The following is a 57,671-nucleotide window of genomic DNA, read 5'->3' as shown; positions in this document are numbered from 1 at the left end:
CAAGGAATCAATGGAGATGTCAAAGTACCTGCATCCTCTAAGCAACGGGATAAGTTCTTTGGATGATAGCCTCTTTGATCCCACATTGGCTTATACATTCTACCCGGCAACACGATAGATAGATACTGATCTCCAGCCACTAGATTGGTGAAGATAGAAGTCGCGATTGTACAAACAACTAAGGAACCTGTATTGGTTGCAAGTACCATAATCTTTTCAGCAATTACTTGCAGCATTCCTGTCTTTTCCATTGTTCCACCAAAAGCCATGGCGATTAAAATTAAAGATACAGTCCACATCATGCTATCAAGACCGCCTCGAGTTAATAATTCATCAACAGCTGCAACGCCAGTTGCTGATTCATAACCGTAATGGGCCGCGTTGATAACATCTCCAAGGCTCGCACCTTGGAAAATTGCAGCAAAGATACCGCCAAGGATCGTACCACCAATCAACCCAGGAATCGCAGGTACTTTAAAGATAACCATGGCAATAACCAAGATAGGAGGAAGTAATAACAATGGAGTAATTGTAAATTGTGAACTAAGCGCATCCAATAAAGTATTAATTTCGGCTACATTCAATTCTTGACCAGCATACTTCATACCTAGGAACCCATAAAGAACCAAGGCGATCAATAAACTAGGTCCAGTTGTGAATGCCATGTGTTTGATGTGATCAAACAAATTGGCGCCAGCCATTGCTGGAGCAAGGTTTGTTGTATCTGATAATGGAGACATCTTGTCACCAAAGTATGCACCAGAGATGATTGCACCTGCTACGATTGGAAGTGGAATATTTAGACCGCCGCCAACGCCAAGTAATGCAATACCTACTGTGCCTGCCGTTGTCCAGGAACTTCCTGTGGCAAGGGATACAATGGCACAAATCAAACATGTAGCTACCAGGAATATCCCTGGAGATAAGATCTGTAATCCGTAGTAAATCATCGTAGGTACAGCACCCGATTGAATCCATGTACCGATGATTGCACCGATAACCATAAGAATTAAAATTGCTTGCATTGACATTTTAATGGTTTCAACAATACCATCCTCAATATCTGACCACTTGTAGCCAGCTCTTATGGCAATGAAAGCGGCGAAAACAGTAGTAGCAAGAATTGGAATGTGCGGTGAACCCTCGACACCGAATCGTGGCAAGATTGTATACATCAATGCCCCAATTAGGAATGCAATAACCAATAGTGCTTCCCAAATTGATATTTTTCTAGGTGTTTTTTCCATAAATGAATCCTCCCCCTTAAAATGAGTTTATAAAATTTAGAAAAATGAAATAGTACTTTAAATAGTATAGCATGAAAACGATACCAGTTGCAACTCCGAAAGAAATCTCAAAGATAGAAATGGCGAAAAATGGCGAAAAATAGCGAGAACAGAGCTGTAGAGGGCTGGAAAAGGCAATAATAGCATGATAACATGTATAAATATGTACGCCTATTAATAAATATTGATATTTTCATAACAATCTGTCATACGTCTGCTAACAGATGTTTCGGAAAAGACTGTTGACACAATTCATGGTCTATGTTAAGATACATAAAAATAAATAAATATACCTAAGAATTGTGTCTTAGAGGTCGCGATGAATAAAGAGTATTGTGGGGGAGACGAAGGAAGTCCTAGATCCCATGGGAAAGGTATTGGGGCTATATTGAATAAATATAGCACTGTCGCTGATAGATAACCCAGTTTATCAGTGATGCGCTACTTCACAAGGGGTGAAAGTGTTATATTCTGCTGGAATCAAGACAGTCAGGAGTATCTCTTTTACTCTTTGACTGTCTTTTTATTGTCTAAAATGTATAAAAATACTCTTGGAAAGATATAAGGATACTAGGGCATATTATGATAGATTGGGCAAAAGAGGAGGCAATAATATGAAACTGTTTGGAACGATGAGGATAAATGAGGCGAATACACTAGAGATAGGCGGCTGCAGTACAACGTTATTGGCAGAAGATTTCGGTACACCGTTATATGTGATGGATGAAGCTTTGATCAGAGAAAATTGCAGAAAATATAGAAATGCATTTGTAAAGGAAGGCATGGATACCCAGGTAATCTATGCATCGAAAGCATTTTTAAATATAGCCATGTGTACTTTAATCCATGAAGAGGGCCTGGGTTTAGATGTGGTTTCGGGAGGAGAACTATATACTGCTATGAAGGCAGGCTTCCCTATGAACAATATATTTTTTCATGGGAATAATAAAACAGAAGATGAGCTGGGGATGGCCTTAGCATATGGCGTAGGTACAGTGATCGTGGATAATTTCCATGAGCTTCGATTACTTGATAGGCTGACAACAGAAAAAAAACAGAAAATCAGCGTTTTATTTCGTGTAAATCCTGGTATAGAGGCCCATACCCATGCGTTTATTCAAACGGCTCATCACGATTCAAAGTTTGGGGAATCCATATACGATCATAAAATCTATGATATGCTGACATTTGCCTTGGCATCGGAACATTTGCAGGTTCAGGGATTCCATTGTCACATCGGATCTCAGATATTTGACGAGAAGTCCTTTTATGGAGCAGCCAAGGTGATGATTGCATTTTTACAGCAAATAAAAGAGAAGACAGGATATGAAACAGCCGCCCTCAATATTGGAGGAGGCTTTGGAATCTATTATGCCAATGATGATGAACCAGTAAAAGTGGAGAGTTGCTTGCCAAAGATGCTGGAAATGATTCAGTTAGACTGTGAAGAGGTGGGAATTAAAGTACCTAAGGTGATGATTGAGCCTGGAAGAGCCATTGTAGGCAATGCAGGCTGTACCCTTTATAACATTGGGGCTGTTAAAGAAACCTACGGGGGTAAAAAATATATTTTCGTCAACGGGGGAATGACAGATAATCCAAGAACTGCCCTATATGATGCAGTATATGAAGCCGCTATTGCCAACAAAATGAAAAATACGGAGAAAGAAAAGGTGACTGTTGCAGGCAAATGCTGTGAGTCTGGAGATATTTTGATCCATGACATTGAGTTAGCCAAGGCCCAGGGAGGAGACCTGCTATGCGTAGCAAGTACAGGGGCGTATAACTATACTATGGCTAGTAACTATAACAGAATTCCAAAACCAGCTGTTGTAATGGTGATGGATGGAAGGGCAAGATTAATCGTTAAGAGGGAAACCTATGACGATATCATAAGAAATGATTTAACGTATTAGGAGGATGAGGAAATGGCGATCGTTGTACAAAAATATGGAGGAACATCTGTAGGCACCATTGATAAGATTAGAAATGTGGCAAAACGTTTGGCTGCAAGGAAGGATAAAGGAGATGGCGTGGTGGTGGTAGTCTCAGCCATGGGAAAAACCACTGATATGTTGATTGATATGGCGAAGGAACTGTCTGATGCACCTAGCAGAAGAGAGTTAGACATGCTCATGTCAACAGGCGAGCAGGTATCTATTTCCTTGTTGTCCATTGCATTAAATGAAATGGGTTATGAATCCATCTCCCTTACAGGGTTTCAGGCTGGTATTATGACAGAAGGATTTCACACAAAAGCCAGGATACAAGATATCGAAATAGATAGGGTAAAACAATATGTATCAGAAGGTAAAATTGTGGTAGTGGCAGGATTTCAGGGAATTAACGAGAATGGTGATATTACCACATTGGGCAGGGGTGGATCTGATACTACAGCGGTAGCTCTGGCTGCAAAACTAGAATGTACCTGTGAAATATATACGGATGTGGATGGCATTTATACCGTAGACCCAAGATTGTTTCCAACGGCAAGAAAGCTGGATGTCATCAGCTATGAGGAAATGTTGGAAATGGCAAGCCTTGGCGCTGGGGTTATGGAAACCAGGTCTGTGGAAATCGGACAAAAATATAATGTACCCATATATGTGGCCTTAAGCAGTGAGGATTGGCCAGGAACTTATATAAAGGAGTATGATGTGACAATGGAAAGCAAAGCGATTACAGGTTTATCTGTGAGTGATAAGGATTTAATGGTAACCATCAACCATGTTCCCTATGAAGTAAAAAATATATCTAATATTTTCCAAGAATTAGCGAAAATGGACGTAAATATTGATATGATCAGCCAGACAGCACCATCCCATGGATTGGTGAATGTATCCTTTACAGCCCCGAAAAATGACGAAGATATTATCCAAGGTATTATGGACCGAATCATACAGGAGTTTCATGGCGTCGAAGTAGAGATCGAAAAGGATATCACAAAGCTTTCAGTGGTTGGAATCGGGATGAGAAGTCAGTCTGGCGTGGCTGCAAAAATGTTCAAAATTTTTGCTGACAATGATATTGCTTTTAAGCAAGTTACTACATCGGAAATCAGAATCTCCTATGTTATTGATACCAAGGACAAGCAAAAAGCCATCGAGATCGTAGCGAGAGAATTTAATCTCTAAATAGTATAAAATCCAATATTGCTATTCTATGTACAAAGGAAAAATCCCAGTTACACACGCTGGGGTTTTTCTTTATACATAGAAAAGATTTCTACCACCACTTTTGACGATTATTAGAATAGACACAACCGAGACATAGGGCTAGAATAAATAGGAAGGGCTCTCTTCGGAAATGAATTTGATGGATCAAAATAAACACCTCCGCCAGATTATTATTCCAAGAATGGACAAATATGATAAATTATATACAGAGGACATGAAGTTAAATATAAATAGGGTATAGAAGTTCAGGTTTTGATGGATGATGGAATATATAGAAAGGTGGATAAAATATGAAGGAAAGCGACAAGGATATGGAAGCCCTTGAAGTGAACAGGGTCTATAGACATTGGAAGGGGAAATTCTATTATGTCCATGGGTTAGCAGTACATACAGAAACAGGGGAAATGATGGTCTATTACCAGACTCTATATGGGGATCGGAGCTTTTATGTAAGACCTGTATCTCAATTTACTGAAAAGGTACCGCCAGATCGGGTGACAGAGAATATGACTGGGCAGTTGTATCGCTTTGAGCCCTATGATTTTGAATAGTAAAGATTTTAAGGAGGATGGAGGAAAATGAAATTTCTAAAAGACATAGGCATTTCTCTATTGAAAGGTATTGTATTTGCTATCTTATTTGCAGTTATAGGAGGCCTTTTTTCTTTGATGAAGGCTTGGCCTATGCTGAAAGGCGCTTACATTTTTGTTCTTATAGGTGGAAGTATTACCATGGTTATATCTATAGCCCTGCTTATCGGTACGCCAAAGATGCGAATGGATATGGTTCGTGAAGGTGATCAACGTAAGAATCCACAGCGAGGTGCTGAGGGAATTGGGCCTGCTCTTATGGGAATTATGATGATGATTATTGGATTTTGGCTCGAAGCCATGATGCACTAGAAGTATATAAAAAAGCAGCAAAGCTGCTTCGCTAGGGGAACCTAGTTCCCCTTCGACGGCTGCAAGGCAGCCTGAGCACCCCTCTGAATACGGCGGGGAATACTTCCCCTGCACCCCTGATTTTTTATTCAATAGGAAAGTAAAACTTTCCTGTTGAATAAAAAACATAGCAGAGAGCTTCTCTGCTATGTCAATGTAGACATGCCTTCTTCCCAGTTGGCTGGGCAGGCTTTTCCTGTTTGAAGGGCTTTTAATACACGAACAAATTCTTTTACATTTCTGCCTACAGAAAGATTTTGTATAAGCTGGTATTGGAGATTGCCTTCAGGGTCAATGATGAATACACCTCTCAAAGCAATTCCCCCTGCTTCATCAGCGAGTACGCCATAGGTTTTAGACAGGGCTTTGTCATAATCTGCAAGCAGTGGGAAATTTACACCGCCAAGATGCTGCGCCCATGCATGATGGGTGGGTACACTATCGGTATTGGCCCCCAATACCACCGTGTTTAACTGCTCAAAATATTTGAGCGTCTTGTTAAACTCCGGTACTTCGGTGCCTCACACTGGTGTGAAATCTAGGGGGTAAAAGAATAAGAGAACCCATTTCCCCTTATAATCAGATAATGTGATTTCTCCTGCTGTACTAGGTACAGTAAACGTCGGTGCTGGATGTCCGATTTTTATCATATAAACACCTCCTGTATTCAATTCATTTAGAGTGTTACCGATAGATAAAAAATATATGCAGATGGATACAATATAAAATGGTTGTAAACACCTTATTTTATTTTTTTATATCCAGAGAGAAGGAATTTCGGTTCAAAGGTTGAAAGGTAAAAGGGGTGTATTATTGATTTATTAAACTGAGGTGAGATATGAATGGAAAGAAAAACGATTAGATTGTCAAAGGAAGAAAGAATTGCGATCGTTCACTTCAATCGGCCAGAGGCTTTGAATGCTTTGAACACAGAAATGCTTGTGGAGCTGGACGGAGTGATCGAGGAATTGGCCAATGATAATCAGGTAGATGTGATTATTTTTACAGGTGAAGGAAAAGCCTTTGTGGCTGGGGCTGATATTGGTGAAATGAGCAGTCTTACAGCGGAGGAAGGGAGAAAATTTGGCGTTTTGGGCCAACGGGTCTTTCGGAAACTTGAACTGCTGGAAAAACCTACGATTGCAGCAGTTAATGGTTTTGCCCTAGGCGGAGGGTGCGAGCTAGCCATGAGCTGTGACATTCGGATTGCCAGTGAAAAGGCAAAATTTGGACAACCAGAAGTAGGACTGGGGATTACACCGGGCTTTTCTGGAACCCAGAGGCTTACGCGGCTTATTGGGTTAAGTAAGGCGAAAGAGTGGATATTTACAGGGGATGTTTACGCTGCAAGTGAAGCTGAAAAGGCAGGACTTGTTAATAAGGTAGTATCCCATGAAATGTTAATGAAAGAAGCATTGGAGATTTCCCACAAGATTGCATCTAAAGCACAATTGGCTGTGATATATGCAAAAATTGCCATGAATAGAGGTAAGGAAGTTGACATGGATACCGGGGTGCAAATTGAGGCGGATTTATTCGGTCTATGCTTTGCAACCGAGGATCAAAAAGAAGGAATGGCAGCATTCCTACAAAAAAGAAAACCAAACTTCCAAGGAAAGTAAAGCTGATATAAATGAGGAGGTCATAAGATATGAAAAAAATTGGTGTTATTGGTGCAGGAACCATGGGGGCAGGAATTGCCCAAGTCTTGGCTCAAAGTGGATACGAAGTGGTTCTAAGAGATATAAAAGAGGAATTTGTGGATCGAGGACTAGGCGGTATTGCAAAGAACTTTGATCGCAGTATTCAAAAGGGTAAAATGACCGAAGAAGAGAAAAATACAATCTTAAAACGAATTGAAGGAACGGCAGACGTACAGGGGCTGGCAATTTGTGACATTGTGATCGAGGCAGCCACAGAGAATATGGAACTGAAAAAGAAAATCTTTGCAGAGATTGATCAGGTATGTAAGCCTGAGGCAATTTTGGCAACCAATACATCTTCTTTGTCTATTACAGAAATTGCATCAGCAACAAATAGACCAGATCGCGTGATCGGTATGCACTTTTTTAACCCTGTACCTGTCATGAAGCTCATCGAAGTAATCAAAGGTTTAACGACCTCAGAGAATACAAAAAATGAAATTCTTGAATTGTGCCAAAATGTAGGAAAAACCCCTGTAGAGGTAGAAGAAGCGCCAGGATTTGTTGTAAATAGAATTCTTGTGCCTATGATCAATGAGGCCGTAGGAATTTTAGCAGATGGTGTTGCAAAGGCAGAAGATATTGACGAAGCGATGAAGCTGGGTGCCAATCACCCGATTGGACCTTTGGCCCTGGCAGATTTGATTGGTAATGATGTGTGCTTGGCCATCATGGAGGTCTTGTACCACGAGTTCAGTGATAGTAAATATAGACCCCATCCACTGCTTAGAAAAATGGTAAGAGGAAATCTATTGGGCAGAAAGACTGGCAGAGGGTTCTTCACATACGCATAGATCGAGATCATGATTAAAAACAAGGCTAAGGTTGAGGTTAAGGTTGTAAGAACTATGAGTGCTCTTACGATTTTCCTTAACCTTAGCCTTAACCTTAATCTGCCCTTATAAAAATCTTGTTAGATAATTCTGGATTTAATGTAACATAAACTTAAAATGGATCATAGAATGAATATGATAGAATAAAAGGGTAGAAATTTTTATGGGCGTTTATTGAAGTGCATAATGAAAAAATATCATGAAATTGTCTTGAAAGGAGTCAACTATGAAAGCTTTTCTAAAAATCTTTGCCATTGCTTTTGTAAGTTTTGCTTTAGCTATGGGAGCAGGACTATGGAGCTATTCAAAATTCTATGCACCATCTTCTGAGCAAAGTGAGCTGACAGAGGCAAACAGTTCCAATCTGGAAATCATAGATACTGTAGAGGCCGAAGAGCCAGAAGTCGAGAAAAGTGAGTTGGAAAAGCTGATCGAGGAAAGCAAACGTGTGAATGTACTTCTGTTAGGGATGGAAGGCCCAAGGTCTGATACCATCGTTTTGGCAAGCTTTGATCCTAAAGCGAAGAAGGTGGATTTGATATCGATACCGAGAGATACATATTACCCTCGCAAAGGGTATAATACAGCGGATAAGAAAAAGTTAAATGCTGTTTATGGTGATTCAGGGGCAGAAGGAACCATGGAAGCAGTCAGTGAACTGTTGGGAGGGATCCCAGTACATCATTATGTGAAAGTAACCTATTCTGGAGTGGAACGAATCATAGACTCCTTAGGGGGGGTAAAAGTCAATGTGCCTTTTGATATGGTGTACGATGACCCCTATGATAACCCACCGCTCCATATCAACATTCCTAAAGGAACCCAGGTGTTGAAAGGAAAAAATGCGGTGCATTTTTTGAGATTTAGGAGTGGCTATCCAGATGGAGATCTCGGAAGAATACGGGCTCAACAGCAGTTTATGAAAGCATCCATGGGAAAAGTGCTTAGTTTTCGTCTGCCTGTGGTAGCAAATACGGTATTTAAATATGTAAAGACAGATATGTCATTGTCTGAGATATTAGTATTGGCAGGAGATGCAGTAGGGATGTCATTGCAGAATGTTGAAACCCATGGACTTCCAGGGAAGGCAACAGAAAAAGGTGTCTCATATTTTCTTCATGATTTGGATGCAGCCAAAGCGCTGGTAACGGAAATGTATAAAACTGAGGTGACTGAATAGAAGCGATGGGCCTCCGTCGCTTCTTTCGATGAAAAACATGCAAAATATTACCATGATATTATTTTAAATGAAGGAAAAAGGGAAAATAAAAATAGTGTTGAATATATAGAAGTAAACAGAAATACCATTAGAATAGCAAATATTCTTTACAACTTGTCTATATTTATGCTAAAAAACGCACATAAATAATAGAAAGTGGGCTTAACATAAGGATATTTGAACAACTGAGGTGAGTATGGATGCGCAGCAATATGAAAAAGGTTTCGACCATATGGCTTTTTATTGTTTTTTTAATGATAGTAAGTGGCGGTATTACATATAGGTTGATTCTGAATAAACAGATCCTAAATAAGAACATAACCAATCTGCCTTTGGAAACAAGCATTGCCGGGAAACCTGTATCTAAGGGTTCCAAGGAAATTGAATTAAAAGAGATGCTTGATGGTGCGAAGGATATTTTTGTAGAAAGCTACAATGGGTCTGATGACATGATTGAATTAAATGAGGAAGATGGAGAAGAAATCATTGACATTTTAAGGGATTTGGAATTAGAGAAGATTAGAGATTACCGTGATGATGAACAGTATGATTATATTTTGCACGTAAAAAACAATAATATGAAAATAAAAATAGGAAGTCCCTATATTTTTATAGAAGATATGAGCGGAAACAGGCTTGCCTTCCAAGGGGAAGCCCAGTATATAGAAGAACTGGAAACGTGGATTGAAGCCATATATATGGGCAAGTATCAAGAAAGTGATCTTTTTGCAAATCCAGAAAGCATCACAGTGATTGCAGACGACGAGGGATATCGTTGGGATGTGGACCAGGAGGATGTTGAGCCCTTTATGAATCAGATTTTCCTAACAACGCCCATCAATGAAGGGGAAGCAGCATTTGCACTGGCAGAATATCCTGACTATAGGATACAAATAAAAACAAGTCAACAGACATATAATATCCATTTAATGAATAAGGAAATATTAACTGTGGATTCGCAAAACCAATTTGCATATTATCAGTATGATAGAAAACTATGGGATTTTATCCTGAAGAAATATCCAGTACAATTGAAAGCGGCGTCGACAGATTTGAAAAGCCTTCTGGGAGCAAAGCGTATTACCATAGATGATCACAAGGATATGTACGACCTTGAGGACGATCAATATTATCATAGAGCCGTAGCGCGTACAATTTTACGTGGGAAGCCTAAAGAAATTGTGGATATGGAACAGCAATTACCTCTGGTTTTTATGCTCACCTTTGAGATTGGTGGTAAAAATAAGGTAGTATATATATACAATGATTATATCGCCTTCGAAGGAAGATACTATTATGCGCAGCGAATTGATGAAGCCATCAGAAGTACCATAGGTGTCTATTAGAATTCTATATATGAAATAAAGAAACAGGTTAGAATATTCTAACCTGTTTTTAATGTCATTTCTTTTAGGAGCATTTCACCTACTCGGTATATGTCTCCTGCGCCCATGGTTAATATCAAATCACCCGGCTGGGTATGGTTGGAAAGATAATCTACAATGTCTGAAAATCCGCCGATATAAGAGACATCGTGATGGTGTTCACCGATGGCTTGAACCAGATCTCTGGCATGGATCTCACCAGTATCTTTTTCTCGTGCTGCATAGATATCAGCCACAATCACTTTATCTGCACCGGAGAAAGAAATGGCAAAATCATTTAATAGGGATTTTGTTCTTGTATAGGTGTGAGACTGAAAAACACACCAAATCTTATTGTGGGGATAATTTGCAGCGGCCTGAAGGGTCGCCTGTATTTCTGTAGGGTGATGGGCATAATCGTCCACAATCGTTCTTTCGTTCACAACACCCAGAACATCAAATCTTCTATGGGTACCTTTAAAAATACCCAGCCTTTCGTGGATTTTTTCAACAGGTGCGCCTAAGGTATGGGTAGCAGCAATGGAAGCTAAAGCATTACAAATGTTATGATATCCAGGTACATTTAACTGAAAATGGCCTAGAAGCTTGTTGTGAAGATACACATCGAAATAAGGAAAACCTAGATGGTTATATCCAATATCGCGAACCATATAATCACTTTCTTCTTTTATCCCGCAGGTAACAATGTTACAAGTCACATGGGGCAGCAGGGCACGAATATTCGCGTCATCTTTAAAGGCAACTAGGTGACCTTCCCTGGGAATTAAACGGGCGAATTTTGTAAAAGCTTCTATAATATGATCTAAATTTCTAAAATAATCTAAGTGGTCTGCTTCTATGTTTAAAATAATACCTAGGGTAGGGAAAAATTTAAGAAAGCTCTCTACATATTCACAGGCTTCAGTAACGAGATAATCACTCTCACCTATTTTAATATTGCCACCGATTTCATCCAACTCTCCCCCAACCAGAATTGTGGGATGAAAACCACTGTGCTCCAATATAAGAGAGACCATGGAAGTGGTGGTCGTTTTTCCGTGAGTACCTGAAATTGCAATGCTGTTAGAGAACTTTTTCATCAGTAAACCTAGCATTTCTGCTCGATCAATCACAGGAATACCCAGTTCTCCAGCCCTCTTTAATTCAGGATTATCACTTTTTACTGCCGCAGTATAAACCACGAGATCACAAACGGGAACATTATCACTGCTATGTCCAATATGTATGTCGGCACCTTTATCACGAAGCTTATCTGTAATTTTGGAAGCATGCATATCTGAACCAGAAATCCTGTAGTTAAAGCTTAGTAGGAGCTCTGCAATGGCACTCATGCTGATTCCGCCAATGCCGATAAAGTGAACATGCTTTATTCCTTGGTCCGTTAAATCTATTTGCATCATCGTCTCTCCTCCATTATGAAGATGAATAAAATATGATAAACAAAAGCAATTTTATACAATCTAAAGCATGAATGCCTTTGTTTTTGTATTATTGACAAAGTTTTAGGGAATGTATAGGCAAAAAATGAAAAACTTTGAAAAGAACGTTAGGGAAATTATATCACACTATTATATTTTCATGCTAAGAAAAATATGCTTCTAGTGTTTCCATAACATGGAATAAAGATTTTGGAACAATAGAAAAAAATATTGAATAATTTGGCAAAAGCGAATAAAATTATATACAATAACTTTAATATTCGGAATGGAGCGGAACATAGATGAAATTAAAAAGAAATGAAAGAATCGGTGCGTTGATTAAAATCTTATCGGACTATCCCAACGAAATTTTCACCCTTAGTTTTTTTACCAACCAATTTCATGCAGCAAAGTCAACAATCAGCGAGGATATTGTTGTAGCCAAAAAACTTATGGAAGACCTGCAGCTTGGAAAAATTGAAACCATAGCCGGTGCAGCTGGCGGTGTAAAGTATGTACCGATGGTTAGCAGAGACCGCGGAAAAGATTTTTTAGAGGAATTAAGCAGTAAACTTGCTGACCCCAGCAGAATCATTCCAGGTGCTTTTCTATACATGGCAGATATTATCTATAACCCTTCTCTTGTAAAAAAAATGGGGGAAATATTTGCAACCCAGTTTGTGGGAGAAGGCATTGACTATGTTGTAACGGTAGAGACCAAAGGAATTCCCATTGCTATGATGACGGCCCATGCATTAAATGTACCACTGATTATTTTGAGAAGAGACAGCAAGGTAACGGAAGGATCCACTGTAAGTATCAATTATGTATCAGGTTCAACCGGTAAGATTCAAACCATGTCTGTCTCCAAAAGAGCCATAAAACACGGGGCCAATGTAATTATTATTGATGATTTTATGAAAGCAGGGGGAACTGCTAAAGGGATGGTAGATATCATCAAAGAATTTGAAGGTAATGTGAAGGGAATCGGCGTGATGATTGCCACCAAGGAACCAAAAGAAAAGCTTGTGGAAGACTATATTCCTTTGCTGATATTGGATAGAGTAGATCCGATTCAACAAGAGATATGTATCTTCCCAAATGAAAGGTTAATCTAGAATGAATCTAAAGACTGATTATTAAACGAAAACAAATATTATGAAAAATTGTAAATTTTCACATGATTCGAAAGATAAATGATGAAGGCAAGATGAAGGCAATAGTATCAGTAACTTTTGACAACGAATTTGTAGTACATGACATAAAAATCATCGAAGGACAAAACGGACTATTTATTGCCATGCCAAGTCGAAAGATGGGAGAAGGAGATTTTAGAGACATCGCCCATCCAATTAATTCTGAAATGAGAACGAGGTTACAAGATGCTATCCTCTCTCAGTATGAACAGGTCAAAGATGTACAGGATGAAGAATAAGTATTTTTGCTTCTGTATGGATATGCCCCTGTTATCAATTTCGGTATTCAAGACCTCCTTAGAGAAATTGCTTAAACTTTTAGGCAATCTCCCTAAGGAGGTTTTGCTTTTTAGAAAAATATTCAATTCCCTTTTTGTTTTTTAAAAAAAATGGTATACTAAAAAACGGGAAAAAGTTTACCAAAATATCTGTATGGATTGGTGTAATACTATAAATGAAATAAAATCATGATAATAAGGAGTGGCGCAGATGGGTAAAATGACTGCTGTGATATTAGCAGCAGGTACAGGAACCAGGATGAAATCAAAGCTTCCCAAGGTAATTCACGAGGTATCTAGCAAACCTATGGTGGAGCATGTCATTGATGTTGCAGAGGAAAATGGTGTGGATCGTACCATCGTGGTTATCGGCCATGGAGGAGAATTGGTGGAAAAAGCCATTGACCATAGAAATGTGCAGTTTGTTTGGCAGAGAGAACAGCTAGGTACGGGACATGCCGTAATGCAGGCGGCTGATCATATAGAGGATGAAGGCGATGTACTTCTGCTATATGGGGACACTCCGTTAATACGAACAGAAACGATTGAGGAATTAATCCAATATCATAAACAAGGTAATTATGCAGCGACAGTTTTAACTGCACAATTTGAAGATCCTACTGGATATGGAAGGATTGTAAGGGGCCAGAATGGTTCTGTGGAGAGGATTGTGGAGCAGAAAGATGCCACTGAGGATGAAAAGAAAATTAAAGAGATCAATTCAGGGATGTATTGTTACAATGGGAGGCTGTTAAAGGAAGCATTGAAGAAGCTTACCAATGACAATGTGCAGAAAGAGTACTATATAACTGATGTGGTGGAAATATTGAATCAGGCAGGTCATAAGGTAGGAGCCTATGGGGTATCGGATAAGACCGAAATTGCTGGGGTTAACTCCAGAGTACAGCTGGCAGAAGCTGAAGCCGTCATGAGAAATCGAGTACTTAGAGAATTAATGGAGAATGGCGTAACGATGATAGACCCTCAGCAGGTCTATGTGGATAAAGGGATAAAGGTTGGCAGAGATACGATCCTGTACCCAGGTGTAATTTTAAAAGGAAAGACAGAGATCGGAGAAGGCTGTATCATTGGACATAACACCCGCATTGTAGACTCAGTAATCAACAATGAAGTGGAGATTCAGAGTTCTACCATTGTGGAGAGCTTTGTGGATGATGCATGTCAAATAGGCCCTTACGCTTATCTGAGACCCAACAGCAGACTTGGGAAACATGTGAAAATTGGGGATTTCGTGGAAGTAAAGAATTCTACCATAGGAGATTACTCAAAGGCTTCTCATTTAGCATATGTAGGCGATGGGGAAGTGGGTAAGCATGTGAATATTGGATGCGGCGTTGTTTTCGTAAATTATGATGGAAAGCATAAGCATAAGTCTATTGTAGAGGATCATGCATTTGTGGGAAGTAATGTTAATTTAGTCGGGCCTGTAACCGTAAGAAAATATGGATATATTGCCACAGGATCTACCATTACCAAAGAGGTTCCGGAAGGTGCTCTCTCGGTGGCAAGGGCAAAGCAAGAGAATAAACTTGGCTGGGTAGCGCGAAAAGGACTTATGAAATAAAGGAAACCTAAGGAGGATACACATGAACATTAATGGACAAACGATAAAGGTGTTTGCTGGAAATGCCAGTCAGGATTTGGCGTTGAGGATATGCCAGGAGATGGACGTAAAGCTAGGGGAAGCAGAAGTAGGATCCTTTAGTGATGGTGAGATCGCTGTAAATATCAAGGAAACCGTTAGAGGTGCTGATGTGTTTGTGGTACAGTCAACCTATGTGCCAGTAAATAGACATCTAATGGAACTATTGATTATGATTGATGCCCTAAAGAGAGCGTCAGCAGGAAGAATTACAGCGGTGGTGCCATATTACGGATATGCTAGACAGGATAGAAAGGCAAAAGCCAGAGATCCGATCACTGCAAAGCTAGTGGCAGATATTATTACTGCGGCAGGGGCAGACAGAGTATTAACCATGGACTTACATGCGGCGCAAATTCAAGGATATTTTAACATCCCTGTAGATCATTTGCTTGGAGTACCGATTTTAGCGGAATATTTTAAGAAAATGGGATTAGAAGATCTTGTTGTAGTATCGCCAGACCTTGGAAGTGTAACCAGAGCTAGGAATTTTGCTAACTTGCTAGATGCGCCTCTTGCCATCATCGATAAAAGAAGACCTCAAGCCAATGTATCTGAGGTTATGAATATCATTGGAGAAATCGAAGGAAAAAATGTAATCCTTGTTGATGATATGGTAGATACAGCAGGAACGCTTACACAAGGTGCAAAAGCATTGAAGGATTTTGGCGCGAACGAAGTTTATGCTTGTTGTACCCATCCTGTACTCTCAGGGCCAGCCCTGGAGAGGATTGAAGGATCCGTTATCAAAGAGTTGGTTGTATTAGATACCATTCCTCTGCCGGAGGAGAAAAAATTGAAAAACATCACAAGCTTATCAGTTGCCCCTGTTTTCGCAGAGGCCATTCGTAGAATTTACGAAAACTTATCTGTAAGCAAGCTGTTTGACTAAAAAAGATGGGGAAACCCATCTTTTTTTACGCTATTTTGTTGTGAAATTTATAACTTATTGCATTATTTACAAAATTTACATATAATTTAAATAACAAAATATGTCGAAATATGTTACAGGCATTATATTTTTATCATATCAAAGGAGGCTTGCTATGAAAAGAGGAATTCGATTTAAACTAATGGTCAGTTTTATATTGCTGATCACACTACCCATGGCTGCATTAGGGATTGCGACATTCTTAGAGTCTGTGGATTTAATGAAAGACAATCTAAAGGGCAGTACCCAATCCCTCGTTAATGAAGTGAACCATTCTACGGACTTATATCTTGAGGGATTAGAAGAAAACCTAGATTTATTATCAAAAGATGCCAATGTGGAGCAGGTATTGTCCTATCCAGATTCTGCTCAATGGATGATGGCTGGATTTGAGAATTTTGCCAAGACCCATCCTGATGTATTAAATGTATATATTGGTACCCATGACAAGCAGATGTTTTTATATCCAGAGACAGACTTGCCTGCGGACTATGATCCTACATCCAGACCTTGGTATCAGGATGCAATGAAAAAGAATGGCATCGCATGGACAGATCCCTATGTAGATGTAGGTACAGGAAAAGTAATTATTTCCGTTGCACAACCCGTATATGACAGCAGACATAACAATGCATTTGTAGGCGTTATGGCTTTGGATATCTCTTTGGAACAATTGTCCAATCTAATCAATAGTATAAAAATTGGTCAGGCAGGATATGTCGTGCTTATTGACAAAACAGGAAATCTAATGACCCATCCTAACCCTGAATTGATTGGAAAGCCGATTCCCGTACCAGAAATTGCGGAAGCGATTAGCAAAGAAAAAGCGGGTACAATGGATTATGTTTTTGAAGAAAAAGGCGTAAACGAAGAAAAGTTTGGCGTGTTTACAAGCATGGAGAGGGTTGGCTGGCGAATTTTAGCCAATATGTACATAAAAGAAATTTCTACCCAATATAGTTCACTGTTAAATACAAGTTTAATGATGGGTCTTTTGGCCTTAGTGGTAGCTGTAGTCATATCGTTGTTGATCGCCAATAGTATTTCTAAGCCATTAGGGGCATTGGCAAAGGATATGGAGAAAATGAAGGACGGAGATTTCACCGTTCGTTGTCATGTGAAATCAAAGGACGAAGTAGGCATGCTGGCCAATAGCTTTAACGTCATGGCAGAAGGCCTAAAAGGCCTTGTGTCCCAAGTAAGACAGGTATCCCTTGAAGTAACAGAGGCGGCGGAGACCTTAGCAGCAACTTCTGAAGAAACCAGCGCTTCTGCAGAGGAAGTATCAAGAACGGTAGAAGAAATTGCAAAGGGTGCTACAGAGCAAGCTTCTGAGGCAGAAAAAGGATCTATCCTCGTGTCTAACCTGGCAGATAAGTTTGGGAAGCTGGCAGCTGGCACCGATGAGATGATGAAAGTATCTACTGAAGTGATGGATGCCAACGTAAACGGTGTACAGGCTGTAGATGTATTAAAAGATAAAACGCGATTGAACAATCAAGCGACGCAGCGTATTGTGGAAGCTGTTGCTGAACTGGATAACGAGTCTCAACATATCGGAAGTATCTTGGATACCATCAGCAGTATTGCTGAGCAGACAAATCTATTGGCATTAAATGCGGCCATTGAGGCAGCACGGGCAGGGGATGCGGGTAGAGGCTTTGCCGTAGTTGCCGATGAAATCCGTAAGCTGGCGGAGCAATCCGGCAAGTCTGCCGATGAGATTAAGGGAATTGTATTAAGCATACAGAATCATACCAAATCTACTGTAGGCATTATGGAAGAAGTAAAGGAAAGAAACAAAGAGCAAGGACAGGCTGTAGGCAATGTAAATAAGTCCTTTGAAGAAATATCTAAGTCCATTGATGTTATTGGAAATAAGATCGAAGTGATCAATCAGTATGCAGCTGACATGAACAAAGATGGACAAAATATCGTAGCTGCCATCGAAAATATTTCAGCGGTATCAGAAGAAACTGCAGCTTCATCGGAAGAAGTAAGTGCTTCTATGCAGCAGCAGACTTCTGCAGTGGAAGAAGTAGCAAGGGCTGCCGATAAGCTCAATGAGCTGGCAAGCCAATTGAGTAATGAATTAAATAAGTTTAAGATCTAATAAAAATAGCCGAGAATCTCGGCTATTTTTTAGGTTGAGGTTAAGGCTGAGGTTGGTAAGGGCGATCACTGATCGCTCCTATGGGTTTTAACCTTAACCTCAGCCTTAACCTATGCACACTTTGGTGTGCATCTTTGTTATTATGAAGTTGCTATAATTGTGGTATAATAGTGGATGATTGCATATACAGAAAGGGTGTAATAGATGTTTGTCATCGTTGGACTAGGAAATCCGGGGAAGCAATATGCTGGAACGAGGCATAACGTAGGCTTTGATGTCATAGATTATCTATCAGAAAAGCATAATATTCCTGTGAATAAAGTAAAATTTAAGGGCTTGATTGGAGAAGGATTTATTGGCAACAAGAAGGTGCTTCTTGTTAAACCACAAACCTATATGAATCTCAGCGGGCACAGCGTGTTAGAAATACAAAATTTTTATAAGCTAAATCCTGAACAAATCATCGTGGTCTATGATGATATCGATGTAGATCCGGGCAAGCTGAGGATCCGAAGTAAAGGAAGTGCAGGTACCCATAATGGCATGAGGTCCATTATCTATGAAATTCAGAGTGATCAGTTTCCCAGAGTACGAATTGGTGTTGGGAAGCCCCAAAAAGGTGATTTATCAAGCCACGTGCTAGGCAGATTTGGAAAGGAAGATCAAGAGGAAATGGCGATTACCATTGGAAATGCAGCAGCGGCTGTGGAAGTGATGATTACAGAAGGTGTCAACGCAGCCATGAATAAGTATAATGGTTAAACCAGTAAAAGGAATTAGACTATGCCCAGGTTTGGAAAACCTGGGCTAGCGGTGTTGCAGCAGATAGAGGGGTGAAGATAGATTGACCGCACATATTTTCATAGAATCATTAAAAAGCTTAAAGGAATTTGGCGCATTGAGACACAGTGTAGAGAAAGGTCTAAATCCATCAGCTATTCATGGTTTGGTAGATGCCCAAATTCCTCATATCATTTCTGCTTTGAATCAAATTGAAAATCGACAAAGTCTTATTTTAACCTATAATGAACTACAGGCAAGAAAGATTTACGATGATTTAAAATGCTTTTTAGAAACAGGGAATTATCTGTATCCTTCCAGTGAGGTAATACTCTACCATGTGGATGCTGCCAGTCATCAAACAACAGAAGAACGTATCCGAGTAATGATGGGGGTAAGCGAACATAAAAACGCTGTGGTAGTTGCTTCGGTGGAGAGTTTATTAACAAGATTGGTACCTAAGGGTATATTTGAAGTATATTCTTTTTCCATCAATTATGGAGAGACCATCGTCGTAGACGAAGTGATTGAGAAATTTATCACTTTAGGTTATGAGCGTATGGACCTTGTAGAGGCCAAAGGACAATTTGCCCTACGAGGGGGAATTCTGGATTTCTTTCCTATAGCCTCTGATGTGCCCTATCGCATTGAGCTTTTTGATGATGAAGTGGATTCAATACGCAGCTTTGATCTAGAAAGTCAATTGTCCATTGAAAAAGTGAAAACCGTATTTGTTGGGCCTGCCCAGGAGATGATCGTTGATCAAGAAAGAAAGAAGGCAGCGATCATTCGGTTACAAGAAGAAAGAAAACATCTGCCTAAAAAGATTAAGGGTAAAATAAGAGAGCATTTAGAAGAAAATATATGTAAGGTGATTGAAGAAATTGAGAATAGCTATGTAGGTAAAGGATGGGAGAACTATATTGGCTATTTCTATGAAAAAACCTTTTCCTTTGTAGATTATTTGGCAGAGGATGCATTGATTTTTGTAGATGAGCCATCAAGGGTCAGAGAAAAGGCTGATCTCGTATACAAAGAGTTCGAAGAGACCTATAAGGACAAATTAGAAAAAGGTGAAGTTTTACCTAGCCAAGGGAATCTTTTATTCCGTTATGATGAAATTCTTGGCATACTCCAAGGAAGACAAGTATTTACCATGACAAGTCTTCCAAAAAATAATTCCGATTTTCCGCCGAAAAGTATCATTAACTTTTCCTCAAGGATGGCACAATCATTCCATGGAAAGATGGATATCTTTGTTGAAGAGGTAAAACGGTGGAAATATAAGGGGTATAAAACAATTCTCTTATGTGGCACCATGGAGCGGGCAAAATATTTAGAGGGTGTTTTACGAAATCATCAGGTAGAAGTAAGTATTATACAGGACGAGAATCAAGAAATCCTTTCGGGGCAGACTTTTATCCTTCAGAGAAGCCTTGCAAAAGGCTTTGAATATCACAGCAATCGATTGTTGGTAGTAACGGAACAAGAGATTTTTGGTACGGTAAAAAAGAAAAAAGCTCCTTCTAAAAAGAAAGATGCACGGCCTATTAAATCTTTTATGGATTTAAATCTTGGAGACTATGTGGTTCATGAGAATCACGGAATCGGACAATATGTAGGAATTGAACAGTTAAAAGTCCAGGGGGCAAAGAAAGATTATCTCCATATAAAATACTCCGATGGGGGGTCTTTGTATGTACCGATTGAGCAAATGGACTTGGTACAAAAGTATATTGGATCTGATGGGGCATCTCCCAAGCTCAACAAGCTCGGGGGCGTAGAATGGAAAAAAGCAAAGGCAAAGGTAAAAGGAGCCATTGAAGATATGGCAAAGGACCTATTGGCCCTCTATGCCGAGCGGCAGATGACCAGAGGTCATGCATTTTCCCATGATACCCAATGGCAAAGTCAGTTTGAGGACGCATTTCCCTATGAGGAAACCCCTGACCAGTTAAAATGTATCAGTGAGATCAAAAAAGATATGGAACATCATATACCTATGGATCGGCTCCTTTGTGGAGATGTGGGGTATGGTAAGACAGAAGTGGCCATTCGCGCTGCATTTAAGTGTGTGATGGAAGGGAAGCAGGCCGCCATCTTGGTGCCCACCACCATATTGGCACAGCAGCACTATAATACTTTGATACAGCGATTCTCAGACTTTCCAATTTCCATTGACATGCTGAGTAGATTTCGTACCGATGGACAGCAGGATGAGATCATTGAAAAATTGAGACAAGGAAATTTAGATATCGTTGTAGGAACCCATCGACTCATATCAAAGGATGTACAATTTAAGGATCTAGGGTTGTTGATCATCGATGAGGAGCAGAGATTTGGTGTCAAGCATAAGGAGGCGCTGAAACAGTTGAAAAAGCATGTGGATGTCCTCACGTTAACGGCTACCCCTATTCCAAGAACCCTTCATATGTCATTGATTGGTCTGCGGGATATGAGTATCATTGAAGACCCGCCGGAGGAGAGGTATCCGATACAGACATATGTGATGGAACACAATGATGAAATGATTCGAGAGGCAATCATCCGAGAGTTACATCGGGGTGGACAAGTGTATTTTGTATTTAATCGGGTAAAGGGAATACAGCAAATGGCAAATAGGCTTCGCAAGCTCCTGCCTGAGGCAAGAATTTCCGTAGGCCACGGACAAATGGGTGAACGGGAATTAGAAAATGTTATGATTGATTTCATGAATGGAGATTTTGATGTACTGGTGTGCACAACAATCATTGAAACAGGTCTGGATATCTCCAATGTAAATACCATCGTAATCCATGATGCCGATAAGATGGGGCTGTCTCAGTTATATCAGCTGCGTGGACGGGTAGGGAGAACCAATCGCCTGGCCTATGCCTATCTTACCTATCAAAAAGATAAGGTGCTTACAGAAGTGGCAGAGAAGCGTCTAAAGGCGATCAAAGAGTTTACGGAATTCGGATCTGGGTTCAAGATCGCCATGCGGGATTTAGAAATTCGAGGTGCTGGAAACCTGATTGGGGGAGAACAGCATGGACATATGGCTACCATTGGTTATGACCTGTACTGTAAACTCTTGGAGGATACCATCCGGGAGATGAAGGGTGAAGAGGTCACAAGAGCAGTGGAAACAACCATAGAAATCAGTGTCAATGCCTTTATACCTGAAGCGTATATCCCCAATGAAAACCACAAGCTGGAGGTCTATAAGAAGATTGCTTCCTTGAGAGGAAAGCAAGATGCCTTAGATATAGAAGAAGAAATTGAGGATCGATTTGGAGAAATTCCAGGATCGGTACAAAATCTTATATCGATATCTTATATAAAATCCATGGCCCAGCAGCTAGGTATGATATCTATTATCGAAGGAGATACCTTTGTCAAATTCCAATTTGATGATGGCGGAAGAATCCGACCGGAGATGATCGCAGGAATGATTGATGCCTATGGGGAGAGGGTACAAATTCATGGAAGCGTGACCCCTTATATTCGTTTGAAGTGCAAGTCTCAAGAAGGTAAACTAAAGGAAATAAGGGAGTTTCTAGAAAAAATTAGTGGTTTTCATAGGAATTGATTTCATATATAATTAAAATTAGGAAATAACCAAGGAAGTAATGGGAGAGGATGTGTAAAGTAAATGAGAAATAGAGCAAGAATTGTAACACTTGTTTTACTAATGGTTGTAGCATTGATTGTATCAGGCTGCCAAAGTGGTAATGTAGGTGGAGGCACTGGGAAAGCAGTGGCAAAGGTAGATAGTGAAATAATTAGTCAGGAGCAATATAATAAAAACCTTATTATTTTCAAGAAGAATTATGAGGGTGTTTATGGTACGGAAATTTGGAGCATAGATGTGGGCGGCAAAACATTCCTTCAGGCAGTACAGGAAAATGTATTAGACAAAATGATTAGTGATGAAGTAATCATTCAGTATATGGAAGAAAACAAAATCGCTATTGATGAAGCTGAAATTGAAAAACAATATGCGGATTATCAGCAGAAAACTGAGCAACAGGCGGAAATTAAGAAGTTTTTCGAAGAAAATAAGATTGACGAAAGCTTTATTAAGGATCAAATCAGAACAGAACTATATGTAAAGACGTTTAGAGAAGAAGCAGAAAAGGAACTAGGGTTAGACGATAAAAAGCTAGAGGATTACTATAATAAAAATATTGATGCTTATAAGGATGTTCAAGTGAAGGCATCCCATATCTTGTTTAAAACTGTAGATGATCAAAGAAAACCATTGCCAGCGGATCAAGTGAAAAAGGCAGAAGAGACAGCGAATGAAGTACTGAAACGGGTAAAGAATGGAGAAGATTTTGCAAAGCTTGCTACTGAGTTTTCAGAGGATCCCGGTTCTGCACAGCAGGGAGGAGACTTGGGATACTTTGGAAGAGGAATGATGGTTCCTGAGTTCGAAGAAACGTCCTTTAGTTTACAACCAGGAGAAATTAGTGAACTGGTGAAGACGGAGTTTGGCTATCATATTATTAAGGTAGTAGACAAGAAGAGTGAGCAAAAGTCTTTTGAAGACGTAAAGGAAGAAATCAGAGGAAAGCTTATAGAAGACGGAATCAATGAAAAAATTGAGTCCATTAAAAAAGAAAAGAAAATTGAAAAAAACATGGAGAATATCCAATAGTAAGATGGAGGCATTGATCATGCCTCTATTTTATTGTTAAGAAAAATTGTAGAAAAAACAGATGGTGTTGTTATAATTATTTAAAGGAACAAAATTTAAAAAAATTTAAACTGTTTATGATTAAAGATTATATAAACGAGGAAATTACTGTAAACTCAACATTTCTAAGTATTGCTATAGGTTTAGAAAAATTTCCATTCATGTATAAAAAACACACATGAGTAAAATAATAAGTGTACAATGACCAGTTCACAATAAGTATAGTAGGAGGGAACGCAATTGAAAGCAACAGGCATAGTTAGACGAATTGACGATTTAGGTAGAGTTGTGATTCCGAAGGAAATAAGGCGAACGCTTCGTATAAGAGAAGGAGACCCACTAGAAATCTTTACTGATAGAGAAGGCGAAGTTATTCTGAAAAAATACTCACCAATAGGAGAGTTAACTGAGTTCGCAAGTGAGTATTCTGAGTCCCTCTATGATGCGTTGGGTCACACAGCTGTTATTACTGATCGAGATACCATCATCGCTGTGGCAGGCGGATCTAAAAAAGAATATTTAGAAAAAAGAGTAAGTAAAAGTTTAGAGAAGGTCATGGAAGACAAGAAAAACTTAGTCATTAATGAAAAGGAAAAAACCTGTGCTTTAGCAGCAGATGAAGGAGAAGAGAAACGGTATACATCTCAAGTAATTGTTCCAATCATCACACAAGGAGATCCAATTGGCTCCGTAATATTGTTATCAAAGGATGCCAATAGAGCAATGGGAGATTTGGAAGCTAAAGTAGCAGAAACGGCAGCTAATTTCCTAGGTAAACAAATGGAGCAATAAAGCCAATGGTATCATACTACATAATCGTAGTAAAAGTAGCAGAAATCCACTGCTACTTTTTTGTATTTAGCAAAAGTTCACTGTGAATGGATAGCTATAAAGGAGAATAAACTATAACAAATCATCGGCAATTTTGGTATAATAGATTTGTTCTAGCAAGAAGCTTTTGTAGTCTATAAGTAAGAAGAATTTAAACATTCTCAGCAGAGGGAGAGAAGAATTGGAGGAGAATCAATGAGCAATAAATCATTCTTAAAAGGGGCTGCTATCCTAGGGGTAGCAGGGATTATCGTAAAGATACTAGGCGCATTCTTCAGGATTCCCTTGGGAAATATTATTGGAGACACAGGATTAGGGTATTATCAAGCTTCCTATCCAATCTATGTATTGTTATTGACCATATCCACGGCAGGGATTCCCACAGCTATTTCAAAGCTTGTGGCAGAGAGAAGAGCTATAGGTGATCGCTATGGTGCCCATCGTGTCTTCAAAGTGTCATTTGTACTGCTTTTCGTCACAGGGATTATCACATCGAGCATTATATTCTTCGGTGCCAGAACCATTGTAGAGTTAATTAAAAATCCAAATGCATATTATTCGATGTTGGCTGTAGTACCCGCACTACTTTTTGTACCGGTTATGGCTGCCTATCGTGGATATTTTCAAGGTATGCAGGATATGACGCCCACCGCTATCTCCCAGGTGATAGAACAATTTGGAAGGGTAATCGTGGGTTTAGGATTAGCAGTGTTTTTATTAGACAGAGGCCCTGAAATTGCATCAGCTGGCGCTGTTTTTGGAGCAGCGGCCGGTGCGATTACAGGAACGCTGATCATTGTATATATTTATTATCGTAGAAGAAATCAAATTATGCTGGAGATTCAAAGCAATGCCCACATCCAGCAGGAATCATCTGGTGCAATCATTTCGAAGCTGCTTCGTATAGCGATTCCTATCACCATTGGTGCTGCCATCATGCCTGTCATGAATATGATTGACGTGGCAATCGTTATGAGAAGACTACAAGATGTAGGATTTACTTACGAAGAGGCAAACAGTCTATATGGACAGTTGACGGGGATGGCATTGACTTTGATTAACTTACCCCAGGTTCTTACTGTTGCCCTTGCCATGAGTTTGGTACCAGCAATCTCTGATGCCAGTCAGAGAAGAGATCATAAGGGAATACAGAACGTCATTCAGACAGGTACACGGGCGACACTGCTCATTGGACTCCCGGCAGCCGTAGGACTGGTAACTTTGTCTAAACCAATTATGATGCTTCTTTATCCTATGCAGGTAGAGAGTGCTTTAAATGCTGCAGGACCTTTAGCCATCCTATCGATTGGATTGGTATTTCTTACCTTAGTGCAGACGTTTACTGGAATCCTCCAGGGATTGGGGAAACCCAGCATCCCTGTAATGAACTTAGCAATTGGATCTATATTCAAAATAATTTTGACTTATACCCTCACAGGTATTTATGCCATTAATGTAAAGGGTGCTGCCATAGGAACTGTTGTAACCTATGGGGTGACAGCTTTGCTGAACTTCTTAGCCGTAAGGCGGATTACCCATACGTCCTTTAACGTGGTGCAGTTTATTGTAAAGCCTTTGATTGCCGTAGCGGCCATGAGTGTCTCTGTATTAGTGGTTTATAATCAATTGGTTCCTATCTTAGGGAATCGACTGACTACGGTGTTAGCCATCTCCATCGGTGCGCTGATTTATGGACTAATGCTATTAACCACTGGAGGTATTACGGAAGAGGATTTCCAAGTGATGCCAGGCGGCAAGAAAATAGTAAAAGTGCTGCGTATTTTAGGCTTGATAAGGAAATAATATGGCGTAAAGCCAAACCTATGTTGAAAGCAGGTGGATAGCAATGGGTCATAAGCTTACCATTGTCGGTCTCGGGCCAGGGAGTAAGAATTCTTTAACCCTTGGTGTCATGGAAAAAATAAAAGAAAGTAGAAAAATCCTACTTAGGACCCAAAAACATCCAGTGGTAGATTACTTAGCATCCTTGGGATTTTCCATGGAAAGCATGGATCATTATTATGATGAAAAGGATAGCTTTGATGAGGTGTATGATGCCATTGCCGATGATATCATAGAACGATTAAGAGATGAAGATATCGTTTATGGAGTACCGGGCAGTCCCTTGGTGGCAGAGTATACAGTCCAAAAACTATTGGAAAGAGCTGAAAGTCATGGCTATGAGATAGAAATTTTACCGAGCATGAGTTTTATCGAAGGGATTTTTCAAGTATTGAAAAAGGATCCCATTGGCGGCCTTCAGATTATAGATGGTCTTCAGTTATCCCATCAAAAACCTGATACGGATATGGATATAATCGTCACGCAAGTCTATAATCAAGCAGTGGCTGCTGATATAAAATTAAGACTAATGTCCTATTATCCAGATCAATATCCAATTTGCGTCATTAAGGGGGCTGGAGTCCCTGAAATTCAAAGGGTTGAATGGGTTTCACTCCATGAGTTGGATCATTTGGAATGGGTGGATTATTTAACTAGTGTTTATGTGCCCAAAGTTGACGACAAATGGGAAAAATACTATAATATGAATAATCTTGTAGAAATAATGGCAACATTAAGGAGTAAGGAAGGGTGTCCTTGGGACTTGAAGCAAACCCATGAAAGCCTAAGGCCTTATCTTCTTGAGGAAACCTATGAAGTGCTAGAGGCCCTTGACAATGACGATATGGAGTTGCTTGTAGAAGAATTAGGCGATTTACTGCTGCAAATTGTATTTCATGCCCAAATCGCAGTGGAAGAAGGATACTTCGATATGCAGGATGTGATTACAGGTATTAGCAGGAAACTGATCTATAGGCATCCCCATGTGTTTGGTGAAAACAAGGAGACTACAGATGCAGGTGCTTTAGAACGATGGGAGGAGATGAAGCGGAAAGAAAAGGATGTAAGAACCCATACGGAATCTCTACTACGCATTCCTAAGCCATTGCCTGCCCTTATGAGGAGCTATAAAATCCAGAAGAAAGCTGCCGCTATTGGTTTTGATTGGGATTCTGTGGAGGGGGCCCTCGAAAAGGTCAAAGAAGAATTGGATGAGTTATTAGAAGTATATCAGACGGAGCACACAGATAAAATAACAGAAGAACTAGGGGACTTGATTTTTGCCATTGTAAATATGGCTAGGTTTTTGAAAGTTGAGCCTGAGCTGGCGTTGAATCAGACCAATGAAAAGTTTATTCAACGGTTTGCCTTTATGGAAGAACATGCAAAGACCTTAAATACCCAGCTGGAGGAAATGACCTTAGAGGAAATGGACCAGTTGTGGAATTTGGCAAAAATACATAAAAATAAAAAAAATGATAAAAAATACAAGTAAAAAGAAGGATTTTGCAACAAAAGAGAGAATATGCTATACGTATCAAAAAAGATGAGGAGGTATATTTGTGAATAAAGCTGAATTAGTTGCGAGCATGGCAGAAAAATCAGGTCTTACGAAGAAGGATGCAGAAACTGCATTAAATGCATTCATGAAAAGTGTAGAAGAGGCTCTTGCAAAAAATGACAAGGTACAATTAGTTGGATTTGGTACATTTGATGTAAGAGAAAGAAAAGAAAGACAAGGAAGAAACCCAAGAAATCCTGAGCAAGTGATTGAAATCCCAGCTTCTAAGGCTCCTGTTTTCAAAGCAGGAAAAGCCCTTAAGGATATGGTAAACGCTTAATAGGAAAGGCAGCTTAGGCTGCTTTTTTTGTTTACGTAATGACGGAGGACAAAATGAGAATAGACAAATTTTTGAAGAATTCAAGATTGATCAAAAGAAGGACCATCGCAAAGGAAGCCTGTGATCAAGGCCGCATCCGTGTCAATGGACAAGTAGCTAAGGCGGGCACAGAGGTAAAAATTGGAGATCGGATTATCTTGGAATTTGGAACAAAAAGTACCACTGTCGAAGTAACCGATATTTCTGAACATGTGACAAAAGAATCTTCTAAAGAAATGTATAAAGTCATCGAATAGCACCTAATGATAAAGGTGCTATTTTGTTTATATATAGGAAATTATGCATAAGGACAAGTTGATAAGAATATCTTTTACAAAGAAGTCTACTATCGTTGTAAAGAGGTGAGTATAGGTGGAAGACAGAAGGGTAGCCAAGAGTAAGAATCACAACCTAATTTTGGAGAATCGGGGGAAGCTAAGCATATCAGGGGTAGAACATGTAGATAGTTTCAATGAGAACACCGTATTGATAGAAACCGTACAAGGCGTACTTACAGTGAAGGGTACTGAACTAAATATAAGCAAACTCAACCTAGAAGATGGAAATGTTATGCTAGAAGGGCATGTATACTCTTTGGTTTATAGTGATCGTGAAAGCTTACAGAATAAAGGCGCAGGATTCCTAGGAAAGATGTTTAAATAACCGCATGGCGGTTATTTTTTTGAACGGATTGTATGAAAGATTGGGGTGACTTTGATGGCCATGTCAGTATCTGAGCAAGTGTATGTTTTCTTAGCCACCATGTATGGTGGTATTTTAATCGGTTTTATTTACGATCTATATAGAATTTTAAGGCTGATTTTTAAGCCTAAGAAAATTGCTACATTCATTCAGGACCTAATTTTTTGGATAGTTATTTCTGGGGTAGCTATTGTAGTACTGCTGTTTAGCAATTCAGGACAGTTGCGATTTTATACATTTTTAGGATTTGCAATTGGGAGTATTCTATATAATAGACTGTTAAGCAGTACCATTATCAGTACCAGCGTGTATCTATTATGGTTTTTGAAAAAGATAATCATAAGCTTAATAAATAAAATGATTTATCCGATAAAACTATTGATACAGTGGTCAAAGAAACCTTATCGATGGATGAAGAAGAAGGTTATGCCATTCTACTATCGGTGCAGGAGAATTGGTACAATACCTCGACGAATTGCTAAAGATATAAGAAAATACATAAAAACTGTTATGAAAAAAAAGTAGCAGGAAATCCTATGAGCGTATAGAATAATATTACAGAAGCTGGTATATAAAAAAGGGTGAAACATATGGATACGATAGAACAAAAGAAGAAGAGAATACGAAAAGGCAATAGACCATTCTATATGATCCTTTTGGTTGTAGGACTCTATGTGGCGTGGGTTTTTGTAGATCAGCAAATTAGGCTTCATGCCTTGACAGAGCAAGAAGAAGTCTATAAGAGTAAGGTGGAACAATTGAAACAAGAGGTTGCTCGTCGAGAGGAAGAAGTAAAGAATGCCAATACGCCTGAGTTTATCGAAAAGGTAGCCCGAGAGCAATTGAAGATGGTAAAACCCAATGAAATTATTTATATTGATATGCATAAGTCCAAATACAGTCAATGAAGCTATAAAGCTAGAGGCCAGATTGTTGACAGGCTTGAAATAATAAATTATAATAGGTCTAGTAAAGTTGTGAATAATATATAAGGAGGAAGATTTTATTTATGCCGGTTGAAATAGGAAAAGTTGTTGAGGGCACGGTGACAGGCATTACGAACTTCGGTGCTTTTATTCAACTACCACAAGGGAAAACAGGATTATGTCATATTTCAGAAGTGGCAGATGATTATGTAAAAGATATACGGACTTATTTAAAAGAACAGCAAAAAGTCATGGTAAAAATAATTGCAATTGATGGTAATGGAAAGATTAGTCTCTCCATCCGGCAGGCACAGGAAAAACCTCCTAAAAAAAGTCACCAGCCCGCGCAGCTTGATTGGCAAAAAAAGAATGCAGAGCCTAGTTTATCCTTCGAAGATAAACTTTCTAAATTCTTAAAAGACAGCGATGAAAAACATCAGCAGCTTAAAAAGAATATGAGAGATACAAGAAGAGGAAATGGGTTCAATAGTAAGAAAGATGCTTAAGGGATATAACCGAGACTATGTCTCGGTTTTTTTATAGTCTACTATAATATATTTTCTACCCATAAGGAGGCTTATCATGAAAAAATATGCTGCCATCGATATTGGCACAAATTCAATGCGATTATTGATTGCTGAGGTAGAGGATGGGCAGATTGTTAAGGGGTTTAAGGATTTAGAAACCACCAGAATGGGCGAAGGAGTAGATCAAACCGGAGAACTCACAAAAGGGGCCATCGAGAGAAATCTTGATGCATTAAAAAAATTTACTTCTAGGGTAAGGGACGAGGGGATAGGTTATATGCCCGTAATTGCTACCAGTGCTGTCAGAGATGCCAGAAATAGAGAGATATTCTTGCAGCGAGCGCGACAAGAAGCGGGTATTGAAATAGATGTTATAGGTGGAGATCGAGAAGCAGAATTGGGTTTCTCGGGGGTGCTTCGGGGATTAAAGGAAAAAGGGGAAAATATTCTAGTCATTGATATTGGTGGCGGAAGTACGGAATTTATTTTGGGGAATGAGGATGGCATACAGTATATGGTGAGCCATAATGTGGGTGCAGTGCGCATGACAGAAAAATTTGTAATGAATGATCCGCCGTTAGGCCAGGATCTAGCAAGGCTAGAGGCGGAAATCGATCAAATCATTCTCCCGACGATTAAAAAGTTAGAAAAAATGAAGATAGACCGAGTGATCGGGATTGGTGGAACAGCTACAACCATTGCTTCAGTACACCTCAAGCTATTAACCTATGATCGTGATAAGGTGCATAATACAGATATCCATTTGAGGGATGTAAGAAATGCACTAGAAAGTTTCGTTTCGGTATCCTTGGATGAAAGAAAGAAAATTCAGGGCCTTTATCCCAAAAGAGCCGATGTGATCGCAGCAGGGACCATGATTCTCGATAGAATCCTAACCTTGTTAGAGATAGATAAATTGAGAATTAGTGAGTACGATAATCTTGAAGGATTAATCTTCGAACAGTTGTTATAGAGGAGTTGGAAGATACTACTACAAGGAAATGTGAAAATTACATTGACATCGTGTGGATTCTGCTGTAATATAGAATTTGTCATGAAAATGGCGGCGTAGCTTAGTTGGCTAGAGCGTCCGGTTCATACCCGGAAGGTCGGTGGTTCGAGTCCACTCGCCGCTACCATATTTGGCCCGGTAGTTCAGTTGGTTAGAATGCCAGCCTGTCACGCTGGAGGTCGAGGGTTCGAGCCCCTTCCGGGTCGCCAACTATTAGAAGAAAAAATCTTCCATTGTACAATGGAAGATTTTTTTATTTCGAAAAATTGAGATGGAATTTGTAGGGGTCGCATAGTATGCGACCAGAGCCCGAAGAGCCTGCCTAGTCTTTGGGCGGGTTGCATGATATGCAAGCCCTACAGCCTTTACTCGATCTTGATCTTGATCTCGACCTTGTGTCGCATCCCTGATTCATAACGTAATCTAATATTTTATGACGATCTCCTCGATAATATTCATTTTAAAATCGGGGAACTTTTTCATCTATCGTCAAAAATTCCCGAACATGGTGGAAGAATAGGAAGAATCTTTGAAGAAATATGAAAATAAATTTGTCGGGTCCATAGAATCGTGTAAAAACACCCCAGTCTATGTCTATAATTTTATAGGAACAGGACAGGTAAGTTGACAAATATCTCTCATCACCGCTGATATAATTGCAATAACAATAATCAGTAGGTGGTGTTTACATGATAGAAAAATATGAACTCATGCCGTACAAAAGAAAAGAAAATGGACAAACCAAGGCGATCCTAGGCGGTAAACGTATTGAGTCCTTTTATGGAACCAAACAATTAATACTTTTGAGTATCATTGGCTTTCTATTAGGAAGAGCCAGTATACTGGATGGACTTGTGCCATTTGGCATTGCATACTTTAGTGTGCTGCTAGCCAAAGAGCGTAAAAATGCTTTTGTGGGGATTGGTGTCGTTGTAGGAACGATAACAGCCATTGGGGCAGAGGCTTTGATGAAATATGGATTTGCCCTGGCATTATCATGGGTAGTATTTTATGTGATAAAAGACAAAATGCATCTGAATGTTTTAAAAACAGCATTGATATCTGGTATTACCATGTTTTTGTCAGGAATGTTTTATGGTATTTTTTCGGACTTATATCTATATGATTTGTTTATGATTGGATTTGAATCCGTTGTGACCTTTGTCTTTGTGTATATTCTGTCCTATGCGGTACCCGTAGCCCTCCAAAAAACCAACAGAAAGATATTATCCAATGAAGAATTAATATGTATCGCCATAACAGCAGCGGTACTTATCTCTGGCTTTGCTGATCTAAGCATAGGAGACTATGGTTTAAAGAATATTCTAGGAATACTGCTAACCTTGATATTCGCATACAATGGCGGTGCCAGCGTGGGTGCCAGTGTGGGGGTGACCATAGGCATTATTACCAGTATGTCTACCATCGGTACACCTACGGTCATAGGAATCTATGCTTTTTCTGGATTGTTGGCAGGCATCTTTAAAGACCTGGGAAAGCTTGGATCGTCCATGGGGATGATTATGGGGAATGCAATTCTTACCTTTTACATAAATGGATCTACAGAAGTCATTTTACAGTTTGAAGAAATTATTATAGCCTTTGGGATCTTTATGATATTACCAAAGTCCATCCTAGGATATGCAGAAAAATATGTGAATGCCCAAGGTGGAGCAGTTCAAATAGAGAAAACTTACAGTGAAAGGATTCGAAGGATTACCCATGACCGCTTAAAAGAGTTTAGCCAAGCATTTTCAGAATTAGCTGTGACCTATGGCCAGGTATTGGAAAAGGACAAACTAATTGATCAGGAGGAAATAGCAGGCATCATTGATCAAGTGGTCAATAAAGTATGTAGTAAGTGTGGTATGTGCAGAAGCTGCTGGAAAAATGGTTTTTACAGCTCTTACAATGATCTTGTAGAGATCATTGCAGTATTGGAATCTTCGGGGCGGATTAAGGAAGATAAGATTCCTACTATATTAAAGAAGAGATGTATTCGTTTGGAGATATTGCTCCAAGCCGTATATGATCAGTTCGAAGTCTACAAAATTCACTACAAATGGGAAAGAAAGCTTTTTGAGAGCAGACAACTCGTTGCAGAACAATTCCAAGGGGTTTCAGAGATCATACACCGCTTAGGAAAAGAAATCAGTATGGAGGTTCATTTTAAAACCGATATTGAGGATGCCATGTATGTGGCTTTCGATAAAGCAGGAGTTGCTGTAAAGAAGGTCACTGTTTTTGAGAAAGAAAATGGAAAGATGGAAGTAGACATAGAAAAGAGGGCTTGTTACGACCGAAAGCAATGTGATGAAAAGATTGCACCTATTGTATCCCAGGTGATGGGAACATCCTTCGTTCGTAAACATCAACTGTGTGCTACCGATGATCATACAGAAAACTGTGTGTTCAAATTGGTAGCAGCAGAAAAGTATAGGGCAAGTACAGGCGTAGCTCGCGCTGCGAAGGATAATCATTATATTTGTGGTGACAGTTATACAATGATGGCGCTTCAAGATGGGAAATATATGATTGCCCTCAGTGACGGTATGGGTTCTGGGGAAAAGGCAGCCAAAGAAAGTACTACAACCATCACCTTGTTGGAGCAATTATTAGAGGCTGGATTTGATCAAGAAACCGCTATTAAGACCATTAACTCCATCTTGGTGCTAAAATCTTCAGATGAAATATTTTCAACCATTGATTTATCCATTGTGGATCTATATACAGGTCGACTTGACTGTATCAAAATAGGTGCTGCATCCAGTTTCATCAAAAGAGCAAATGGAGAGGTTGAGATTATTAAGTCTACATCCCTACCTATTGGTATTCTGAGTAAAATCGATTTTGACAGTTTTGGAAAGAAACTGGGAAAGGGAGATTTTATCATCATGATGTCTGATGGTATTTTGGATGCGGATAAACAAACAGACATCAAAGAAAGCTGGATTGTTGGTGCATTACAATCCATTCATAGCAGAAATCCACAGACGATCGCTGATGAGTTGATGAATATGGCAATTAAAAAATACGAAGATAAGCTTGAAGATGATATGACAGTGCTGGTTACAAAAGTATGGGAATCAAAATAAGGGCCGCAAGGCCCTTTTTACATTACGATAGTATAGAAATAGATCTGGAGGACAATACTCCCAGGTAAATAATACCAGGGGGAAGGTGCGGATTTATGGAAATAAAACAAATTATTGTGGTGACAGACGGTAAATCAAATATCGGTGGTAATCCTGTGACGGCCGCTGCCGAAGCAGCTAGGAAAGGGATTGTTGTCAATGCCATAGGAATCATGGAGCAGAGAGATGAGGACCATGCTTTTGATGAAATAAAAGAGATTGCCAGGGCAGGCAGAGGTGCTTGGGAAAACACCCACGTGGCCAACTTGGGCCAGACCATGCACCATATGACGCAAAGAACGGTAAACAAGACCATTGAAACCATTGTAGGGAATCAGCTGAAAGAAATCATGGGTGGTAGTTTGAATGATATACCACCCCAATCAAGGGGTCAAATCGTTGATTATATGGAGCGTCTGGGGGAAGATATCCCAATCAAATGCTGTTTGGTTATGGATTGTAGTGGCAGCATGGCCAATAAAATGGGGACAGCAAGACAAAGTATTATTGAATTAATGAATTCACTCCAAGGAAGAAAAGGAAAAAGTCAAATAGCCATTGTTGCATTTCCAGGGGTAAAGGGAGAATTTTATAAAGTAATTTGCGATTTTACAGAGAACATTGGGGAACTTAAAAGAACAGTATATGAGCTAAAGGCTGGGGGCAATACACCTACAGCTGCTGCGATAAATAAAGCCATAGATCTTATGATGGGTATTCAGGATATAACCTTTGAGGAAATTGCAGTGAATAATGGACCATTGCTAAGGGATGGAATGATATGAAAACGGCTAATGTTAGCCGTTTTGTCTATTAAAACCAGTAATCAGAGGATGAGGGATAATGAGAGGACTTCGATTTGCTAAAGGCAGTATCATTCGAGGAAAATGGACGCAAAGATCATATCAAGTGTTAGATTTATTAGGCGAGGGAGGGATAGGTGCTGTTTTTAAAGTGCAAGAGATGGTCAGCAAAGAAGTATTAGCCTTAAAACTAAGTGAAGATTTACAAAGTATTACCAAGGAATACAATATGTTAAAGAAGTTTGAAAAGCTGTCCATGGTTGTCAAAGTAAAAGAACTGGATGATGTAGATTGTTCTGGAAAACAGCTTTATTATATGATAGCAGAGTGTATAGAAGGAAAAAATTTAGATCAATATAGGAAAGAAAATAAAATTACCATAAAATCTATTCTTGCTTTAGCAATGATTATCGGTAAAGCTTTCCAAGGATTTCATGAAGAAAACTATGTTTTTGGAGATATGAAGCTGGAAAACCTAATGGTGGACCAGAAAAACGGCAAGTTGAAGATTGTCGATCTAGGAGGTGTAACCCCTGTGGGTGAAAGTATAAAGGAGTTTACACCTACCTATGATAGGGCTAGCTGGGGTGCAGGTCTTCGGAAAGCCGATGAAAAATATGATCTTTTTAGTCTTTGTATTTTGATGGCTTATTTATTATTGGGCAATGAATTCCCCCTACAAGAAAAAAGTGTGGATAAACTCATGAACAAACTAAGAAATGTGGATATTTCACCTAGAATCATAGAACTCATCCACAAGGGAATACATCAAAACAGCATAAGCCTTTCACAGTTTCTTTTGTCTCTAGAAAATATATATCATCACAGCAACGGTTTTCATACCGGAGGAAAATCTGTGGGCCGAATCGTAAATGCTGCATTTGTCGGAAGCATTCTTTTCTTTTTAAGTGTTGTGATCGCTATGATTATAAAAAATAGTGCCATGGGGAAGGTATTTCAAGCAATTATATAGAATGTATTGAAATCAAAGCCTTTGAGATAGGAGCAAGCCCATGTTAAAGAAATTTTTAAGTACTATAGACAAGTATGAGATGATACAGAAGGGAGACGGCGTTGTTGTTGGCGTATCAGGAGGACCTGATTCCGTATGCTTATTACATCTGCTGTGGAGAATTCGGGATACCCATCAACTGAAAATCTATGGGGTACACCTAAATCACCAATTAAGAGAAAAGGATGCAGAAGAGGATGCCAGCTATGTCCACCAGCTGTGTGATCAGCTGGATATTCCTGTTTTTATTTTTTCAGAAGATATTGCTTGCTATAGTGAAGAAAAGGGTATAAGTTTTGAGGAAGCAGGAAGAGAACGACGGTATGCGCGGTTCTATCAGGTCATGGAGGAACAGGGTGCCCATAAAATTGCTGTTGCTCAAAATATGGATGATCAGGCGGAGACAGTACTCATGCGATTTATGCGAGGTGCTGGAATTGAAGGACTTACAGCGATTCCCTATGTGAGAGAGCAGCAGGTGATTAGACCTTTATTGGATATTTGCCGTCAGGAAATTGAGGAATACTGCCAGATGTCAGGGCTTACCCCCAGGTTAGATCACACAAACTTTGAAACCATTTATACAAGAAATCGTATAAGACTAGAGTTAATCCCATATATACAGAAACATTTTAATCCTAAGATCAAGGATACCCTATGGCGTACAGCAAATTTGCTGCGAGAGGACAGTGAATTTATTGACTTAGAGGTGCAGCGTACTTATGAAGAAATTGTTCAACTTGACCGTGGCGCAGCTGTAATCCATTTGGATAAAATAATAAAGCTTCATCCATCCATAGGAAAGAGAGTTGTTCGAAGGGCTATTCGGGAAGCATCTGGCAGTTTGATGGACTTTGAACAAATTCATATTGAAAGTATTTTAAGCTTAGCTAAAGTCAGAAGAGTAGGAACTCGTATTGACCTGCCAAAGGAAATGATGGCAGAAATCAGCTATGACGTATTAATTATTAAAAAGAGAATAACAATAAATGAAGTATCTTTTTTTTATTGTTTACCCATCGGTGAAGAGGTATATTTGAAGGAGTCGGGCGGAACCATCCAATCAAGAATCATAGAATGGAATCCAACAATGCAAATTCAAACTCACTCCTGTAAGAAGTATTTTGATCTAGACAAAGTGCAAGGAGGTATGAATGTTAGAAACAGACGTCAGGGTGATATTTTCTGGCCCCATGGAATGAAAGGTAGAAAAAAGTTGAAGGACTACTTTATTGATGAGAAAATTTCTAGGGAAAATAGGGATCAAATCCCATTGGTCTGTGATGAAAATGAAATCATGTGGGTTGTAGGCTATCGTACCAGTGAAAAATATAAGCTGGATGAACATACCAAAAGAGTGCTTATACTAGAATATGAAAGAGATGATATAAAAAATAGATGACTTATGACCGATGGCTTTAGTCAAATGTAATTTATTGTTTTCAAATAAAAAATATGGTAGAATAGAGAGACGCAAAAAAATGTGGTCGTCATCGTGCCGAAAGGAGGGCTTTTGTTGAAGAAATTTTTTAGGGGAGCTAGTTTCTACATATTAATATTCATCGTTATCGTCGCAGCCGTGCAACTATTAGGAACTCCCGCACCAGAGAAAGCACAGTTGAATTTTTCTGAATTTGTGCGCGCATTACAACAAAAAAATGTTTCAGAAATGACAATCGTGGAGAACACGGTGATTGGAAAGCTAAAATCTCATCCGGATGGAGAGTTTGAGACATATATTCCACCAGTGGTGATGTCCCAGTCTCTATTGGACAAATATATCCTACCTCAAATTGAAGAAGGTACATTGCAAAAAGTTGAAGGACAGCCGCCTGCAAAAACACCATGGTTTTTCGATATTTTACCTTCTATCTTCATGATACTGATTTTCGTTGTTCTGTGGTTTGTATTTATGCAGCAGTCTCAAGGCGGCGGCAGTCGTGTCATGTCCTTTGGGAAGAGCAGGGCAAAACTTCACAAGGAAGATGAACGTAAGAAAGTAACCTTCGGAGATGTGGCAGGCTTAGATGAAGAGAAGGAAGAATTACAAGAGCTTGTTGACTTCTTGAAGAACCCAAGAAAGTATATTGAGTTAGGTGCAAGAATTCCAAAGGGAATTTTGATGGTTGGGCCTCCTGGAACAGGTAAGACGTATCTTTCCAGAGCTGTTGCCGGTGAAGCTGGCGTACCATTCTTTAGCATCAGTGGTTCAGACTTTGTTGAAATGTTTGTAGGAGTGGGTGCTTCCCGCGTACGTGACCTTTTTGAGCAAGCAAAGAAAAGTTCTCCTTGTATCGTATTCATCGATGAGATCGATGCCGTTGGTAGAAAAAGGGGCGCAGGCCTAGGCGGAGGTCATGATGAAAGGGAGCAAACATTAAACCAACTACTCGTGGAGATGGATGGTTTTGGTGTAAATGAAGGAATTATTATCATTGCTGCTACCAACAGACCGGACATTTTAGACCCAGCCTTATTAAGACCAGGACGATTTGACCGGCAGGTTGTGGTCGGCGTGCCTGATGTAAAAGGTAGAGAAGAGATCCTAAAGGTTCATGCGAGAAACAAACCTTTGGCAGAGGATGTAGAGCTTCAGATTCTTGCCAGGAGAACGCCAGGGTTTACACCAGCTGATATCGAGAACTTAATGAATGAGGCAGCGCTATTAACAGCAAGAAAAAATCAAAAAAGAATTGATATGGCGACGATCGAAGAAGCCATTACAAAAGTAATTGCAGGACCTGAAAAGAGAAGCAGGGTAATCAGTGAGAAGGAAAGAAAGCTTACAGCTTATCATGAAGCAGGCCACGCAGTGGTTGCAAAAATGCTTCCAAATACAGATCCAGTCCATCAGGTAACGATTATTCCGAGGGGAAGAGCAGGTGGATTCACCATGATCTTGCCAAAGGAAGATAGATATTATAGAACCAAGACAGATATGCAGGAAAGTATTATTCATCTATTAGGCGGCAGGGTTGCAGAAAAACTGATATTGCAAGATATCAGCACAGGTGCCAGCAATGACTTAGAGAGAGCAACAAGCATTGCCCGGGCCATGGTAACGAAATATGGTATGAGTGATAATTTGGGACCTGTAAACTATAGCTCAGAAGACGAAGTTTTCCTTGGCAGGGATTTCTCCACAAAGAGAAATTACTCTGAAGAGGTGGCTTCAGAAATCGATAAAGAAGTTAGAAGTATTATCGATGAAGCCTACGTAACTTGTAACAGAATATTAACGGAACATATGGATAAGCTCCATATGGTTGCCAATAAGCTGTTGGAAGTAGAAACAATAAATGCAGATGAATTTGAAAAACTGTTTGCTGGTCAGGATAACAACAAGGAAGAGTAAACACAAACCCCCTTTGTTTGCAAACAAAGGGGGTTTTAATAATGAATAACAGGAGGCGGGATAAAATGGAGTTTGGTTTAGCAGTAGAAATGAAGGCGGTTATAGAGCATATTGTAGGGGAGCAGGATACGGCGGTTCACTATGGAAGCGGTGGCGTTATGGTATATGCCACACCAGCCATGATTGGGTTGATGGAGAATGCTTCATTAAAAGCCGTAGATCCTCATCTACCTCAAGGCTATGCTACAGTGGGAACCCATTTAGATGTAAAGCATATGGCAGCTACCCCTGTGGGTATGAAGGTAAGGGCAGAAGCTGAGTTGATAGAAGTAGATGGAAAAAAGCTAAAGTTTCGTATTGATGCCTATGATGAAAAAGATAAGATCGGAGAAGGTTTCCATAGTCGTTATATCATTCATGTGGATAAGTTTATCCAGGCAACGGCGGATAAGAGAAACAAATAATGAAAGAAATAGGGAAATTTCCCGGGAAATATCGAAAAAAGATGAAACATGGAGTAGATAACATATTAACAGATGATTCTTATGGAAGAATTATTCCGAATAGGAACGTTTAAAAAAATGACAAAAATGAAATAAAGTACTTCACAATTCCTTCAGAACATGATAAAATTTTGTTAAAGATATGACAAAGCATATATGAAAGACTAAAAACTGCATATGGATAAAATATCAACCATCTTGAAGGTATTGTAGAAATAATTGGATCTATAAAAAAAAACTTTATAGTTATGCAGGAATTTGTAGAAGAATGTAGAATTTCTAATATTGAAGAGGTGGTTGTATGCCAACGAAGAAGATATTTATAAGCGGTTATGCAAAATTGCCCAAGGGAATCACTGCAACAGAGCTATACAGTGTGATTGCGGTCGGTCTTTTGATAAATGCAAATACGGGTGAAATTTTAGATGCAGATATTACCTTAGTAACCTCTGTAGCAAAGAATTTTTTCAGGAATTGTGTGATAGGGGAAAACCTTAACCATGTCGAAACAATTGAAAAAATGTTTACAGATAGTTATTTCGGATCTGCAAGAAAAGCGATTATCTCTGCATTAAGAACCTGTGCAGATAAATACAAGCAAGTGATTGTTGAAGGAAAACCTGAACCAGATCATGAGTAAAAGCAGTTAAGATAATAAAAATTCCATCATATGAAGCCCCGTTATCTGCGTTGGTAAAATGCCCTTTTACCAGTTGAAAGTAGGTAAAGCAAGGCTAGGTATGCCACTAAGAATCACATTTGATTCAGTGGTATATCTAGTCTTTTATATTTACATAATAAAAGTGTATCGGCAATTATAAATAGCAATGCTATGCGTTGTTGCCCTAAGCAACACTGGAAATACTATTATTTTAAAGGAGGATTCATGGGATGTTAGAAAACAGAATTAGAAGAGAAGACCTCAAAGGAAAGGTAGTTTCTGCAGAGGAAGCTGCAATGCTGATCAAAGATGGCATGACAGTAGCTGCCAGCGGTTTTACGCCATCAGGATATCCAAAAGCAGTTCCATTGGCCCTGGCCAAAAGAGCTGAAGGCGGAGACAAGGTAGGCATCACTCTTTTAACAGGCGCTTCTGTAGGTGATGAGCTAGATGGTGCGTTATCAAGAGCAGGGGTAATCAAAAGAAGATTCCCTTATCAAACCCATAATGATACAAGAAATGGTATCAATGCCGGAACGATTGCATATCAAGATATGCACTTGAGTCACTTGCCACAATATATGAGCTATGGTTTCTTCGGAAACATTGATGTAGCTATTGTTGAAGCACTGGCAATTACAGAAGATGGCGGAATCATTCCAACAACATCCGTGGGTATTTCTCCGACAGCAATTCAACTAGCCGATAAGGTAATTATCGAAATCAATACAAGCCAGCCAATGCAGCTAGAAGGCATGCATGATATCTATATTCCTGAGAAGCCGCCTTTTAGAAAGCCAATTCCAATTGAACACTCAGGCCACAGAGTAGGAACACCATATATACCATGTGACCCATCGAAGATTGCTGCTATCGTTGTAACAGATATGCCAGATAAAGTTAGACCATTAGGTCCTATAGATGAAGATTCAAAAGCAATTTCAAATCATATCATTGAGTTCTTAGAAAATGAAGTAAAGATGGGTAGATTACCTAAAAACCTATTACCATTACAATCAGGTGTAGGATCTGTAGCAAATGCAGTACTTGGTGGATTGGTAACTGGACCTTTCACTGATTTAACATGTTACACGGAAGTTATTCAGGACTCCATGTTAGACCTTATTGATGCTGGGAAAGTAACGGTTGCATCTGGTACAGCAATTACGCCATCCGCTGAGGGTCAAGTAAAGCTTTATCAAAACATCGATAAGTATTCAAAACATATCTTATTAAGACCTCAAGAAATCAGTAACAATCCAGAAGTTGCTAGAAGAATCGGTGTGCTTTCTATGAATACGGCCATTGAAATAGATATGTATGGTCATGTTAACTCAACAAACATCATGGGATCAAGAATGATGAATGGTTTAGGCGGTTCAGGAGACTACACGAGAAATGCATACATCTCCTTCTATACAACTGTATCTGTAGCGAAGAATGGAGATATTTCTTCTATCGTGCCAATGGTATCCCATGTGGACCATACGGAGCATGATGTGATGGTGGTTGTAACAGAGCAAGGTCTTGCAGATTTAAGAGGAACATCACCAACAGAAAGAGCAAGATTAATCATTGACAAGTGTGCCCACCCAGATTATAAACCAATGTTAAATGACTACCTCGAAAGAGCTATGTCAGGCAAGTTAAAGCATGAACCGCATCTTATCGGAGAAGCATTGTCTTGGCACCAGAGATTCCTGGATACAGGATCAATGAAAATAAAATAATTCCGACAATTGCACGACGAAAAGAAAAACTGGTATCGATGAAGGAATTTTGAAAGATACTATAGAAGTGATGATATGAGATTAGGGGGATCATTTCGCATCCCCTGAATCTATGTCAATATATAGTTTGAAAAGTATTGTTTTTCCAATAAACTGACAAAAATCATCATGATAACTTGGAAGAATGGATAAAATAATACTAATTTTTAAAAAGATAGATGTGTAAGGAGGAAAAAAAATGTTTGAAAAAGAAAAGTTAGCGCAAATCAAAGAAAGCTTTGATAGCTACAATGCAAAGATGGAAAAATCTCTTGAAAAGAGACCTGAAAGAAAGACAGTATTTGAAACAGGGTCAGGTGCACCTGTAAACAGATTATACACACCAGCTGATATTCCAGATTTTGATTACATGACAGACTTAGGAATCCCAGGAAGCTACCCATATACAAGGGGTGTACAAACCAACATGTACAGAGGTAGATTCTGGACAATGAGAATGTATGCTGGTTTTGCTACAGCTGAAGAATCAAACAAGCGTTATAAGTATCTAATTGAGCAAGGTTCTATGGGTCTTTCCGTAGCATTTGACCTTCCAACACAAATTGGTTATGACTCAGACCATCCACTATCAGAAGGTGAAGTTGGTAAGGTAGGGGTTGCCATTGACTCATTGGCAGACATGGAAATTCTTTTTGGTGGCATTCCACTAGACAAGGTTTCTACATCTATGACAATCAATGCACCTGCTTCAGTATTATTAGCAATGTACATTGCTGTTGCTGAGAAGCAAGGGGTTACACCTGATCAATTAAGAGGTACGATCCAGAATGATATCTTAAAAGAATACATTGCTCGTGGAACATATATCTTCCCAACAGAGCCATCCATGAGATTAATTACAAATATATTTGAATATTGTTCAAAAGAAGTTCCACAATGGAATACAATTTCTATTTCTGGATATCACATCAGAGAAGCTGGTTCAACAGCTGCACAGGAAGTTGGATTCACTTTGGCAGATGGTATTGCATATGTTGACGCTGCAATCAAGGCAGGTCTAGATGTAGATACATTTGCGCCAAGACTATCATTCTTCTTCAATGCTCACAATGACATCTTAGAAGAAGTTGCAAAGTTCAGAGCAGCTAGAAGACTTTGGGCAAAAATCATGAAGGAAAGATTTGGTGCAAAAGATGCAAAATCTATGGCACTTAAGTTCCATACACAAACTGGCGGATCTACATTAACTGCTCAACAGCCAGAAAACAACATTGTACGTGTTGCGATTCAAACATTAGCAGCAGTACTAGGTGGAACACAATCCTTACACACAAACTCTAAGGATGAGGCACTAGCTCTTCCAACTGAGGACTCTGTAAGAGTTGCATTAAGAACACAGCAAATCGTAGCATACGAGAGTGGTGCGGCAGATACAGTTGACCCACTAGCTGGATCATACTATATCGAAGCAAAAACAAAAGAAATCGAAGAAGCAGCTATGGAATACATTAAGAAGATTGATGAAATCGGTGGCGCGCCAAAGGCGATTGATAACGGATATATCCAACAAGAAATCATGGATGCAGCTTACAACTATCAAAAAGATATTGAAGCTGGAAAGAGAATCATTGTTGGTATGAATAAGTTCCAAATTAAAGAAGAAGCACCAAAAGGATTATTAAGAGTTGATCCTTCTGTAGGTGAGCTTCAAAAGCAAAAGCTGGTTGACCTTAGAGCAAAGAGAGATAACAGCTTAGTACAACAAAAACTTGAAGCACTAAGAACAGCTTGTCAAGGCGATGAAAACTTAATGCCATTTATCTTAGATGCAGTAAGAGCTTATGGTACACTTGGAGAAATCTGTGGTGTAATGAGAGAAGTATTTGGTGAGTACCAGCAATCAGTAAAACTGTAGTCTACTGACAATACCTTGCAGTGAAAAGATAAATATAAGGAAAATAGATTTATTGAAGGAGGAAAATTTCATGGATAGACCAATTAGAGTATTAGTTGCAAAGCCAGGCCTTGATGGTCATGATAGAGGAGCGAAGGTTATCGCTAGAGCTTTAAGAGATGCTGGTATGGAGGTAATCTATACAGGATTAAGACAAACACCTGAGCAAATCGTAAGTGCTACAATTCAGGAAGACGTTGATGTAGTAGCAATGAGTATCTTATCAGGTGCTCACAACACATTGCTTCCAAAGGTAGTTGAATTATTAAAGGTAGAAAACGTTGATGACGTATTGGTAATCGGCGGCGGCGTTATTCCAGATGATGACATTCCTTTCTTAAAGGAAAAAGGTATCGCAGAAATATTCACACCAGGTACACCAACTTCTGTTACAATTGACTACATCAGAGCTAACCTTAAGAGAAAATAGGTAAAAAATAATAACAGACGCAGGCAATTTGCCCAAAAATAGGTGGTGCAATGGATGGATTTAGCTGAAAGATTGTTACAAGGTGATAAAAGGGCAGTTGCAAGGCTGATCTCCATGGCAGAGAATCATGATCCTGAGGCTGTCGAAATATTAAAAAGTCTGTTTAGCAAAACGGGAAAGGCCCATGTAATCGGCATCACAGGTCCTCCTGGCGCAGGCAAAAGTACGCTGACAGATAAATTGGCAAAAGCCATCCGTAAGGAAGGCAAAACAGTTGGTATTATCGCTGTAGATCCTACAAGCCCCTTCACAGGCGGATCCATACTGGGTGACAGAGTAAGAATGAATGATCTCAGTACAGACCCGGGCGTGTTTATCAGAAGTATGGGTACCCGTGGGCATCTAGGGGGACTATCCAAAGCTACCCAAGCTGCGGTAAAAATCCTAGATATTTATGGTGTAGACTATATTTTTATTGAAACCGTTGGGGTAGGGCAATCGGAAGTTGATATTGCCAAGAATGCTGATACAACACTGATGGTAATGGTTCCTGGATTGGGCGATGATATTCAAGCCATCAAAGCCGGAATTATGGAGATTGGGGATGTATTTGCAGTAAACAAAGCAGATCGTGACGGTGCAAAGCGAACAGCTAGGGAGATCGACATGATGCTTGACTTCAATCACTCTGACTGGAGACCCCCAGTGCAAATGGTTATTGCCGTCGATAATGAGGGTATAGATGAACTATTAGGACATCTAAAGGACCATAAAAAACACATGGAGGATACAGGGAAATTACAGCAGAGGAGAACACTAAACAGCAGACTCGAAATTATAGATCTTGTTCAAGAAAATTTGATGCGTATGATCTTAGATAAATCTAAGAAGGAAGAAATGATCAATCAATTGGCAGTCGATGTTGCTGTGAGAAAGACAGATCCTTATACTGCATCAGAAAGCATTCTTAAGGAAATCTAAACAAGTTTATCAGGGCGGGAGGCAACTGACGAATGCAGTAGACCGATGAAGATGCCCTAAAAATAGATAAAGGAGGCAAAATCATGAAAGTATTAAAAGTTGACCACATTGGGATTGCAGTAAAAAGCTTAGATGAAACATTAAAGTTTTACCAAGATATGCTTGGACTAGAGCTTCATGGGACTGAAGTTGTTGAAGAGCAAAAGGTAAAGGTTGCGTTTTTACCTGTTGGAGATACAGAGGTTGAATTATTAGAGTCAACTGATCCAGAGGGACCAATCGCAAAGTTTATCGAGAAGAAGGGCGAAGGCATCCAGCACATCGCATTTAAAGTACCAAACATCGAAGAAGCTATCGCTGAATTGATGGGCAAAGGTGTAAAGATGATTGATGAGAAGCCAAGATATGGAGCAGGCGGCGCGAAAATCGCTTTCTGTCATCCTAAGAGCACAAACGGCGTACTTGTTGAATTAAGCGAGAGAGAGTAGTAGTCAGGCTGCCAATTTTGGCAGCCCAACATTAGTGTAGGAGGTTAGTAAACATGGCAATCAACAGATTAGAAGATTTGCGTAAGCGCAGAGAAAAAATTGCGCTTGGCGGCGGTCAAAAAAGAATCGATAAGCAGCATCAGTCAGGTAAATTAACAGCTAGAGAAAGAATGAACCTGCTGTTTGATGAAGGCACATTCGTTGAGCTAGATGCTTTCGTAACTCACCGTTGTGTAAACTTTGGCATGGAGAAAGTAGAATCACCAGGCGAAGGTGTTGTAACTGGATATGGTATGGTTGATGGAAGATTGGTTTATGCCTTTGCTCAAGACTTTACTGTAGTAGGTGGATCTCTTGGAGAAATGCATGCAGCGAAAATCTGTAAGGTATTAGACAATGCATTGAAGGTTGGCGCACCAGTTGTTGGTTTAAATGACTCTGGTGGAGCAAGAATCCAAGAAGCAGTAGATGCTTTATCTGGATACGGAAAAATCTTCTACAGAAACACAATCGCATCTGGTGTAGTACCACAAATCTCTGCAATTATGGGACCTTGTGCGGGTGGTGCGGTATATTCACCAGCAATCACAGACTTTATCTACATGGTAGAGAAAACAAGCCAGATGTTTATCACTGGACCTCAGGTAATCAAAACAGTTACAGGAGAAGAAGTAACTGCTGAAGACCTTGGTGGTGCAATGACTCACAATACAACCAGTGGTGTAGCTCATTTCGTAGCTTCTAACGACGAAGATTGTATTGCACAAATCAGAAGATTATTAAGCTTCTTACCATCTAATAACATGGAGACAGCTCCATTCTACGAAACAGAAGATGATATCAATAGATTAATTCCAGAGCTTGATGATATTTTACCGGACAACCCTAACAAGCCATATGATATGTTCGACGTGATCGCTAAGATTGTAGATGATGGTGATTACTATGAAGTTCAGCCGCACTTTGCAAAGAATATCATCACTTGTTTCGCAAGAATCAACGGTCAATCTGTGGGTATTATTGCTAACCAGCCAAAATTCCTTGCAGGTTGCTTAGACATCAATGCATCTGATAAGTCTTCAAGATTCATCAGAACATGTGATGCATACAACATTCCATTATTAAACATCGTTGACGTACCTGGGTTCTTACCAGGAACTAACCAAGAATACGGTGGAATCATCCGACATGGTGCCAAGATGCTTTATGCTTACAGTGAAGCAACAGTACCAAAGGTAACATTAATCGTAAGAAAAGCTTATGGCGGATCTTACTTAGCAATGTGTTCTAAAGATTTAGGTGCTGACATCGTTCTTGCTTGGCCTCAGGCTGAAATCGCAGTTATGGGACCACAAGGTGCAGCGAATATTATCTTTAAAGATGAAATTGCAAAAGCAGCAGATCCAGTAGCAGAAAGAGCAAAGAAAGTCGCTGAGTACACTGACGAATTTGCTACGCCATACAAGGCTGCTGAAAGAGGATTTGTTGATGACGTCATCGAACCAAATGCAACAAGACCTAGACTTGTAGATGCATTCAACATGCTTGCATCAAAGAGAGAAAACAGACCAGCGAAGAAGCACGGAAATATTCCGCTATAAGATAGAAGACAGACACCACTGAAGTCCAAGAAAAAGAGGTGATATCATTGTTTGGTGAAACGATAAGTTTTGGAGAAGGTTTGATCGTTACGGCGTTAGGTATGAGTGTTACCTTCGCAACGTTAATTGCACTTTCTTTCCTACTAGACCTTTTAAGAATGTTGTTCTACAAAGAGCCTCAAAAGGCACAAGTTCAGGTTGTAGAGAGTACACCTGCTGCTGAGGAAACAGTAGAAGAAGGAAATGAAGAAGAACTGATTGCAGTCATTTCTGCGGCAGTTGCAGCTTGCTTGCAAACATCTACCCACAATATCGTGGTAAGAAACATTGTAAGGGTTGGGGATCAATCTCCTACATGGAACAGACTAGGTAAAGTTGAGCAGATGGGAAGCAGATTTTAACGTAAATTCACTACTTAATAGAAATTGATAAGTATTTTGAAGGAGGATAATGAAAATGAAAAAGTTTAATATAACTGTAAATGGAAGCACATATGAAGTTGAAGTAGAAGAAATTGGTGGCGTTTCCGCTCCAGCTCCAGCAGCTAGACCAGCAGCACCAGCACCAGCTCCTAAAGCAGCAGCACCAGCAGCGAAGCCAGCGGCTCCAAAGGCAGCGCCAAAAGCAGCACCAGCAGGTGGAAACTCCATCACTGCACCAATGCCAGGAACAATCCTTGATATCAAGGTAAAAGAAGGCGACACAGTGAAATCAGGACAAGTATTGGTAATCCTAGAAGCAATGAAGATGGAGAACGAAATCATGGCACCAGCAGATGGAAAAGTTGTATCTATCAGTACAAACAAAGGCGCATCTGTTAATGCAGGAGACGTATTAGTCGTATTAGGATAATATAACCTTGTCTCGGCTGATTAAACTATGAAAGAGAGGGAGACAACAAGATGTTTATAGATGTAATTAAAGACTTCTTGTTAAGTACAGGTTTCGTTGCCTTAACATGGCAGCAAATTGTAATGCTAGGCGTAGCTTGCCTATTATTGTACTTAGCAATTGTAAAAGGATATGAACCCCTATTACTGCTCCCTATTGCATTCGGTGCTCTTCTAGCAAACCTTCCATTGGCAGGTTTAATGGATTATCCCGTTTATGAAATAGGTGAAGATGGATTGCCCCATGTGAAGCAGTTGGGCGGATTGTTATACTACTTATATCAAGGGGTTAAGATGGGTATATACCCTCCTCTAATCTTCCTAGGGGTAGGAGCAATGACAGACTTCGGTCCATTGATTGCAAACCCACGAAGCTTATTGTTAGGTGCAGCAGCACAGTTTGGTATCTTTACAACATTCTTAGGCGCAGTTGCCCTTGGATTTACAGGTGCAGAAGCGGCTTCAATCGGTATCATCGGTGGTGCAGATGGCCCTACAGCAATCTTCTTAACATCTAAGCTTGCACCACACTTATTAGGACCGATCGCCGTTGCAGCATATTCTTACATGGCCCTTGTTCCGATCATTCAGCCTCCGATCATGAAAGCTTTAACGACGAAAGAGGAAAGAATGGTGAAAATGGAGCAGTTAAGACCAGTAACAAAGACGGAAAAGATTATTTTCCCAATCTTGGTTACAATCTTAGGTTCTCTATTACTTCCATCTGCAGCAGGACTATTAGGTATGTTAATGCTTGGTAACCTGTTCAGAGAGTCTGGTGTTGTTGATAGAATTTTCAAGACTGCACAAAACGAGTTAATCAATATTGTTACGATCTTCCTAGGCGTAACAGTTGGTGCAACGACAAGTGCAGACAAGTTCTTAAAGCCAGAAACATTGATGATCATCGGATTAGGACTTTTGGCTTTCTGTGTAGGTACAGCAGCAGGGGTACTTTTCGGAAAAATCATGTATGTTGCTTCAGGTAAGAAGATCAATCCATTGATTGGTTCTGCAGGGGTTTCTGCGGTACCAATGGCAGCCAGGGTATCTCAGGTAGTTGGACAAAAGGAAAACCCTTCAAACTTCCTTTTGATGCATGCCATGGGACCAAACGTTGCAGGGGTTATCGGATCTGCCATCGCAGCAGGGGTACTATTATCTATATTTGGTTAAAACACATCACTGACAGGCTCATGCCTGTCAGTTTTTTTATCGGCTTATTTATGATACAATAAGTGGATAGAATGAAAACAAGAGGTGTTTATCATGAAAAAAGACGTCTTAGAGACATTGAAGTATAATAAAGGAAGCTTTATATCAGGAGAAGAGCTGAGCAATAGGATGGGGGTTACAAGGACAGCCATATGGAAACATATCAACCAACTAAAAGGAGAGGGCTATGAAATTGAGTCCGTATCACGAAAAGGCTATCGACTGGTAGGGGAACCAGATGTATTAAATCAGCACGCCCTTCAAATGGAGCTGCAAACAAAGGTGATCGGTAAACGGATTGTTCACTATGATACCATTGATTCTACCAACAATATGGCAAAGAGAATTGCAGGGGAAGGTGGGGATGAGGGTGTTGTTGTCATTTCCGAAGAGCAGACGGGGGGCAGAGGCAGGCTAGGGAGACAATGGATGTCACCAAAGGGTACAGGGATTTGGATGTCTTTGATTTTACGACCATCCATCGAACCTGCAGAAGCTGCAAAGATTACCCAAATCGCAGCTGCGGCAGTAGCCTCAGCCATCCGTAAGGTTACAGGCTGTGAAGCAGGGATCAAGTGGCCCAATGATATTATTTTGCAGAAGAAAAAGGTATGCGGCATTCTAACGGAAATGGGTGCAGAGCTAAACTCTGTGAATTATATCGTTGTTGGGATAGGTATCAATGCCAATGTAGATGTAGCTCTATTTCCTGAAGACATAAAGAAAATTGCCACATCTATCAAGGCTTGTGTAGGAAACAATATTTCGAGAAAAGAGCTTGTATTGCAGATATTAAAAGAATTTGAGGCTTTATACTTAGATTTTATTCATACAAAAAGCATTGGTAAAAGTGTAGATATTTGTAGGGCCCATTCTGTAACAATAGGAAACATGGTGAAAATTATCAATAGAGACCAGACGATTATCGCTGAAGCGATAGATTTAACAGAAGAAGGAGAGCTGCTTATCCGTAACCAGGAAGGGCAGGTGGAGAAGGTTATTTCAGGAGAGGTGTCCGTAAGGGGGATTTCTGATTATGTATAGAAATTGTATTACAGACGTGCCGGGCATTCATGTAGGGCAAGTATCGGATCATCAAGCACAGACAGGCTGTACCGTTATTTTATGTGGTGACGGAGCAGTATGCGGCGCAGAGGTAAGGGGCTCAGCGCCTGGAACCCGGGAGACTGACCTGCTAGAGCCCCATATGCTGGTAGATCAGGTACACGGCGTATTCCTTGGAGGGGGGAGCGCCTTCGGACTAGCTGTTGGAGATGGGATGATGCAGTATTTAGAGGAAAAGGGGATCGGCTTTGATGTAGGCGTGACAAAGGTACCAATCGTGACAGGGGCAGTATTGTTTGATTTACATATGGGAAGCTATCAGATTCGACCTGATGCTGGTATGGGCTATGAGGCTTGCAGACAGGCGAGTCAAGAAAAAATCAGTGAAGGGAACTATGGTGCTGGAACAGGTGCCACCGTTGGAAAAGTCCTAGGCCATGAACAAGCCATGAAAGGCGGTATTGGCAGCGCCAGTGTAACTTTGAATAACGGATTGGTTGTGGGCGCAATTGTGGCAGTAAATGCCTTTGGAGACATTCGAGATTGGCAATCTGGGAAAATATTCGCAGGGGCTAGAGAAAAAGAGACTGGTGCGCTAATAGACACCTGCAGCTATTTAAAACAACATTTTCAAACCAACTTGGCATTTAAGAGGGACAATACCACCATTGGTGCAATTGCGACCAATGCAAAGTTAACAAAGGCTGAGTGTAAAAAACTGGCCCAGATGTCCATGAATGGTTTGGTGAAGGTCATATCACCTTTTGGAAGTACCCTAGATGGAGATACAGTTTTTGCCCTATCGAAAGGGACCCATTCGGCGGACTTAAACCTCTTAGGAATTATGGCTGCGGAAGCCATGGCTATCGCTGTAAACCGTAGTATTCAAGCAGCTGAAAGTACTGGGGGTATACCCAGCACCAGAGATTATTTAGGCGCCATCGAATAGGAAAGATGATTAAGGGAATAATTACCCTATAAATGGGTTTCAAAATGCAATAAAAATATTGCAAATTGATGTTTCAAATGATAACATATACTAGGTAATTAGCCAGTATCAAAAGAACTGGACTCAAGGAAACTGTATGACGAGAGCACGTCCGGTATCCTAAATCAAAGGAATTGGAACGGAGGAAAAGAAATGGAAAAGAATTTAAGCACAGGGTCATTTTTAACTTTACGACAGATGACGGTGGCAGGATTATTGGGGGCAGTGGCAATTGCCTTGAGCATGACACCTTTGGGGTATATTCCAATCCCCTGGTTGGCCAATGTGAATGCAACGACCATGCATATTCCTGTTATCATTGGAACCATTGTATCGGGACCAGTGGTAGGAAGCATTGTTGGGGTTATATTTGGGGTTTCAAGTTTTTTACGAGCAAATAATCCTTTTTTTGCGAATCCCATCATTGCAATATTGCCTAGGCTGCTGATTGCGGTCACAACTTACTATGCCTATAAGTGGACGAAAAATTCTGTGATTAGTGCTGTGGTAGGAACATTAACCAATACTATCGGTGTGTTAGGTTTAATCTTTGCTTTTGGATATCTTCCTTTAAATGTAGTACTGGGTATTGCAGGCGTAAACGGGACCACAGAAGCAATTGTTTCAGCACTGATTGTAGCGGCTGTGGTAAAGGCGCTAAATAAAACGGCTCGTTAATATATAGAACAGATAAGAATTCATAACATAAGAAGAAAGGTTGACGATGAGATGTTACTAGCTTTTGATGTTGGAAATACAAATATTGTATTGGGTGTATATAAAGGTGAAACACTGCTTAATTCTTGGAGAATGGCAACGGATAAGAGCAAAACATCCGATGAATATGGTATGCTGGTGAATCAACTATTTGAATATGATGGACTTGACCTCAATGATGTAGAGGATGTCATTATTTCATCGGTGGTACCACCGTTAATGTACTCCTTGCAGCATATGGCTTATAAGTATTGTAAAAAGGAAGCCATGGTGGTTGGACCCGGCATCAAAACTGGTGTAAATATAAAATATGACAACCCTAAGCAAGTGGGTGCAGACCGAATTGTTAATGCTGTGGCGGCTTTCGAACAATACGGCGGTCCATTGGTGATCGTCGATTTTGGAACAGCCACAACATTTTGTGCCATATCTGAAAAAGGAGAGTACATGGGAGGAACTATTTCACCAGGTATTAAAATTTCCAGTGAGGCATTATTTCAAAATGCAGCGAAACTTCCTAGGGTAGAACTGATCAAGCCTGGTCACGTAATTTGTAAGAATACGGTGAGCAGCATGCAATCAGGTATCATTTATGGGTATATAGGTTTGGTAGATTATATTGTTAAAAGAATGAAGCAAGAATTAGGTAACCATCCGAATACGAAGGTAATTGCCACCGGAGGATTGGCAAATCTAATTGCCAGTGAATCGGAAACCATTGATGAGGTCAATGGACTATTGACCCTCGAAGGGCTAAGGATTATATACGAACGAAATAAAGCATAAAAGGGCCGGGGGATATTCCTGGCTTTTTATTTTGAGTTGGTGGTTAGTGGTTATGATAAAAGAGATAGGTGTAGGGGCGATTCACGAATCGCCCGATGTGAGATGTAGGGGCAGACAGTGTTCGCCCGCAAGGAGGAAAATATCGTGAACATTGCAGGTATACAACTAGAAAATAGCGTTTCTCTAGGTCCTATGGCGGGTGTTACAGACCTGACCTTCAGGCTTCTTTGCAAGGAGCAGGGATGTGGACTGGTCTATACAGAAATGGTCAGTGCCAAAGGGATATGCTATGGAGATAAAAACACAGAGGCACTGCTAGAAATAAAGGAAGAAGAAAAGCCGGTAGCATTGCAGATTTTCGGTTCTGATCCCGAATTTATGGCGCGGGCGGCTGAGTTGTTAAACCAACATGGCCATACCTTTCTAGATATCAATATGGGATGCCCTACGCCCAAAATTGTAAAAAACGGTGATGGCTCGGCGTTGATGAAGAATCCAGAATTGGCAGGACGGATTGTAAAGGCTGTGACCCAAGCAACGGACAAACCAGTGACGGTGAAAATCCGTAAAGGCTGGGATGACCAACATGTCAATGCAGAGGAAATGGCAAAGGTTCTTGAGGAAAATGGTGCCCGGGCCATCGCTGTCCATGGCAGAACCAGGGAGCAGTTTTATAGTGGGAAAGCTGACTGGAGCATTATCAAGAAAGTGAAAGAAACTGTACGCATTCCTGTAATTGGCAATGGAGATGTATTTACAATAGAAGATGCTGTACGAATGAAGGAAGAGACAAATTGTGATGGCATTATGGTAGCTCGAGGGGCCCAGGGTAACCCATGGATTTTCAAACGAATTGCCCACTATTTAAAAACAGGTGGAATTTTACCTGAGCCATCACCACAGGAAAAGATTGAAATGGCAATCAGACATATGTATAAAATTATAGAAATGAAAGGTGAATACATAGGCATCCGGGAAATGAGAAAGCACCTGTCTTGGTATTTAAAAGGCATAAGAAATGGCGCACAAATTCGTGGACAATTGAATACTGTAGGGAATCAAAAGGACATGGAGGTACTGCTCAGAAATTTCCTAAGCAGCTTGTCTTAATTTCCTTGGGAATGGCTTGACAAAGGGGAGTGACTGCATTATAATTATTCGCATATAGCTCCATCTTACGCCAAGCACTGTGAGAATCCAGTGCTTATTCTTCTAGCTTGAGAAAAATTACCAAGGGTTTTAAGGCATAAATTAACAAAGGGGACATATATTATCAACAAATCATTTATACATTACACAAAAAGGAGAGGGAATAGATGACTGATAAGGAAGTATTATTAACCCCACAAGGGTTAAAGAAAATAGAAGATGAATTAGAGATGCTTAAAACAGTAAGACGAAAAGAAGTTGCTGAAAGAATTAAACAAGCGATTGCCTTTGGAGATATCAGCGAGAACTCCGAGTATGATGAGGCAAAAAACGAACAAGCCCAGTTAGAAGAGAGAATTATGAAGCTTGAATCTATGCTTCGAAAAGCCAAGATTATTGATGAAGATGAAATATCTACAGACTCTGTAAGTATAGGGGCTACCGTAAAGGTTAAGGATTTGGAATTTGATGAAGAAGTAGAATATACAATTGTAGGTTCAGCTGAAGCAGATCCCTATGAGCTAAAAATATCCAATGAATCTCCTGTGGGCAGCGCCCTCATCGGAAAAAAGGTTGGAGATATTGTAAATGTACAAATTCCAGATGGCGTAACAAAATACGAAATCCTAGAAATCAAAAGATAACTTGGGGGTGTACAAAGGATGAGTGAAGAATTAAATCTCAGTGAAGTGCTTCGTGTAAGAAGAGAGAAGTTAAAGAAACTTCAAGAGATGGGGAGAGACCCATTTAAAATAGAAAGATACGATCAAACCCATTTTAGTCAGGATATAAAGGAAAACTTTGATGCGATGGAAGGGAAAGAAGTTTCCATTGCGGGAAGAATCATGGCAAAGCGAACGATGGGTAAGGCAGCATTCCTAGATATTCAAGACAAGCAGGGAAGAATTCAATCCTATGTAAGACAAGATGCCATTGGTGAGGAAGAATACGATATCCTTGTGACCTATGATATTGGAGATATTGTTGGAATAAAAGGGACTGTATTTAAGACGAAGCAGGGAGAAACCTCTGTAAAGGCAATAAGCGTATTGCTATTGTCAAAATCATTACAGGTTTTGCCTGAAAAGTGGCATGGATTAAAAGACCAAGAATTAAGATATAGACAAAGATATGTGGATCTTATTGTAAATCCAGAGGTTAAGAAAGCATTCTTAGTACGAACAAAAGCAATTAAAGCCCTTAGAAAATATCTGGATGATAGAGATTTCTTAGAGGTAGAAACACCGATCTTAAGTACACTTGCGGGGGGGGCTTCTGCAAAGCCGTTTATTACCCATCACAATACATTGGATATCGATATGTACTTAAGAATCGCAACGGAACTTCATCTGAAGCGATTGGTTGTTGGCGGTTTTGATCGTGTATATGAAATCGGAAGGCTCTTCAGGAATGAAGGAATGTCACCAAAACACAACCCTGAGTTTACCACCATCGAGTGGTACGAGGCTTATGCGGATTATGAAGTGATGATGCAAGAATGTGAAGAGGTAGTGGCAGAAATGGCCATGGCAGCCTTGGGAACAACGAAGATTACATACCAAGACAAAGAGATAGATTTAACTCCTCCTTGGAGAAGAATAAGCATGACTGATATTGTCAAGGAAGTAAAAGGTATAGACTTTAATCAGGTGAAAACCGATGAAGAGGCCACTGCCATTGCAAAACAGCATGGTATTGATGTTGATAAAGGGATGAAGAAAGGTCATATTATCAACGCTTTCTTTGAAGAGTTCTGTGAAAAGACCCTTATTCAGCCTACATTTATTACACATCATCCTGTGGAAGTGTCACCTCTGGCAAAAAGAAATCAAGATAACCCAGAAATCACAAACCGATTTGAGGCTTTTGTGAATACCTGGGAGATTGCCAATGCTTTTTCTGAGTTAAATGATCCGATTGACCAGAAGGGAAGATTTGAAGAACAAATGAAGCAAAAGGAAGCTGGCGATGATGAAGCGCATCCAATGGATGATGACTTTATCAATGCATTGGAAGTAGGCCTTCCGCCAACAGGAGGTATCGGTATAGGAATTGACCGTCTTATGATGCTCCTTACGGATTCTCCGTCAATTCGTGATGTACTGCTCTTCCCAACCATGAAACCAATGAAGATTCATGACAACGAAGCATAGGGGGTAACCCTATGCTTTTTTTATTTAATAGGAAAGTTCTACTTTCCTATTAAATAAAAAAAGAAGGGGTGCAGGGGAAGGTATTCCCATGCCGTAGTCAGAGGGGTGCGCAGGCTGCTTTGCAGCCGTCGAAGGGGAACTAGGTTCCCATAGCGAAGCACACGGAGTGTGCCTTTTCTATTTGAGGGGCTTCATTATAATGAAAAGAGGCTTTCAAAACTTTTTGCGGGAAAAAACATAGAAAATATGAATAATAATAATATAAGTACATATACTTGTAATTAGTGATCAAAGAGCAACTTTTACGAAAGACATTTTAAGACTAATATGATTAGGGGTATACTCTAAGACGTGGCACAAGTTACCAGTTGCTTTCATCACTGAACCATGATAAGATAGTATTTGTCGCCACGTGAGAGAAGTGGATAAAAACTTCCAGCAAAAAGCGTGTTGACATGACATCGAAAAGATGTTAAGATGATTAAGTCGCCAAAACGAGTGACACAAACTTTGGTCTTTGAAAACTACACAGTGTAAGAATTAAGCCAGCATATATTGGTTAGTAGTTAGTGGTTAGTCGTTAGTGGTGAAAACCAAGAACGAAGAACTAAAAACGAAAACCGCCCAAAAATAATTTTTTTATTGAGAGTTTGATCCTGGCTCAGGATGAACGCTGGCGGCGTGCCTAACACATGCAAGTCGAGCGGTCTAATGTTCAACACTGAGAATTCAG

52 protein-coding genes, 2 tRNA genes, 1 rRNA gene and 1 riboswitch (1 of these 56 running past the window's edge) are annotated in these 57,671 nt (G+C 39.9%); of the genes, 52 read left to right on the top strand and 3 right to left on the bottom strand.

The genetic code is table 11. From position 1 onward, the window contains the following. On the bottom strand, positions 1-1,247 hold the 5' portion of the coding sequence (gene nhaC / locus K0R93_RS16200) for a Na+/H+ antiporter NhaC (RefSeq protein WP_300303391.1). Its footprint begins 166 nt before the window's first position; the window shows 1,247 of its 1,413 coding nt (coding positions 1-1,247); it begins with the start codon at positions 1,245-1,247; its stop codon lies beyond the left edge, outside the window. A 339-nt stretch (positions 1,248-1,586) separates the two neighbouring features. Continuing rightward, a riboswitch (Lysine riboswitch) is annotated at positions 1,587-1,738 on the top strand. Positions 1,739-1,900: 162 nt separating this feature from the next. Here nhaC and lysA point away from each other — a divergent pair. The 4 genes from lysA to K0R93_RS16180 all read left to right on the top strand — a co-directional run bounded on the left by lysA (position 1,901) and on the right by K0R93_RS16180 (position 5,364). Continuing rightward, positions 1,901-3,202: a diaminopimelate decarboxylase gene (gene lysA, locus K0R93_RS16195; RefSeq protein WP_300303388.1), complete on the top strand. Its 1,302-nt coding sequence runs from the start codon at positions 1,901-1,903 to the stop codon at positions 3,200-3,202. A 12-nt stretch (positions 3,203-3,214) separates the two neighbouring features. Further along, positions 3,215-4,420: an aspartate kinase gene (locus tag K0R93_RS16190; protein ID WP_300303385.1), complete on the top strand. Its 1,206-nt coding sequence runs from the start codon at positions 3,215-3,217 to the stop codon at positions 4,418-4,420. 332 nt (positions 4,421-4,752) lie between these two features. After that, complete coding sequence (locus tag K0R93_RS16185; protein WP_300303382.1) at positions 4,753-5,013, top strand: DUF1653 domain-containing protein; 261 nt, start codon at positions 4,753-4,755, stop codon at positions 5,011-5,013. A 27-nt stretch (positions 5,014-5,040) separates the two neighbouring features. Then, on the top strand, positions 5,041-5,364 hold the full coding sequence (locus K0R93_RS16180; protein WP_300303379.1) for a hypothetical protein: 324 nt from the start codon (positions 5,041-5,043) through the stop codon (positions 5,362-5,364). 185 nt (positions 5,365-5,549) lie between these two features. Here the strand turns inward: K0R93_RS16180 and K0R93_RS16175 are convergent, their stop codons facing one another. After that, positions 5,550-6,053, bottom strand: a complete 504-nt coding sequence (locus tag K0R93_RS16175) for a peroxiredoxin (protein ID WP_300303376.1) — start codon at positions 6,051-6,053, stop codon at positions 5,550-5,552. Between the two features lie 192 nt (positions 6,054-6,245). On the opposite strand from K0R93_RS16175, the gene K0R93_RS16170 reads away from it, so the two are divergent. The 4 genes from K0R93_RS16170 (at position 6,246) to K0R93_RS16155 (ending at position 10,504) form a co-directional block, all read left to right on the top strand. Then, entirely contained in the window at positions 6,246-7,025 is a 780-nt protein-coding gene (locus K0R93_RS16170) for a short-chain-enoyl-CoA hydratase (protein ID WP_300303373.1), read from the top strand. Positions 7,026-7,054: 29 nt separating this feature from the next. Next, positions 7,055-7,900: a 3-hydroxybutyryl-CoA dehydrogenase gene (locus tag K0R93_RS16165; RefSeq protein WP_300303369.1), complete on the top strand. Its 846-nt coding sequence runs from the start codon at positions 7,055-7,057 to the stop codon at positions 7,898-7,900. 265 nt (positions 7,901-8,165) lie between these two features. Beyond that, positions 8,166-9,119, top strand: coding sequence for an LCP family protein (locus K0R93_RS16160; RefSeq protein ID WP_300303366.1), 954 nt, complete (start codon positions 8,166-8,168; stop codon positions 9,117-9,119). Between the two features lie 251 nt (positions 9,120-9,370). Further along, on the top strand, positions 9,371-10,504 hold the full coding sequence (locus tag K0R93_RS16155) for a hypothetical protein (RefSeq protein ID WP_300303363.1): 1,134 nt from the start codon (positions 9,371-9,373) through the stop codon (positions 10,502-10,504). 38 nt (positions 10,505-10,542) lie between these two features. On the opposite strand, the gene murC is transcribed toward K0R93_RS16155, so the two are convergent. Continuing rightward, positions 10,543-11,943, bottom strand: coding sequence for a UDP-N-acetylmuramate--L-alanine ligase (gene murC, locus K0R93_RS16150; protein ID WP_300303360.1), 1,401 nt, complete (start codon positions 11,941-11,943; stop codon positions 10,543-10,545). A 320-nt stretch (positions 11,944-12,263) separates the two neighbouring features. Between murC and purR the strand changes: the two genes are divergently transcribed. The 44 genes from purR to K0R93_RS15930 form a co-directional block, all read left to right on the top strand. Beyond that, a complete protein-coding gene (purR, locus tag K0R93_RS16145) occupies positions 12,264-13,079 on the top strand; it encodes a pur operon repressor (protein ID WP_300303357.1) in 816 nt (271 codons plus the stop codon). Positions 13,080-13,141: 62 nt separating this feature from the next. Next, on the top strand, positions 13,142-13,396 hold the full coding sequence (spoVG, locus tag K0R93_RS16140; RefSeq protein WP_300303354.1) for a septation regulator SpoVG: 255 nt from the start codon (positions 13,142-13,144) through the stop codon (positions 13,394-13,396). 250 nt (positions 13,397-13,646) lie between these two features. Then, positions 13,647-15,020, top strand: coding sequence for a bifunctional UDP-N-acetylglucosamine diphosphorylase/glucosamine-1-phosphate N-acetyltransferase GlmU (glmU, locus tag K0R93_RS16135; RefSeq protein WP_300303351.1), 1,374 nt, complete (start codon positions 13,647-13,649; stop codon positions 15,018-15,020). 22 nt (positions 15,021-15,042) lie between these two features. Beyond that, positions 15,043-15,990, top strand: a complete 948-nt coding sequence (locus K0R93_RS16130; protein WP_300303348.1) for a ribose-phosphate diphosphokinase — start codon at positions 15,043-15,045, stop codon at positions 15,988-15,990. 154 nt (positions 15,991-16,144) lie between these two features. Further along, positions 16,145-18,142, top strand: a complete 1,998-nt coding sequence (locus K0R93_RS16125) for a methyl-accepting chemotaxis protein (RefSeq protein ID WP_300303345.1) — start codon at positions 16,145-16,147, stop codon at positions 18,140-18,142. Between the two features lie 204 nt (positions 18,143-18,346). Further along, positions 18,347-18,904, top strand: a complete 558-nt coding sequence (gene pth / locus K0R93_RS16120; RefSeq protein ID WP_300303341.1) for an aminoacyl-tRNA hydrolase — start codon at positions 18,347-18,349, stop codon at positions 18,902-18,904. Positions 18,905-18,986: 82 nt separating this feature from the next. Continuing rightward, positions 18,987-22,493 (top strand): transcription-repair coupling factor, encoded by a 3,507-nt coding sequence (gene mfd, locus K0R93_RS16115; RefSeq protein WP_300303338.1) that lies wholly within the window; start codon positions 18,987-18,989, stop codon positions 22,491-22,493. 63 nt (positions 22,494-22,556) lie between these two features. Next, positions 22,557-23,564, top strand: coding sequence for a peptidylprolyl isomerase (locus K0R93_RS16110; RefSeq protein WP_300303335.1), 1,008 nt, complete (start codon positions 22,557-22,559; stop codon positions 23,562-23,564). 279 nt (positions 23,565-23,843) lie between these two features. Continuing rightward, positions 23,844-24,395: a stage V sporulation protein T gene (gene spoVT, locus K0R93_RS16105; protein ID WP_300303332.1), complete on the top strand. Its 552-nt coding sequence runs from the start codon at positions 23,844-23,846 to the stop codon at positions 24,393-24,395. A 234-nt stretch (positions 24,396-24,629) separates the two neighbouring features. Further along, the gene (locus K0R93_RS16100) at positions 24,630-26,237 is read left to right on the top strand and encodes a putative polysaccharide biosynthesis protein (protein ID WP_300303329.1); all 1,608 of its coding nucleotides are present in this window, start codon (positions 24,630-24,632) and stop codon (positions 26,235-26,237) included. A gap of 43 nt (positions 26,238-26,280) precedes the next feature. Next, positions 26,281-27,771, top strand: coding sequence for a nucleoside triphosphate pyrophosphohydrolase (gene mazG / locus K0R93_RS16095; RefSeq protein ID WP_300303326.1), 1,491 nt, complete (start codon positions 26,281-26,283; stop codon positions 27,769-27,771). 67 nt (positions 27,772-27,838) lie between these two features. After that, positions 27,839-28,117 (top strand): HU family DNA-binding protein, encoded by a 279-nt coding sequence (locus tag K0R93_RS16090; RefSeq protein WP_184312956.1) that lies wholly within the window; start codon positions 27,839-27,841, stop codon positions 28,115-28,117. Positions 28,118-28,170: 53 nt separating this feature from the next. After that, on the top strand, positions 28,171-28,413 hold the full coding sequence (locus K0R93_RS16085; protein ID WP_300303318.1) for an RNA-binding S4 domain-containing protein: 243 nt from the start codon (positions 28,171-28,173) through the stop codon (positions 28,411-28,413). A 115-nt stretch (positions 28,414-28,528) separates the two neighbouring features. Further along, positions 28,529-28,819 (top strand): sporulation protein YabP, encoded by a 291-nt coding sequence (gene yabP / locus K0R93_RS16080; RefSeq protein WP_300303315.1) that lies wholly within the window; start codon positions 28,529-28,531, stop codon positions 28,817-28,819. Between the two features lie 54 nt (positions 28,820-28,873). Further along, positions 28,874-29,383, top strand: coding sequence for a spore cortex biosynthesis protein YabQ (gene yabQ / locus K0R93_RS16075; protein WP_300303313.1), 510 nt, complete (start codon positions 28,874-28,876; stop codon positions 29,381-29,383). A 65-nt stretch (positions 29,384-29,448) separates the two neighbouring features. Then, positions 29,449-29,766 (top strand): FtsB family cell division protein, encoded by a 318-nt coding sequence (locus K0R93_RS16070; protein ID WP_300303310.1) that lies wholly within the window; start codon positions 29,449-29,451, stop codon positions 29,764-29,766. Between the two features lie 101 nt (positions 29,767-29,867). Next, positions 29,868-30,290, top strand: coding sequence for a S1 domain-containing RNA-binding protein (locus K0R93_RS16065; RefSeq protein WP_300303307.1), 423 nt, complete (start codon positions 29,868-29,870; stop codon positions 30,288-30,290). A 76-nt stretch (positions 30,291-30,366) separates the two neighbouring features. After that, entirely contained in the window at positions 30,367-31,284 is a 918-nt protein-coding gene (locus K0R93_RS16060; protein ID WP_300303304.1) for a Ppx/GppA phosphatase family protein, read from the top strand. An 89-nt stretch (positions 31,285-31,373) separates the two neighbouring features. Continuing rightward, positions 31,374-31,450, top strand: a tRNA-Met gene (locus tag K0R93_RS16055). Positions 31,451-31,455: 5 nt separating this feature from the next. Beyond that, positions 31,456-31,532, top strand: a tRNA-Asp gene (locus K0R93_RS16050). A 480-nt stretch (positions 31,533-32,012) separates the two neighbouring features. After that, positions 32,013-34,418 (top strand): stage II sporulation protein E, encoded by a 2,406-nt coding sequence (gene spoIIE, locus K0R93_RS16045; RefSeq protein ID WP_300303301.1) that lies wholly within the window; start codon positions 32,013-32,015, stop codon positions 34,416-34,418. Positions 34,419-34,513: 95 nt separating this feature from the next. Continuing rightward, the gene (locus K0R93_RS16040) at positions 34,514-35,242 is read left to right on the top strand and encodes a vWA domain-containing protein (protein WP_300303298.1); all 729 of its coding nucleotides are present in this window, start codon (positions 34,514-34,516) and stop codon (positions 35,240-35,242) included. Between the two features lie 58 nt (positions 35,243-35,300). After that, complete coding sequence (locus K0R93_RS16035; RefSeq protein WP_300303295.1) at positions 35,301-36,233, top strand: protein kinase domain-containing protein; 933 nt, start codon at positions 35,301-35,303, stop codon at positions 36,231-36,233. A 40-nt stretch (positions 36,234-36,273) separates the two neighbouring features. Further along, entirely contained in the window at positions 36,274-37,674 is a 1,401-nt protein-coding gene (gene tilS, locus K0R93_RS16030; RefSeq protein ID WP_300303292.1) for a tRNA lysidine(34) synthetase TilS, read from the top strand. A 114-nt stretch (positions 37,675-37,788) separates the two neighbouring features. Further along, positions 37,789-39,627: an ATP-dependent zinc metalloprotease FtsH gene (ftsH, locus tag K0R93_RS16025; protein WP_300303289.1), complete on the top strand. Its 1,839-nt coding sequence runs from the start codon at positions 37,789-37,791 to the stop codon at positions 39,625-39,627. 41 nt (positions 39,628-39,668) lie between these two features. After that, positions 39,669-40,091 carry a thioesterase family protein gene (locus K0R93_RS16020; RefSeq protein WP_330685189.1) on the top strand — a complete coding sequence of 141 codons (423 nt, stop codon included), beginning with the start codon at positions 39,669-39,671 and terminating at the stop codon, positions 40,089-40,091. 340 nt (positions 40,092-40,431) lie between these two features. Further along, positions 40,432-40,770, top strand: coding sequence for a DUF3870 domain-containing protein (locus K0R93_RS16015; protein WP_300303286.1), 339 nt, complete (start codon positions 40,432-40,434; stop codon positions 40,768-40,770). A 251-nt stretch (positions 40,771-41,021) separates the two neighbouring features. After that, complete coding sequence (locus tag K0R93_RS16010) at positions 41,022-42,521, top strand: acetyl-CoA hydrolase/transferase family protein (protein WP_300303284.1); 1,500 nt, start codon at positions 41,022-41,024, stop codon at positions 42,519-42,521. A gap of 238 nt (positions 42,522-42,759) precedes the next feature. Beyond that, on the top strand, positions 42,760-44,436 hold the full coding sequence (locus K0R93_RS16005) for an acyl-CoA mutase large subunit family protein (protein WP_300303282.1): 1,677 nt from the start codon (positions 42,760-42,762) through the stop codon (positions 44,434-44,436). A 70-nt stretch (positions 44,437-44,506) separates the two neighbouring features. Next, positions 44,507-44,905, top strand: a complete 399-nt coding sequence (locus K0R93_RS16000; protein WP_300303280.1) for a cobalamin B12-binding domain-containing protein — start codon at positions 44,507-44,509, stop codon at positions 44,903-44,905. A gap of 54 nt (positions 44,906-44,959) precedes the next feature. Continuing rightward, complete coding sequence (meaB, locus tag K0R93_RS15995) at positions 44,960-45,886, top strand: methylmalonyl Co-A mutase-associated GTPase MeaB (RefSeq protein WP_300303278.1); 927 nt, start codon at positions 44,960-44,962, stop codon at positions 45,884-45,886. An 83-nt stretch (positions 45,887-45,969) separates the two neighbouring features. Next, a complete protein-coding gene (gene mce, locus K0R93_RS15990) occupies positions 45,970-46,374 on the top strand; it encodes a methylmalonyl-CoA epimerase (protein WP_300303276.1) in 405 nt (134 codons plus the stop codon). 53 nt (positions 46,375-46,427) lie between these two features. Next, complete coding sequence (gene mmdA, locus K0R93_RS15985) at positions 46,428-47,975, top strand: methylmalonyl-CoA decarboxylase subunit alpha (RefSeq protein ID WP_300303274.1); 1,548 nt, start codon at positions 46,428-46,430, stop codon at positions 47,973-47,975. Between the two features lie 47 nt (positions 47,976-48,022). Further along, positions 48,023-48,376: an OadG family protein gene (locus K0R93_RS15980; RefSeq protein WP_300303272.1), complete on the top strand. Its 354-nt coding sequence runs from the start codon at positions 48,023-48,025 to the stop codon at positions 48,374-48,376. Between the two features lie 55 nt (positions 48,377-48,431). Then, complete coding sequence (locus K0R93_RS15975; RefSeq protein WP_300303270.1) at positions 48,432-48,827, top strand: biotin/lipoyl-containing protein; 396 nt, start codon at positions 48,432-48,434, stop codon at positions 48,825-48,827. Positions 48,828-48,877: 50 nt separating this feature from the next. Further along, positions 48,878-50,041: a sodium ion-translocating decarboxylase subunit beta gene (locus tag K0R93_RS15970; protein ID WP_300303268.1), complete on the top strand. Its 1,164-nt coding sequence runs from the start codon at positions 48,878-48,880 to the stop codon at positions 50,039-50,041. Between the two features lie 93 nt (positions 50,042-50,134). After that, entirely contained in the window at positions 50,135-51,124 is a 990-nt protein-coding gene (locus K0R93_RS15965) for a biotin--[acetyl-CoA-carboxylase] ligase (RefSeq protein WP_300303266.1), read from the top strand. Next, positions 51,117-52,094, top strand: coding sequence for a P1 family peptidase (locus K0R93_RS15960; RefSeq protein ID WP_300303264.1), 978 nt, complete (start codon positions 51,117-51,119; stop codon positions 52,092-52,094). The genes K0R93_RS15965 and K0R93_RS15960 overlap by 8 nt, the downstream gene beginning before the upstream one ends. Positions 52,095-52,286: 192 nt before the next feature. Beyond that, positions 52,287-52,811, top strand: coding sequence for an ECF transporter S component (locus K0R93_RS15955; protein ID WP_300303262.1), 525 nt, complete (start codon positions 52,287-52,289; stop codon positions 52,809-52,811). Positions 52,812-52,862: 51 nt separating this feature from the next. Beyond that, complete coding sequence (locus K0R93_RS15950; protein ID WP_300303260.1) at positions 52,863-53,636, top strand: type III pantothenate kinase; 774 nt, start codon at positions 52,863-52,865, stop codon at positions 53,634-53,636. 144 nt (positions 53,637-53,780) lie between these two features. Next, positions 53,781-54,746, top strand: a complete 966-nt coding sequence (gene dusB, locus K0R93_RS15945; RefSeq protein WP_300303258.1) for a tRNA dihydrouridine synthase DusB — start codon at positions 53,781-53,783, stop codon at positions 54,744-54,746. Positions 54,747-54,952: 206 nt separating this feature from the next. Then, a complete protein-coding gene (gene greA, locus K0R93_RS15940; RefSeq protein ID WP_300303256.1) occupies positions 54,953-55,429 on the top strand; it encodes a transcription elongation factor GreA in 477 nt (158 codons plus the stop codon). An 18-nt stretch (positions 55,430-55,447) separates the two neighbouring features. Beyond that, positions 55,448-56,938, top strand: a complete 1,491-nt coding sequence (gene lysS, locus K0R93_RS15935; protein ID WP_300303254.1) for a lysine--tRNA ligase — start codon at positions 55,448-55,450, stop codon at positions 56,936-56,938. Between the two features lie 638 nt (positions 56,939-57,576). After that, a 16S ribosomal RNA gene (locus tag K0R93_RS15930) occupies positions 57,577-57,671 on the top strand; the annotation flags it as partial.

Source organism: Anaerosolibacter sp., assembly GCF_029240175.1.
Taxonomy (GTDB): Bacteria; Bacillota; Clostridia; order Peptostreptococcales; family Thermotaleaceae; genus Anaerosolibacter.
Note: the sequence above shows the minus strand (reverse complement) of the source record. Positions and strands in the feature narration are given on the sequence as shown.

Excerpts from the sequence above, each read along its gene's own strand:
- K0R93_RS16040 (WP_300303298.1), top strand. The coding sequence starts at position 34,514 with ATGGAAATAAAACAAATTATTGTGGTGACAGACGGTAAATCAAATATC.
- K0R93_RS16130 (WP_300303348.1), top strand. The coding sequence starts at position 15,043 with ATGAACATTAATGGACAAACGATAAAGGTGTTTGCTGGAAATGCCAGT.
- K0R93_RS16190 (WP_300303385.1), top strand. The coding sequence starts at position 3,215 with ATGGCGATCGTTGTACAAAAATATGGAGGAACATCTGTAGGCACCATT.
- spoIIE (WP_300303301.1), top strand. The coding sequence starts at position 32,013 with ATGATAGAAAAATATGAACTCATGCCGTACAAAAGAAAAGAAAATGGA.
- K0R93_RS15950 (WP_300303260.1), top strand. The coding sequence starts at position 52,863 with ATGTTACTAGCTTTTGATGTTGGAAATACAAATATTGTATTGGGTGTA.
- murC (WP_300303360.1), bottom strand. The coding sequence starts at position 11,943 with ATGATGCAAATAGATTTAACGGACCAAGGAATAAAGCATGTTCACTTT.
- K0R93_RS16110 (WP_300303335.1), top strand. The coding sequence starts at position 22,557 with ATGAGAAATAGAGCAAGAATTGTAACACTTGTTTTACTAATGGTTGTA.
- glmU (WP_300303351.1), top strand. The coding sequence starts at position 13,647 with ATGGGTAAAATGACTGCTGTGATATTAGCAGCAGGTACAGGAACCAGG.
- meaB (WP_300303278.1), top strand. The coding sequence starts at position 44,960 with ATGGATTTAGCTGAAAGATTGTTACAAGGTGATAAAAGGGCAGTTGCA.
- K0R93_RS16185 (WP_300303382.1), top strand. The coding sequence starts at position 4,753 with ATGAAGGAAAGCGACAAGGATATGGAAGCCCTTGAAGTGAACAGGGTC.
- yabQ (WP_300303313.1), top strand. The coding sequence starts at position 28,874 with ATGGCCATGTCAGTATCTGAGCAAGTGTATGTTTTCTTAGCCACCATG.
- K0R93_RS16170 (WP_300303373.1), top strand. The coding sequence starts at position 6,246 with ATGGAAAGAAAAACGATTAGATTGTCAAAGGAAGAAAGAATTGCGATC.
- K0R93_RS16100 (WP_300303329.1), top strand. The coding sequence starts at position 24,630 with ATGAGCAATAAATCATTCTTAAAAGGGGCTGCTATCCTAGGGGTAGCA.
- K0R93_RS16010 (WP_300303284.1), top strand. The coding sequence starts at position 41,022 with ATGTTAGAAAACAGAATTAGAAGAGAAGACCTCAAAGGAAAGGTAGTT.
- mce (WP_300303276.1), top strand. The coding sequence starts at position 45,970 with ATGAAAGTATTAAAAGTTGACCACATTGGGATTGCAGTAAAAAGCTTA.
- greA (WP_300303256.1), top strand. The coding sequence starts at position 54,953 with ATGACTGATAAGGAAGTATTATTAACCCCACAAGGGTTAAAGAAAATA.
- K0R93_RS16155 (WP_300303363.1), top strand. The coding sequence starts at position 9,371 with ATGAAAAAGGTTTCGACCATATGGCTTTTTATTGTTTTTTTAATGATA.
- K0R93_RS16180 (WP_300303379.1), top strand. The coding sequence starts at position 5,041 with ATGAAATTTCTAAAAGACATAGGCATTTCTCTATTGAAAGGTATTGTA.
- K0R93_RS16065 (WP_300303307.1), top strand. The coding sequence starts at position 29,868 with ATGCCGGTTGAAATAGGAAAAGTTGTTGAGGGCACGGTGACAGGCATT.
- K0R93_RS15955 (WP_300303262.1), top strand. The coding sequence starts at position 52,287 with ATGGAAAAGAATTTAAGCACAGGGTCATTTTTAACTTTACGACAGATG.
- lysS (WP_300303254.1), top strand. The coding sequence starts at position 55,448 with ATGAGTGAAGAATTAAATCTCAGTGAAGTGCTTCGTGTAAGAAGAGAG.
- K0R93_RS16020 (WP_330685189.1), top strand. The coding sequence starts at position 39,669 with ATGAATAACAGGAGGCGGGATAAAATGGAGTTTGGTTTAGCAGTAGAA.
- purR (WP_300303357.1), top strand. The coding sequence starts at position 12,264 with ATGAAATTAAAAAGAAATGAAAGAATCGGTGCGTTGATTAAAATCTTA.
- K0R93_RS15965 (WP_300303266.1), top strand. The coding sequence starts at position 50,135 with ATGAAAAAAGACGTCTTAGAGACATTGAAGTATAATAAAGGAAGCTTT.
- spoVG (WP_300303354.1), top strand. The coding sequence starts at position 13,142 with ATGATTCGAAAGATAAATGATGAAGGCAAGATGAAGGCAATAGTATCA.
- tilS (WP_300303292.1), top strand. The coding sequence starts at position 36,274 with ATGTTAAAGAAATTTTTAAGTACTATAGACAAGTATGAGATGATACAG.
- pth (WP_300303341.1), top strand. The coding sequence starts at position 18,347 with ATGTTTGTCATCGTTGGACTAGGAAATCCGGGGAAGCAATATGCTGGA.
- K0R93_RS16165 (WP_300303369.1), top strand. The coding sequence starts at position 7,055 with ATGAAAAAAATTGGTGTTATTGGTGCAGGAACCATGGGGGCAGGAATT.
- K0R93_RS16085 (WP_300303318.1), top strand. The coding sequence starts at position 28,171 with ATGAGAATAGACAAATTTTTGAAGAATTCAAGATTGATCAAAAGAAGG.
- mmdA (WP_300303274.1), top strand. The coding sequence starts at position 46,428 with ATGGCAATCAACAGATTAGAAGATTTGCGTAAGCGCAGAGAAAAAATT.
- K0R93_RS16005 (WP_300303282.1), top strand. The coding sequence starts at position 42,760 with ATGTTTGAAAAAGAAAAGTTAGCGCAAATCAAAGAAAGCTTTGATAGC.
- K0R93_RS15970 (WP_300303268.1), top strand. The coding sequence starts at position 48,878 with ATGTTTATAGATGTAATTAAAGACTTCTTGTTAAGTACAGGTTTCGTT.
- mazG (WP_300303326.1), top strand. The coding sequence starts at position 26,281 with ATGGGTCATAAGCTTACCATTGTCGGTCTCGGGCCAGGGAGTAAGAAT.
- K0R93_RS15975 (WP_300303270.1), top strand. The coding sequence starts at position 48,432 with ATGAAAAAGTTTAATATAACTGTAAATGGAAGCACATATGAAGTTGAA.
- K0R93_RS15960 (WP_300303264.1), top strand. The coding sequence starts at position 51,117 with ATGTATAGAAATTGTATTACAGACGTGCCGGGCATTCATGTAGGGCAA.
- K0R93_RS16060 (WP_300303304.1), top strand. The coding sequence starts at position 30,367 with ATGAAAAAATATGCTGCCATCGATATTGGCACAAATTCAATGCGATTA.
- lysA (WP_300303388.1), top strand. The coding sequence starts at position 1,901 with ATGAAACTGTTTGGAACGATGAGGATAAATGAGGCGAATACACTAGAG.
- K0R93_RS16000 (WP_300303280.1), top strand. The coding sequence starts at position 44,507 with ATGGATAGACCAATTAGAGTATTAGTTGCAAAGCCAGGCCTTGATGGT.
- K0R93_RS16070 (WP_300303310.1), top strand. The coding sequence starts at position 29,449 with ATGGATACGATAGAACAAAAGAAGAAGAGAATACGAAAAGGCAATAGA.
- K0R93_RS16015 (WP_300303286.1), top strand. The coding sequence starts at position 40,432 with ATGCCAACGAAGAAGATATTTATAAGCGGTTATGCAAAATTGCCCAAG.
- K0R93_RS16160 (WP_300303366.1), top strand. The coding sequence starts at position 8,166 with ATGAAAGCTTTTCTAAAAATCTTTGCCATTGCTTTTGTAAGTTTTGCT.
- K0R93_RS16035 (WP_300303295.1), top strand. The coding sequence starts at position 35,301 with ATGAGAGGACTTCGATTTGCTAAAGGCAGTATCATTCGAGGAAAATGG.
- K0R93_RS16125 (WP_300303345.1), top strand. The coding sequence starts at position 16,145 with ATGAAAAGAGGAATTCGATTTAAACTAATGGTCAGTTTTATATTGCTG.